The following is a 56,888-nucleotide window of genomic DNA, read 5'->3' on the forward strand; positions in this document are numbered from 1 at the left end:
CTGAACCGCCTGTTTCCAGTCGACGCCATAGAGCGAGCGCAGCGCGCCTTCCAGTTGACTGCGCTGCGCGTGCAGCCAGTCGATGCGCGCCAGCATCCACGCGACCACGAGCTGCAAATTGCTGTTCGCGCGTAAGGCCGGATCGGTGCCCATGCCCGCGTTCAGCGCGTTGAAGCCCGCTTCGAGCGCGGCCGCGCGTTCGCGTTTGCGATCGAGACACCACGCCTGCATCCGATAGGCTTCGACCAGCATGAGAGCGTCGCTGTCCGCCTGCGCGTATGGCGCCGCGCCGGCGTAGCGCCGCCCTGCTCAGCGTAATCGTGAGCTTCAAGCCAAGCGCCGACCCCGGCGATGTCCGCCGCGCTGCGCTCAAGCATTCCGCTAATCTGTAACCCGGCGTTCGACACGATGAAACCTCGACAATCGATCTAAAGCGGAACACGCGGATTGCGTATTCAGTCGACTGCCAATGTATCCCCGCGACTACATGCGTTTGAACGCGACTTTTCTTAATTCTTAAGGATGCGCACGCTGTCAAGAACAGGCATCCGAATTAATCAATGCCAATAAGCATCTTTAATCCGAACCACACTGCTTTTAATCGATTAAAAGCGCTAAAACGCTGCTCGCAAGACGCAATTCAAGCTTCGTGTTCCGCTTTCCACATGTCAATGAACGGGCGAACCGGCGCAGTTATGAAATCTCAATGCCGGATTTTTGCGGCGTGAAATTCGCCAGGCCAATGTCGGCACGAAATTGGCCGTGGGCACGGTATCTTGCATGCCGTGCACAGACCTTGATCCTTCATGCACAATAAAAAAAGGCATCCGGTCTGAAGACCGGATGCCTTTATCTATGCTGAAGCGTGCGATCAGGCCATCAGCGCCACGCGCTCCAAAGTTTCAATACAAGCATTCGCCACTTCACGCCCCTTCACGCTCATATGATCGTGGAAGAAGCGCAGATGCTCTTCGCCTGCATGAAAATGATGCGGCGTCAGCACCGCCGAGAACACCGGCGTGAGCGTATCGAGCTGGACCTGCATCAGCCCGTTGATGACCGCCTGCGCAACGAATTCATGCCGATAGATCCCGCCATCGACGACCAGCCCGGCTGCCACCACCGCATCGAAACCGCCGCGTGTGGCGAGCAGCTTCGCGTGCAGCGGCAGTTCGAACGCGCCCGGCACTTCGAAGCATTCGACGGCGCTTGCATCGAATCCCCGCTCCGTAACACGCGCAAGAAACGCCTGCCGGCACTGATCGACGATCTCGCGATGCCAGCACGATTGCACGAACGCAATGCGCAAGGGTTTGACCGGTTGCGACGGCGCGTTCATAGCGCGGCCTTGTAGATATCGAACGCGGCGGTCTCGGTCATCTCGCGCGGATTGTTGATGAGCAGGCGTTGCTGCTTCATCGCATCGGAGGCGAGCATCGGCAGATGCGATTCCTCCACGCCCACTTCACGCAGCGTGCGCGGAATGCCGGTCTCGTTGACGAGCGTCTGCATCGCCTGGACGAAGGCTTCGGTCTTCGCTTCAGCGCTGTCACCGGGGGCCGCGCAACCGAGCACGTCCGCGAGTTCCGCATAGAGCGCGGCAGCGGCGGGGGCGTTGTAGCGCAGCACATGCATCAGTACGAGCGCATTCGACAGACCATGCGGCACATGAAAGTGTCCGCCAAGCGGATAGGCCAGCGCATGCACCGCGGCGACGGGCGCATTCGAGAACGCCTGGCCGGCGAGCGTCGCGCCGAGCAGCATCGCTTCACGAGCGGCGCGATCCTTGCCGTCGCGGCACGCGGGCAGCAGGTTCGCATACAGCAGGCGCAGCGCTTCCTTGGCGAGCATGTCGGACAGCGGGTTCTTCAGACGCGCCGAGGTGTAGGCCTCGATCGCATGCACCATCGCGTCGATGCCGGTCGCGGCGGTGGCTTGCGGCGGCAGGCCGAGCGTGAGTTCGGCGTCGAGCAGCGCAATGTCCGGATAGAGAATCGGCGAAACAACGCCGCTCTTGGTGGTCGCGCCGGTCGTGACGATGGAGATGGCCGTGACTTCGGAGCCCGTGCCCGCGGTGGTCGGAATCAGCACGAGCGGCAGGCGCGGGCCTTCCACGTTGCCGACCCCATACATCTTGTCGAGCGGCTGCTCGCTTGCGCACAGCACGGCGATCAGCTTGGCGACGTCCATCGACGAACCGCCGCCGAGCCCCAGCACGATCTGCGCGCCGCTGGCCTTCGCGCGCGCGGCGGCGTCGAGCACGACGTGATCGGGCGGATCGGCGACCACGTCATCGATCACGGTGACGTCCCAACCTTGGGCTGCGAGGTCGTCGAGCGCGGGCGCGATCAGGCCGCTTTGATTGAGGAAGCGGTCGGTCACGAGCACGACGCGCTGCTCGTTGCGATAGCGCTCGCGCAGCAGCGCGCCGAGCCGCCGGGCGCTGCCGTATTCGACGATGAGCGAGGGAACCGTGGTGAAACTGAATGCGTTCATGCGATGCGCTCAGGAAAGTGAATCTTCGGTTTCGAGTTCGAGGCTGCGAAAACCCCGGTTGTAATAGACGAGCGGCGTGGCTTCGCACAGTTCGACTTCCTGGATCTCGCCGATCAGCACCGTGTGATCGCCGGCTTCGTGCACGTCGCGTGCGATGCACACGAGCGAGGCCATCGAGCCCGGCAGCACGGGCGGATGCGGATTGTCGCCGGTGCCGTAGCGGAAGCCGTGCGGGGCGAACTTGTCGACGCCCTTGCGCGCGAAGTGCATCGCGATGTCCTTCTGATCCTGCGAGAGGATATTGATCGCGTAGCGCTGCGCGGTGACGAAGGCCGCGTGCGAATCCGCCTTGTTGGCGATGCACACCAGCACGAGCGGCGGGTCCATCGAAACGGACGAGAACGAGCTGGCGGTGAAGCCCCAGTGGCGGCCGGCTTCGTCGGTCGTCGACACGATGGTGACGCCGCTCGGGAAGGCCGACAGTGCGTCGCGGAAGGTCTGATTGTTCTTGAGCGTCATGAAAGTCTCCGGAATGAGATGAGCGCATGGCATCTGCGCTGCATGAACCCAGTCTAGAGTCGCGCGTCCCGCAGAACAATTTCGAAGTCGCGATGGATTGATCGATAAAACGGATAGATCGGCGCTTCGATAGGTGGCAAGCGCGCGCATCATGGTCTCAGGCCTGCGTCGCGTCGCTGGACAGCGTCGCGCCGAAGTTCGCCTGCAAGTGCCGCACGAAGCTCAGCGCGGCGGCGCTCAGGTCCGCATCCCGCGAACGCAGAATGCCGAAGCTGCGCATCAGCTTGACGTCGGTGACCTGGAGCGTGGCGCGGGTGTCGCGGGCGTAGCGCTGCGCCATCGAGCGCGGCAGAAAGGTTGCCCCCAGACCCGCGTCCACCATGCCCAGCAGCGTGCTCAGGTTGGCGGCGTGGTGCATTGGCCGCAATGCGAGGCCGCGTTTCGCGAACTCGTCAGCGAGCCGGTCGCGCAGGATCGAATAGCGGTCCAGCAGCATCAGCGGGACCTGTGCGAGCTGCTCCAGCGTCACTTCACCGGCGGGCGCGAGCGCATGCGAGGTCGGCACCACGACCAGCATGTCCTCTTCCGTGAGCGCCTCGAAACTCAGCTTGCTCGAATCGTTATCGAATGCGACGACGGCGAGATCCGCCTCGCTGGTCTCGATCCGTGCGACCACGTCTTCATATTGCAGGTCGCGCAACTGGATTTGCACGTCCGGATAACGCTGGCAGAAGGAATGGATCAGCGAAGGCAGCATGACGGCCGAGATCATCGGCGTGGCGGCGACCACCACGCGCAGCCGCGCCGCTTCGGCGTCGGCCTGGAATTCGGTCAGCAGCTTGCGGAGGTCGCGCAGCGCGGCTTCGGCATGCTCGCGCAAGCGCTTCCCGGCAGCGGTCGGCTCCACGTGGCGCGTGGTGCGCACGAGCAGCCGTGTCTTCAAGGTCGATTCGAGCCGCTGCACGCGGGCCGTCACGGAAGGCTGGGAGATATGCAGGCGTTTGGCGGCAGCGCTGAAGCTGCCCAGTTCCACCACTGCAAGAAAAGTCTCCAGTTCGACGAGGTCGAAACGCAGCGTGACCGGCGCCGCGGCATGCGCGGCTTCGTCCGGCTTGTCCGACGTCATGGCCGAAGGTCTCCGGGTTTTATCAGGAATGTCTATGAGTCTATCTCATAAAGCAAATAGTGTCGTGGCGTGGGCATCGACATAATCGGTTCATACGACTGCGCCTCTTGCGTCATGCCGAAGCATGCGGCGCTCCGAAGGAATCGCAAGGAGACTTCATGAAGGACGAAATCAAGATCCTGACGCCGAACGGCATCCTGGGCTACGGCATCCCGGTGGCCGACTTCTGGCGCGGCATCGATCAACAGCCCGACGCGATGATCGTCGATGGCGGTTCTACCGATCCCGGTCCTTATCTGCTTGGCCTGCCGAAGACACTGGTGACACGCGAAGCGTATCTGCGCGATCTGTCGCTGATGCTCGAAGCCTGCGCCACGCGCAAGGTGCCGATCTATATCAGCTCGGCCGGCGGCCCCGGCATTCGCGCGCATGTGGACTTCATGGTCGATGTGATCGAAGAGATCGCAAAGCGCGAAGGCTATCGCTTCAAGATCGCGAAGATCTATTCGGACGTGGACCCGTCGTACGTGCGCGATGCGATGGGCGAAGGGCGCATCACGCCGTGCGCATCGGCGCCGGAGTTGCAGGTGTCGGACGTGGGCGCGTCGTCGCACATCGTCGCGCAGATGGGTGCGGAGCCTTTTGCGAAGGCACTGCGTGAGCATCCTGATCTGGACATCATCGTGGCGGGCCGTGCTTACGATCCGGCGCCGTTCGCGGGGCTGTGCATGCTGCATGGCATCGAGCCGGGGATTTACTGGCACATGGGCAAGATCGTCGAGTGCGGAGCGAACTGCGCGGAGCCGAAAGGCAAGGTAATCCTGGCGACGATCCGTCGCGACAGCTTCGATCTCGAACCGATGAATCCGCGCGAGCGCTGCACGCCGGCTTCGGTAGCGGCGCATACGTTGTATGAGAAGACGCGTCCGGACTTGCTGACGGGCCCGGGCGGCGTGCTGGACCTGCGCGAAGCGACCTACGAACAGCTGACGGAGCGGGCGGTGCGGGTGCGTGGCAGCCGCTTCATTCCGGCCGACGACTACACGGTGAAGCTCGAAGGTGCGGGCGTGGTGGGGATGCGCACGATCTTCATCGGCGGGATTCGCGATCCGATTCTGGTGGAACAGATCGACGCATTCCTCGAAGGCATCAGGCAGCAGGCGCACGAGACGTATCCGGAGTTGTGCTCGGGCGAGGCGACGCTGAACTTCCACGTGTACGGCAAGAACGGCGTGATGGGCAGCTTCGAGCCGCAGGTGAATGCGGTGCCGCACGAGATCGGCTTGCTGGGTGAAGTGACGGCGGCGAACCAGGAACTGGCGAATGCGATTTGCAGCAGCGTGCGCATTGATGTGCTGCACACGCCGTATTCGGGTCAGGTAGCGACGGCGGGCAACTTCGCGATTCCGTTGAATCCGCCGGAGAACCCGATCGGACCGGTGTGCAAGTTCACGGTGTATCACGTGATGAAGATCGACTCGGCGGAGTCGCTGTTCCCGATTGAGATCGTGGAGGTAGGCGCATGAGCACGACGCAGACACAAAACAAGACGCTGCGCGAGTTGGCGAAGGTCGTGCGCAGCAAGAACTCGGGTCCGTTCGAGATTACGTTCGACGTGATCTTCGATGAAATGGACTTGTACGAACGCGTGAAGGCCAGCGGGGTGCTGACGGAAGCGCTGATCTGCAAGCTATACAACGTGACGAAGGAGGACATCGTGACGTTGATGTTCTTCGACCCGGCGCGCGCTTTCAAGCTGACGCTGAAGCGTTCGTGGGCGCAGGGCAGCGTGGGCGAGCGCGACACCTTCGGGGCGCAACAACACGCACCGTTGCTGACGATTGAAATTCCGGGCGTTTGATAACGCCGACAAGAACGAGGAGGCATGCTCAACATGGCAAACAACACTTCGCGTCAGATGACGCTCATTGGTTTCCTGCAGGCTCAGAACTGCTCGACGTATCCTGGTTCCTGGCGTCATAGCGGCGCGATGCAGGACTTCATGTCGCCGGAGTATTACCAGCGCATTGCGCGCACGCTGGAGGAGGGCAAGTTCCATCTGGCCTTCTTCGACGACCGTCTCGCGATGCCGGACATCTACGGCAACGATCACGCGCAGACGGTGGAGCATGGCGTGCGTGCTGTGAAGATGGACCCGTCGCCGATCGTCACCGCGATGGCGATGGCGACCACGCATCTCGGCCTCGGCGCCACGTACTCGACGACTTACTACGAGCCGTATCACATCGCGCGTCACTTCGCGACGCTGGACCTGATGACGAAGGGTCGTGTCGCGTGGAACGTGGTGACGTCGCTGAACGATTCGGAAGCGGCGAACTTCGGCCGCGACATGCATCTCGAGCATGACTTGCGCTACGATCGCGCCGACGAATTCCTCGAGACCGTGATGGGTCATTGGGATTCGTGGGAAAGCGATGCGCTGATCCTCGACAAGGAGAGCGGCCGTTTCGCCGATCCGGCCAAGGTGCATCGACTCGATCACAAGGGCGACTACTTCAAGTCGCGCGGCCCGCTTACGGTGCCACGTTCGCAGCAGGGTCACCCGGTGTTGATTCAGGCGGGCCAGAGCGGTCGCGGCCGGGCGTTCGCGTCGCGCTGGGGCGAGCTGATCTTCGTCGTGTACCCGAACCTCGCGGCGGGCAAGAAGCAGTATGCCGAACTGAAGCAGGCGGTGTCGGCGGCAGGGCGTGATCCCGAGAAGGTCAAGGTATCGACGGCGTGTTACACGGTGGTCGCCGAATCGGAAGAGATTGCGCAGCAGGAGCGGGAATACATCGATTCGCTGGCGAAGCCGATCGACTCGCTGACGCTGCTGTGCGAAGTGCTCAACACGGACTTCTCGAAGCGCGACTACGACGCGCCGTTCACCGATGCCGAGATGAAGGCCATTTCGGGCTGGACGGGTTTCCGCGATCGCGTGGTGATGTTGTCGGGCAAGCAGAACCCGTCGGTGCGTGATTTCGTGGACTTCTCGAACCGGGCGCGTCTGAATGAATTCCCGGTGTTCGCGGGCACGGCGAAGACGGTGGCGGACCAGATGGAGCAATGGTTTGTCGAAGGCGGATGCGATGGCTTCGTGATTTCGCCGACGCACGTTCCTGGCGGCTATGAGGACTTCGTGCGTCAGGTGGTGCCGGAGTTGCAGCGCCGGGGCGTGTTTCGCAAGGACTATGACGGCACGACGTTGCGCGAGAACCTTGGCCTTTCGAAGCCGGATGCGGGCGACTGGCGCAAGCAGGCTTTCGCGGGCGTGAATGGCGAGGCGGAGCGCAAGGCGGGCTAAGGCTTAACCCAATCGATCAAGCAAGAACAAAGCGCCCGGCCTGACCGGGCGCACCCCTTGGAGACAGACATGGCAGAAATCGCCGACATCCGGCGTGTGGCGCTTGCGAGCACCATCGGTACGACTCTCGAGTGGTACGACTTCTTCATCTTCGCGTCCGCGGCGGCGCTCGTTTTCAGCAAGCTGTTCTTTCCGACCTTCGACCCGGTGGCGGGCACGATTGCATCGCTTGCGAGCTTTGCGGTGGGCTTCATTGCGCGGCCGGTGGGTGGCGCGGTGTTCGGGCATTTTGGCGACCGCATTGGCCGCAAGGCGATGCTGGTGCTCAGTCTCACGATGATGGGCGGCGTGACGTTCCTGATTGGCTTGTTGCCGACGTATGCGACTGCGGGCATTGCCGCGCCGATCTTGCTGACTGTATTGCGTTTTGTGCAGGGATTTGCGGTGGGTGGCGAGTGGGGTGGTGCGACGTTGATGGTGATCGAGCATGCGCCCGCGAAGAAGCGCGGCTTCTATGGCAGCTGGCCGCAGATGGGCATTCCCGGCGCGTTGATCCTTTCGACGGGTGCGATGGCGGCGACCACGGCGCTGACCACGCCGGAGCAGTTTGCTGCGTGGGGCTGGCGGGTGCCGTTCCTGTTGTCGGGGATTCTGGTGGTGGTGGGGATTGTGATTCGCCGGCGTCTGGCGGAATCGCCGAGCATCGAACGTATGCGTCGCAAGCATGACACGCCGAGTGTGCCGCTGGCTACGCTGTTGAAGCATCACAAACGTTCGACGTTTTTGCTCGTGGCCTCGCAAGCCGTGCAGTGTGCGGGCTTTTATGTGGTGGCGGTGTATTCGCTGGTGTATCTGACGCAGAACCTGCATCTGCCGCGGAGTGATGCGTTGCAGGCGTTGATGATTGCGGCGGCGTGTACGTTGGTGGCCCATCCTACGTTTGGGGCGCTGTCGGATCGCATCGGGCGTAAGCGGGTCTTTATGGGCGGGATGATTTTTCTCGGGCTGTTCATTTACCCGTACTTCATGTTGCTCAACACGGGAAGCTATCCGTTGATCGTGCTGGCAATGAGTCTTGCGATGGCAGTTGGAGAGGGTTCTGTGCAGGCTGCACAGCCTAGCCTTTTTGCCGAGCAATATTCGTCGGGGGTTCGGTATAGCGGGGTGTCGTTGGCTTATCAGCTTGCCACGGTGTCGTGGAGTGGGCCCACTCCGGTGATTGCGGCGATGCTGATCGCCTGGGCAGGCGGGTATTGGCCTCTTGTTGGGTACATTATTTTTCTGGCGGTTATTTCGGTTGTTTCCATCGTGCCGCTGAGAGAAGCGGCAGGGGTCGAGCTTTCTACTCTCGAAGAGTCTTTCGAAGAGGATTCCGCCGAGTTTGCGCCGGGCGCGGCGACGCGGTAGGGTTTTTTGCTTGCGGTTGTTGTTGTTGTTGTTGTTCGCTCGCGCTTCCATGGACTTCCCGTTATCACGTCGGTGTATTAGCACTGCCCCTCCCCGGGGCGGGGGTAACTTTCTTTGCGGCTGCAAAGAAAGTCACCAAAGAAAGCAGCTTTCTTACCGCTTAAGGATCACGTAGCGGCGCGACACAGAATTGCCTCGCTGGCCCGGCACTAGCGAGTGCCCTCATAGGCCTAACTGGGCGTGGATCGCGGACCCACCGTGACAACGCGCCGTTCAACAAACAGGTGCAGCCATTGAAAGCGCCGGCCCAGCGCTACGCGCTGCCGAAGGGTATGCAAGGGAAACCCACGGGAGGTTTGTGCGGTGAAATGGACGCGTTAGCCGAGATGGACGGTCAGCAAGCCAGCACCGGCAGACCCGATTGACCGGTCGGCGGCGCGAAGCGCAGCGCCGGAGCCTGCAAGGGCTGCACCAATCTGTTCAATGGTGCGATGTCACAGTGGGTCCGCGATCCAAGCCCGGTGAGGCCTATGAGGGCACTCGCTAGTGCCGGGCCAGAAAATGATTCTGTGCTGCGCCCGGATGATAACTTTGGGCGGGAAGAAAAGCTGCTTTCTTTGGTGACTTTCTTTGCAGCCGCAAAGAAAGTTACCCCCGCCCCGGGGAGGGGCAGTGCAAGCAGACCGACGTGATAACGGGAAGTCTATGGAAGGGCAAGCGTAGGAAATGAGGCGGTTGAAAGTGAGTTAGAAGGCTCAGCAAGGAAGCACGAACAGCCTTGATTGACCGGTCGGCGGCGCGAAGCGCAGCGCCGGAGCATTCAGGCGCTGCACCAATCAGTTCAATGGTGCGATTGCATAGTGGGTCCGCGATCCAAGCCCGGTAAGGCCTATGAGGGCACTCGCTACTGCCGGGCCAAAAACATGGTTCTGTGTCGTGCCGCTATTAAACCTTGAGCGGTAAGAAAGCTGCTTTCTTTGGTGACTTTCTTCAGCCGCAAAGAAAGTTACCCCCGCCCCGGGGAGGGGCAGTGCAAGCAAACCGACGTGAAAACGGGAAGTCCATGGAAGCGCAAGCGCAGGAAATGAGGCGGATGCAGTGAACTGAAAGCGTTAGCAAGCACCGACAGACCCGATTGACCAGACGGCGGCGCGTAGCGCAGCGCCGGAGCATGCAAGGGCTGCGCCAATCTGTTCAATGGTGCGATGTCACAGTGGGTCCGCGATCCAAGCCCGGTTAGGCCTTTGAGGGCACTCGCTACTGCCGGGCCAGAAACGAGGTTCTGTGCTGCGCCCGGATGATAACTTTGGGCGAGAGAAAAGCTGCTTTCTTTGGTGACTTTCTTTGCAGCCGCAAAGAAAGTTACCCCCGCCCCGGGGAGGGGCAGTGCAAGCAGACCGACGTGACAACGGGAAGTCCATGGAAGGGCAAACACAAGAAACGAGGCGGAGGCAGTGAGCTGAAAGTGTTAGCAGGCGAGCACTGGCGGACCTGATTGACCGATCGGCGGCGCGAAGCGCAGCGCCGGAGCCTGCAAGGGCTGCGCCAATCTGTTCAATGGTGCGATGTCACAGTGGGTCCGCGATCCAAGCCCGGTAGGCCTATGAGGGCACTCGCTACTGCCGGGCCAGAAACAAGGTTCTGTGCTGCGCCCGGATGATAACTTTGGGCGAGAGAAAAGCTGCTTTCTTTGGTGACTTTCTTTGCAGCCGCAAAGAAAGTTACCCCCGCCCCGGGGAGGGGCAGTGCAAGCAAACCGACGTGAAAACGGGAAGTCCATGGAAGCGCAAGCGAACGAAAGCCGCGGGGGCGATCCCAACAAACGGAGAAGAGAATGACTTTGAAAGATCAACTGAAGGACCCGACCTTGCTGCGTCACGCGGCCTACATCGATGGTGAATGGCAGCAGGCCGACAATAACGAAACATTCGAAGTAAAGAATCCCGCGACGGGCGAATCACTAGGCTCCGTCCCAAAGATGGGCAAAACGGAAACTTGCCGCGCGATCGAAGCAGCAAATGCCGCCTGGCCGGCATGGCGCAAGAAGACGGCCAAGGAACGCGCAGCCTTGATGCGCAGGTGGTTCGACCTGATGACCGAAAACGCCGATGACCTGGCGCTGATCCTCACCACAGAACAAGGCAAGCCGCTAGCCGAAGCCAAAGGCGAAATCACCTACGCGGCGTCGTTCATCGAATGGTTCGCGGAGGAAGGCAAACGCGTCGCCGGCGACACCCTCAGCACGCCGGCCGCGGACAAACGCATCGTCGTGACGAAGGAACCGATCGGCGTCTGTGCGGCGATCACGCCATGGAACTTCCCGGCGGCAATGATCACCCGCAAGGTCGGCCCCGCACTGGCAGCCGGTTGCCCGATCGTCGTAAAACCAGCAGAAGCCACGCCGTTCTCGGCCTTCGCGATGGCCGTGCTGGCCGAACGCGCCGGCATTCCGAAGGGCGTGCTGAGCATCCTGACCGGCGACCCGAAAGCGATCGGCGAGGAAATGACGGGCAATCCGATCGTGCGCAAGCTCTCGTTCACGGGCTCGACCGCCGTGGGCCGCCTGCTGATGGCGCAAAGCGCGCCGACCGTCAAGAAGGTCACACTGGAACTCGGCGGCAACGCGCCCTTCATCGTCTTCGAAGACGCCGATATCGATGCCGCAGTCGAAGGCGCTGTAGCCTCGAAGTATCGCAACAGCGGCCAGACCTGCGTCTGCACGAACCGCTTCTACGTGCACGAAAAAGTCTACGACGCGTTCGCGCAGAAACTCGCCGCTGCAGTCGGCAAGATGAAAGTCGGCAACGGCACCGAAAGCGGCGTCGCGCTCGGACCGCTGATCAACGAAGCGGCGGTGAAGAAGGTCGAATCGCACATCGAGGATGCGCTCTCGAAAGGCGCGTCGCTGGTGTCGGGCGGCAAGCGTCATGCGCTCGGCCACGGCTTTTTCGAACCGACCGTGCTCACCAACGTCACGCCGGACATGAAGGTATCGAAGGAAGAAACCTTCGGCCCGCTCGCGCCGGTGTTCAAGTTCAGCTCCGACGAAGAAGTCGTGCGCATGGCCAACGACACCGAATTCGGCTTGGCCGCCTACTTCTACAGCCGCGACATCGGCCGCGTATGGCGCGTGGCCGAAGCGCTCGAATACGGCATGGTGGGCATCAACACCGGGCTGATTTCGAACGAAGTGGCACCGTTCGGCGGAGTGAAGCAATCCGGCCTCGGCCGCGAAGGCTCGCACTACGGCATCGACGATTACGTCGTCATCAAGTATCTGTGCATGGCGGTCTGAACCGCGCGCGCATCCGTATGAAACAGCCACCGCACGCCACGCCCCACAAGAAGCGCGGCGTGCGGTTCATCGCATCAGAGCGCCGTCGCCGGGCTCTCTGCCACCGCGCTCGCGTAAGGCACATCACGCTTGCCATAGCGACGCACCCGCAGGTTCGCCTGCTCGCCATGACCCGCGAAGCCTTCGAGCGCGCACAGTCGCGAGCAATACTCGCCAACCAGCGCCGATGCCTCGTCCGTCAACACCTTCTGATACGTGCAGGTCTTGATGAACTTGCCCACCCACAGTCCGCCCGTATAACGCGCCGCCTTCTGCGTCGGCAGCGTGTGGTTCGTACCGATCACCTTGTCGCCATACGACACATTCGTGCGCGGACCCAGAAACAGCGCGCCGAAGTTCGTCATGTGCTCGAGGAAGTAATCGACATCGTGCGTCATCACCTGAACGTGTTCGAAGGCGAGATCATTGGCGATCTTCACCATCTCCTCGTCCGACTCCGCCACGATCACCTCACCAAACTGCGCCCACGACTTGCGCGCGATATCCGCCGTCGGCAGGATGCCCAGCAGGCGCTCGACTTCCGCCATCGTTTCCTTCGCAAGCTTCTCAGAAGTCGTCAGCAGGATAGCCGGCGAATCCGGTCCATGCTCGGCCTGGCCGAGCAGATCGGTTGCGCACATTTCGCCATCCACGCTTTCATCGGCGATCACGAGCGTCTCGGTCGGACCCGCGAACAGGTCGATGCCCACGCGCCCGAACAACTGGCGCTTCGCCTCGGCAACGAACGCATTGCCCGGACCCACCAGCATGTCCACAGGCGCAATGCTCGACGTGCCGATCGCCATCGCGCCCACCGCCTGGATGCCGCCCAGGCAATAGATCTCGTGCGCACCGGCCATGTGCTGGGCCGCGACGATCGCCGGCGCCGGCTTGCCATGGAACGGCGGCGCGCACGTGATGATGCGCGGCACGCCGGCCACCTGTGCGGTAATCACCGACATGTGCGCCGATGCCAGCAACGGATACTTTCCGCCCGGCACATAACAGCCCGCCGCATTCACCGGAATGTTGCGATGCCCAAGGATCACGCCCGGCATCGTCTCCACTTCAATGTCCTTGATCGAGTCGCGCTGATGTCGCGCGAAGTTGCGCACCTGCGTCTGCGCAAACTCGATGTCCTTGATGTCGCGCGGCGAAAGCTGCGCGAGACAGTCGTCGATCTCCTTCTGCGTCAGACGATAGTCCTCGCGATCCAGCTTGTCGAAACGGATCGACAAATCACGGATCGCCGCATCGCCCCGTTCCTCGATATCGGCAAGCGTCGCCTCCACCGTTTCGCGCACTTCCTTCGCCGCCGACTTGATCACTTCCGCAGTCGCACCTTGCTTCAGCCACTTGGCCATGAAATCTCCTGGTCTCTGTTCGTTGATGTGGGGAGCGCATACTCATTGCATACGTATGCAACACGAGCGAAGATTAGTCGCTTTTCGCGTGATCGGCAAGTTGCAGTGGGGAAAAGCGACGCTAAGGTTTACCCGGGCATGGCCCAGGTTTGCGTGCCATCGTCATTGATGACGACGCCCCGGCGCGGCTTGCGCGCCGAGCCGCGCACGATCAGGCCGCCAGGAGCTTCGTCGTGAAGCGCGGCATCGAGCGTGCCGTTCAGTTGCGCGAGCACTGCGGCGACGGCGCGTTGCACCATGTCGTCGAGCGGCTGGCTGTAGGTCGTGAGGTCGAACACCGGCCAGCGCGCCATGTCGATATCGTCGAAGCCGACGATCGACACCTCTTCGCCCACTTTCAGTCCGAAGCGCGCACGCGCCACGCTGATCGCGGCCAGCGCCATGTGGTCGTTCGCGCAGAAGATGGCGTCGGGCGGCTTCGGGGCGGACAGCAGCGAAACCACGGCTTCTTCCGCGCCCGCCGCCGTGTACTGGCCCACGCGCCGTTCGATCGCCTTCACGCCCTGCTCGCACAGATAGTCGAAGAAGCCTTCCTCGCGATCCCGGCTCGTCGACGAGCTCTCAATCCCCGCGATATACGCGTAGCGCTTGTGCTTGCCCGCATGCAGAAACGCCGCGAGCGCGCGCGCCCCGGCACGGTTCTGACCCGTCACGCTGGACGCGGCCTGACTGTCGGTCTTGCGGTTGAACATCACCACCGGCAGTCCGATGTTCATGCACTCATCGGCGAAATGCGAGGACAGGCTGGTCGAGATCAGCACCAGCGCATCCACACGATAGCGCAGCACTTCATCGAGCACGGGATCGGAACCGAGCAGGGGATCGCTCGTAAACATCAGCACGCCATAGCCCGCGCGTGCGAAGGCGGCCGTGAGCGCGTTGAGCGCGGCGTGATAGAACGGGTTGGCATTCGCGGGCACGGTCACGCCGATGAGATTCGCCCGGCCCGTGATCAGCGAACGCGCCACCAGGTTCGGCCGATAGCCCAGTTCGCGCGCCGCCGCGACGATGCGTTCACGCGTAGCCGGCGAGACGCTCGCGCCGGGCGTGAACGCCCGCGACACGGCCGATTGCGAGACGCCCGCCGCGCGGGCTACGTCATGCGCGGTGGCGGGTCGTCGTTCGGGCGTGGCATCGGACATCGGAGCGGGTCTCGGGGTGTCGGGGAATCGGCGGCGCTACAGCAAGCGCGCCGACAGTATGCCCCAGCGCGCTCACGCGATCGAGCGCCACACGCCCGCGCGCACCAGCGCATCGGTCTCCTGGCGCACGATGCGATACAGCGCCTTCATCGCGAGCGTCGCTTCCTTCTTCGGCGAGAACGCCACGGACAGCACGCCCGGCAACGTCGGCTCGATGATCGGCCGCGCCTTCAGCGTGCCGCGCTCGATACGGCTGCGCACGGCCGCATACGGCGCGACCGAGAAGCCCAAACCGGCCTCGACGAGTTCGAAGATTGCCATCATCGCGTCGATCTCGAAGGCAATGTTCAGCGTGAGCGAACGCGCCGTGGCGGCATCCTCGACCAGCGTGCGCAAGCCATGCGGGCGCGCTGGCAGAATCCACGGCAGCTGCACGGCATCAGTGAAGCGGATGGGCTCCATCGCGGGCTGAAGAACGCTTGCATCAGGCGGCCCGACGAGCAGCAGGTCGTCGGACAGCAACGGCTCGATGCTGATCGTGCTGTGCGGCCCGATGTTGTACAGCACGCCGATATCCAGCTGTCCGCTCAACAGCCATTCGAGCATGTAGCCCGACAAGCCCTCGCGCATGCGCAGGCGCACCTCCGGAAACTCGGCGCGGAAGCGCTTGACGAGCGGCACCAGCAGGAAGTCGCCGAGCATCGGCGGAATGCCCATCGTGACCGTGCCGCCCGGCACCGAACGCAGGGCCTGCATGTGGTTCACGGCCTCGTCGCTGCGTTCGAGGATGTCGTTCGCGCGCGCGAGGAACTTCTGCCCGGCCTCCGTGAGCGACATGCCATGGCCGTGCCGATACAGCAGCGGCGGCCCCAGTTCCTGTTCGAGCATCTGGATATGGCGCGTCAGCATCGACTGGCTGATGCCGAGAATCGCGGCCGCGCGCGAGACGCTGCCTTCGCGCGCCACCACCATGAAATACCTCAGCTGCTTCAACTCCACGTGCGGGTCTCCTCTGTTGCCGGGCATTGTCGCCCGAAGCGGGCCGATATGCATAACAGGTATGCGAGCAGCCGCCGTTCCATCTGATTACGCTTGATTCCATCCAGAAGCACAACGGAGACACGCACACAATGGAAGAACTCAGGTTGCTCAGCAGTACGGCCATCCTCGGCTATGGCTTCGCGCAGAGCGCGTTCGAAGCAGGGCTCGCACGCAATCCGCATCTGATCGGCGCGGACGGCGGCAGTTCCGACCCGGGACCGTACTACCTCGCCTCGGGCGAGTCCTTCACCTCGCGCATGGCAACCAAGCGCGACATGCGCCTCATGCTGGCCGCCGCCGTGCCGCGCGGCATTCCGGTGATCGTCAGCACCTGCGGCGGCGCCGGCGGCGATCCGCACCTTCAGATGATGGTCGATATCGTCAAGGAAATCGCCGCGGAAGAAAGTCTGTCATTCAAGCTCGCGGTGATCAATTCGGAATTGCCCAAGGACGTGCTGCTCGAACACGTCAACGCCGGCAAGACGCGGCCCCTGTATAACCTGCCGGAACTGACGCCTGAACTCATCGAGCAGGCCGTGCGCGTGGTCGGCGCAATGGGTCCGGAGCCGTACATCACCGCCCTCGACGCCGGCGCGCAAGTGATTCTCTCGGGCCGCAGCACCGATCCCGCACCGTGGGCCGCCATGGCGATCCGCGCGGGCTTCTCGCCGGCGCTCGGCTGGTACGCAGGCAAGATGCTCGAATGCGGCGCCGAGCCCGCGTTGCCGAAGCGCGAAGGCTGTCTGCTTGCGACCATCCGCGAAGATCACGTCGAACTCGAACCGATGCACCCCGAGCAGGCCTGCACGCCGCGTTCGGTGGCGTACTTCGCGCTGCACGAGAACAGCAGCCCGATCCATCACCACGAGCCGGGCGGCATGCTCGACACCTCCGAATGTACGTTCGAGGCCGTCACGGAACGCGCGGTGCGCGTGTCCGGCATGCGCTGGAAGCCCGCGAAGTACACAGTGAAGCTCGAAGGCGTCGAGGCGCGCGGGCATCGCGTCATCTCGCTGTGCGCCACGCGCGATCCGGTGCTGCAAGCGCAGATGGACCGCTATCTGGCCCGTTCGCGCGAGATCGTCGATGAGAAAGCGACCGCCTTCGGCGCGCCTTCCGACACCTATACGCTCAACTTCCGCGTGTATGGCCAGAACGGCGTGATGGGCGAGCGCGAGCCGCTGCCGCAGGCCGAACGCCATGCGCACGAAACGGCGATCGTCGCGGAAGTGGTCGCGCAGGATCGCGATACCGCGAAGGCCGTGCTGGCGATTGCACGCACCACGATCCTGCACTCGGAATTCCCGGGCCGGCTCTGCAAGGAAGGCAACATGGCGATCCCGTTCTCGCCGTCCGACCTCGATCTCGGTCAGGTCTACCGCTTTTCCGTGTGCCATCTGCTCGAACCGGAGAACGCGCTGTCGCTGTTCCCGATCCGCTACGAAACCATCGGAGCCTGACATGCCAGCCATCAAGGATTTTGCGAGCGTGTGCCGCAGCAAGAATGCAGGACCGTTCATGGTCACGCTCGACATCGTGTTCGAAACCGACGAGATCTTCGACCGCGTCGCCGCCACCGGCGTGCTCACGCCGCAACTCTTCGCGCGCCTCTATGGCGTGAAGCCGGAGCAGGTTCAGTTCACGCCGTATCGCGCCGCACGCGCCTTCAAGGCAACGCTGCCGCGCCTGATCTCCTCGGGCGACATCGGCGACACCGACGTGTACGGCTCGCAACAGCACGCGCCGATGCTCGATATCGACATCCCCATCAAGCTGGAGAACACGCAATGAGCGAAGCCGATCTCCAGACGCGGCCCGCCGCGTCGCCTGTCCTCGAAGAAACCTTGCAGGACGACTTCCGCCAGGCCATGCGCCGGCTCGCAGGCGGCGTGGCACTGGTGTCGACGGTGCATGAAGGCGTGCGCCATGGCATGACCGTCACGGCCGTCACCTCGCTGACGATGGATCCGCCCGCGCTGGTCGTCTCGGTGAACCGGCACGCATCGGCATTCGATGCGCTCCTGCGCAGCGGTACCTTCTGCGTGAACCTGCTCACGCAGCAGCATGCGGACCTCGCGGTGGCCTTCTCGCGCAAGCCGGACGGCGACGCGCGCTTCGCCAACGGCGCATGGCGCATGAACGACCACAATCTTCCGTCGCTCGACGGCAGCATTGCGTCGATCACCTGCCGCGTGCACGACAGCGTGGAGTTCGGCACGCACGCGATCCTGATCGGCGCGGTCGAGCATCTGGAGATCGAGTCGCAGCAGCCGATGGCGCCGCTCATCTATCTGAGCGGGCAATTCGGCGGCTTCTGGCCGCTGACGGCCTGAGGAGCGCGCATGTTCGACGCGAAATACGAACACGCCAACTTCCCGCGCGTGCGGCCGGAATGGCTCGCGCAGGTCGCCGAGCCGGCCGTGGAGCCGGAACTGCCGATCATCGATCCACATCATCATCTGTGGGATGTCGAGAGCGCGTTCTATCACGCGCCGGAACTCGTCGCGGATGTGAACGCGGGGCATCGCGTGCTCGCGACAGTGTTCGTCGAGTGCAAGGCGCATTTCGACAACGACGCGCCCGCCGGTTTCGAGCCGGTCGGCGAGACGCGCTTCGCAGTGGCGCAGGCGCAGGCCGCCGCGCAATCGCCGCAAGGGCATGCGGGGCTGGTGAAAGGCATCGTCGCGTATGGCGATCCTTTCGTGCCGAATCCGCAAGGCGTGCTCGAAGCACATCTCGAAGACGGCCAGGGCCGCATGCGCGGTGTGCGGGTACGCGCCGCATGGCATGCCGATCCGGCGTTCGCCGCGCCCCACGGCGGTGCCGATGAACACCTGATCGACTCGCCCGAACTGGACCGCTACTGCGCGATCCTCGCGGAGATGGGTCTCGTGCTCGACCTGTGGGTCTATCACACGCAACTGGACCAGGCCGCGGAACTCGCGCGCCGTCATCCGCGTCTCGCCATCGTGCTGAACCATTGCGGCGGTCCGCTGGGGATCGGTCCTTATGCCGATCAACGCGCCGCAGTGCGCGACGCATGGAGCCGCTCGCTCGGACGCGTAGCGGCGAACGATAACGTCGCCGTGAAGATCGGCGGACTGGCGATGCCGCGCACCGGGCTTTCTTTCGCCGATGCCGCAAAGCCCGCAAGCTGTGTCGAGCTGGTCGAACGCTGGACGCCTTATGTGCGCACCTGCATCGAACTGTTCGGCGCGGACCGCGCGATGTTCGAGAGCAACTTTCCCGTCGACAAGGGCAGCTGCAACTACGTCTCCGTGTGGAACGCGTTCAAGCTGCTGAGCGCGGGCTATCCGGACGCGGCGCGCCGCAAGCTGCTCGCGGGCACGGCGAATCGCGTCTATGGGCTGCGGGTCGAGGCACTCATGGCGGAGGGCATCGCGTAACACGAGCAACGCAGGCGCATCACCCATCCGCAAAAGGCACGAGACCGTCCGGCGCACGCCAGTGTGCGCACGGATTTCCGGAGGAGACATATGAAAAATCGCCGCATCTTTATCTACATCTTTCTGTTTTCGCTCACGAGCATCAACTACATCGACCGCGTCGCGCTCTCGGTGGCGGCGCAGCCCATCGCGCATGAGTTCGGCATCAGCCCGATCCAGATGGGCTTCCTCCTGTCCTCGTTCATCTGGACATACTTCGCGAGCCTGATCCTGTGGGGCCTCGCCCTCGACCGCTGGGGCACGCGCTACGTCAACGCCATCGGCATGGCGGTGTTCTCGGTTGCCACCGTCGCGACCGGCTTCGCGTGGAGCTATGCGTCGATCCTCGTCACGCGGCTCGTGATGGGCGCCGGCGAAGCGTCGTCGTATCCGGCGGGCGGCAAGGTGATCCGCGAATGGATGCCGGCGCGCGAACGCGGCATCGCGGCGGCCGTGCTCAACAGCGGCTCCTATGCGGGCCCGGCCATCGGCGCCTTGGTGGTCGCCTTCGCGGTGCAGCTGTTCGGCTGGCGCACGGGCTTCATCCTGGTCGGCAGCTCGGGCGCGATCTGGCTCGTCTGTTGGCTCAAGTGGTTCCGCAAGCCGGAGCTCGCCACCTTTCTCAGCGAGGAAGAGCGCGCGCACATCCTGCGCGAGCGCAACGGCGGCATGCCCGACACGCCTACCGGCCCGACGCTCTCCATCCCCGACCTGCTCAAGTCCGTGAGCGTCTGGGGCCTGCTCATCACGCAAGGCTTCGGCTCCTACGCGCAGTTCCTGTTTCTCACCTGGCTGCCAAGCTACTTGCAGACCGAGCGTCATCTCGACATCGTCAAGAGCGGCTATTTCACGGCGCTGCCGTATGCGCTCTCTGTGATCCTGGCGCTCGGCATCGGCAAGCTGAGCGATCGCCTGCTGCCTGTGGATGCCATCAACAAGGGCGGACGTCGCACCATGGTGGCGGCCTCGATGCTGCTGACGTCCGTCGTGCTCGCCACGCCGTTCGTCGATGACGTGTGGCTGATGGTCGCCGTCTTCACGCTCTCGCTGACCGGCGCGCAGGCCGCGCTGGCGATGAACATCGCATTGATCGGCGACCTGTTGCCTTCGTCGGCCGAAGTGGGGCGCGGCACGGGCCTGCTGATCACCGGCGGCGCATCGTTCGCGATGATCGCGCCGATCGCCACGGGCTATGTCGTCGCCATCACGCACAGCTACAACAACGCGTTCTATATCGCGGGGGCGCTCGCCCTGGCCGGCGCGCTCGTCAGTCTCTTCATGACGCGCAAGCCGATTCGCCACCACGACAGCGTGGCGGAGATGAGCGAAGTCTCGGCCCGCGCCTGAACCACTTTCACGATTCACGAGGAACCTGACATGACCCAGAAGCAAATGACCCTGATCGGCTTTCTGCAGGCGCAGAACTGCTCGACCTATCCCGGTTCGTGGCGCCACAGCGCGGCGATGCAGGACTTCACGACGCCCGAGTACTACCAGCGCATCGCGCGCACGCTGGAAGAAGGCAAGTTCCACCTGGCCTTCTTCGACGACCGCCTCGCGATGCCCGACATCTACGGCAACGATCACGCGCAGACCGTCGAGCACGGCGTGCGCGCCGTGAAGATGGACCTGGTCTCGATCCTCACCGCGATGGGCATGGCGACCTCGAAGCTCGGCCTCGGCGCGACCTATTCGACGACCTACTACGAGCCGTTCCACATCGCGCGCACGTTCGGCACGCTCGACCTGATGACCAAGGGCCGCGCCGCGTGGAACGTGGTGACGTCGCTGAACGATTCGGAAGCGGCGAACTTCGGGCAGGACGCGCACCTCGAACACGACCTGCGCTATGACCGCGCCGACGAATTCGTCGAAACGGTGATGGGCCACTGGGATACGTGGGAAGACGGCGCGCTGATTCTCGACAAGGAAAGCGGCCGCTTTGCGGACCCGTCGAAGGTGCATCGTCTCGATCACGAAGGGAAGTTCTTCAAGTCGCGTGGTCCGTTCACGGTGCCGCGCTCGCAGCAGGGTCATCCGGTGCTGATCCAGGCGGGACAGAGCGGTCGTGGACGTGCGTTCGCGTCGCGCTGGGCGGACCTGATCTTCGTCGTCTATCCGAAACTCGAAGTCGCGAAGAAGCAGTACGCGGAGATGAAGCAGGCGCTTGCCGATGCCGGCCGCAATCCCGACGACGTGAAGATCTCGACGGCGTGCTACACGATCGTCGCGGAATCCGACGAGATCGCGCAAAGGGAACGCGAATACATCGACGCGCTTGCCAAGCCGATCGACTCGCTCGCGCTGCTGTGCGAAGTGCTCAACACCGACTTCTCGAAGCGCGGCTACGACGATCCGTTCAGCGACGCCGAAATGGCCGCGATCTCCGGCTGGACCGGTTTCCGCGATCGTGTGGTGACGCTCTCGGGCAAGAAGAATCCTTCGGTGCGGGACTTCGTGGACTTCTCGAAGCGTGCGCGCATCGACGAGTTCCCGGTGTTCTGCGGCACGCCGAAGACGGTTGCGGACCAGATGGAGCAATGGTTCACGGAAGGCGCTGTCGATGGCTTCGTGATCGCGCCGACGCACGTGCCCGGCGCGTATGAAGACTTCGTGCGCATGGTGGTGCCGGAGTTGCAGCGTCGCGGCCTGTTCCGCAAGGACTACACGGGCGGCACGCTGCGCGAGAACCTCGGCTTGCCGATCCCGCAGTCGGGCGACTGGCGCAAGACGGCGTATCCGCAGGAAAAGAAGATCAAGCTTGCTTGAGTGAGGCGGGCACGCGGAGTTGATTAACGCGTGCCGGGCGCGACGGTGGGTTCGGTCATCGGACAGCCGTTGCGTTCGCGCCTGAAGTGCGCGGACATGTCGTAGGCGGCCCTGCGGCTGCGCATGAGGCCGCCTATCGGCCGGTGTGCCGCCAGGCCGCGCCACGGACTGAAGGCCATGCCCTCGTCGATGGTCGCCACGCGCGCCGCATCCCACGACGACTGCCGCCCGACGCGGACGCGCGCCACTGCGACATACGGGCTCTCGCTCTCCGGCCATCGAACTGAAGCATCTTCTACAGGCATCCTTGCGATGTCCGTCGCCAGTTGCACGCGCAGTTCCCACTCGCCGCCGTGCGCCGCGAAGAACGCGCTCACCGCTTCGCGCAGGCCGTGGGGCCTGCCGTCCATATCGACTGGCGCATCGGTCAAGGCATGCAGCGGCGCCGACACCGGCGCAATGCTCATCTTCGCGAAGTAGTCGCCATACAGCAAAGGGGCCGCCGTGTAGAAGGTCTCGCCCAGGATATGGGTCTCGGCCTGTCCGCTTATGCTGCTTTGTGTCTCGTCAAGCTGGAGCGTTGCGGTTGGAGTGAGGCTGGACAGGAACGCCTTCGGCGTGCTCGACATGAAGACGGGTGCGTTGATCATCACGAAGTCCTGCGTGATGTCCAGCTCGCTGCCCGGCAGACGAACCCCTTCCACGCCAATCAGCTTCAGCGCAAGACCATGGGGCGCGGACAGCGGATCACCCCGGTTCGTCGAGAAGCGCATGACCACCGGCACGGTCATCTCGCGCGCGAAGACGCCTTGTGCGTAATGCGCAGGCAGTGCGCCCAGCACGCTCAGTTCGCCGATCACCAGGCCGTGACTCTTCGCATGCACGCTGCGCACCGCATGGCCGTGATCCCGGTAGGTCGTGTCGGACATCGTACGCATGGCCTTGACGAGCTGGGCCGTGGTTGCCGCTTCGTCAGCGGGTATGACTTCGAAAGCAACATCGAAGGGAAGGGCGTGAACGAGCGCTGAGGACATGGTGGCTCCGGCCTTGGATCTTTGAATCACAGGCAATCCGTATGCCGCTCGGCCGCCACTAAAGCGTGGCTTAAGGACGCCGCGCGCACTGTCCGCTTGACCCACAATCAAGACGTCGACATTCCTCTACGGTGACCCAGTGACTCAATCGAGCGGCAAGCGCCCCAAGCTGGTCCTGTTTCCGGCCCGTCATGTCGAACCCCGACCGGGGACCAGTGCGGACGACTTCCAGATCTACGCCTCTTATCGGGGCAGCACGGCAAGCGGCTTCTTCGGCACGCTGAAAGTTGTCAGGAAGACGGATGGCCGGCTGCTGTTTCCCTTCGACGGCGCGGACACCATCGGCCCCTTCGCCACGAAAGCCGATGCCGTGGCCGCCGCTCTTGCGCGTGGCGATACCGTCGTCAGTGCGGATCTCGCACGCCCCGAACTCTAAAACTTTGAAAGGCATGCCGGAAAGCACCTGATTCGGACAGGGAAGGCCGCTGGTTTTCCCGGATCGCAAACGTTTCCGGGAGGAAGACAATCAGTGCGTAGCCCTCGGCAGTCGAACTGGACGCCATAGAAGGGCAAAAAAAGAGCGACACCGAGAGAGAGCGGAGGGCCGTATGAATCAGACCCGGTTTGGATACCGCGGCTTCGTCATCATCCCCATGGCGGCCTTCGACGGCGGTCTGTACGCGGCGATGACCATCATCTGCGATGACCGCGGCCAGCAGCGCGCCAGCGGCGTGCTGGGCCATTTCAACTCCGCAGAGGAAGCGAGCGCGTTCGCGCTGACCGCAGGCAAGAACGAAGTGGATCACCGTCTGTGGCATCCGGCTGCAGCCTGATCCAGCCTCGCGCAACAGCACTGTTGCTCGTGTCGACGCTCGCCCAGTTGCGTACGGATCGCTTGCGTTTTGTACGTTGAACGCGCCTTTCGTACTGCCATACTCCATTTATCGGCCGCTGCTGACGGAACAGGAACAGCGCGCCATCATCCGACCGGAGAGAAGCTCAGGCCATGGCACTTGTCGTATATGTATTCGAGGAAAGCAGAGGCGTCCCGACGCATGAGCGCGACTTGTTCGAGATCGACGCGGCGGGCTATTTCGTCGACATGAGCGCGGTGTTCGTGGAGTGCTGCACCTGCACGAGCCCCATGTCCTCGCGTCCCGCCTTCCAGCGCGCACTGCGCCGGCTGCAGGCTGGTGACACGCTCGTGACCACTCAACTCCTCGGCCTCGGCAACAGCGTCTCCGACGTCCTTGCGACCATCGAACAAATGGGGCGGCGTGGCGTCGTCACGGTGTGTCTCGCGTATGGCAAGCAGGATCTCTGTGCCGCCGAAGGACAGCCCTTCATCGACGCACTCCGGCTCGCCGAAGACCTGGAGCGCGTGACACGCCGCAGCCGCGCCCGCGAAGCGGCGAACGCGGCGAAGGAACGAGGCGTCGCGCAGGGACGTCCCAGTTCGCTGACCCCGGCGCAGCAGCAGCAGGCCATCGACTTCCTTGGCGCAGGTCGTACCGTCACGGACATTGCCCGTACGCTCAATACGTCGCGCCAGACCATCATGCGTCTGCGCAACGCCCACCGTCAGGCGCCCGACGCCACCCGGCAAGAGGACGCTCTGCCCGAGCCGCTCGCCGCCAACGACTCGAAGTAGCGCCACGGTTGCTCCGGACTGCCGCAGCCTCTCGAAAGGCGCCTTCCCGTCCCGCGAAGGTGCCCTCAGAAGAAGCCGCCCGGAGCACAGCCTGAAAAGCGTATGTTACGTACACTACAATCCATCTCCGGGCGAAGGCGTCTTCCGCACGCGGATGACGCACGACGCACGAGCCATCGGGCAGCATGAACCCTAACGACACAATACGAACGAGCATGGGCAACCCATCAGACCACAAGATTCGGGCGGAGGGCCTGACCACATGACGAGCAGCCGTTCCCAGGCGCCGGCGTCCACGAATATCGAGCCCCTCGAGTTTGCCGTGGTCGGCATGGGCGCATCCGCGGGTGGCATCGAGGCGCTGCTCAATTTCTTCGACAACGCGCCGGCCGAAATGGACATGGCGTTTGTCGTGATCGTGCATCTGCCGGCGGATCACATGAGTTTCGCCGACGAGGTGCTGCAGCGCGTGACGGACATGCCGGTCAGGCAGGTGACGGGCCCGACCACCATCGAGAAGAACCACATCTACATCAACGCGCCCGGCCAGCACGTGGAGATGGCCGGCACGTCGCTGCGGGCCGTGGACCGCGCCGGCAGGGAAACGTCGCCCACGACGATCGATCACTTCTTCGCCACGCTGGCGTCCGAGCACGGCACGCGTTCCGTGGGCATCGTGCTGTCGGGCGCGGGGTCGGACGGCGCCGCGGGCCTGTCGCGCATCAAGGAGAGTGGCGGCATGACCGTCGCGCAGAAGCCGGAGGACGCGCATTTCGCCGAGATGCCGCAGCATGCCATTTCCACCCGTCAGGTCGACTTCATCCTGCCCGCGGCCGAGATGCCGGAAAAGCTGCTCGACCTCTGGACCAACGCGAAGAAGATTCATCTGCCCGCCGTGGAGGGCGTCGAGCTGGCCGAGAAGGAGGCTTCGCCCGTCGCCGGCGGCGCGGAGCGCGCGCTTTCCGACGTGCTCATGCAATTGCGCGTGCGCACCGGCCACGACTTCCGCCACTACAAGCGCGCGACCATTCTGCGGCGCATCGAGCGGCGCATGCAGGTGAACGGACTGCGCGACATCGGCGAATATCGCGAGCATCTGCGCTCCAATCCGGACGAAACCACGGCGCTGCTGGCCGACATGCTGATCGGCGTGACGCAGTTCTTCCGCGACCGCGATGCCTTCGACTCGCTGCGGCGCGATGTCATGCCGCACCTGCTGGACGCCAACAAGAGCGAAGCGCAGATCCGCGTGTGGGTGCCGGGCTGCTCGACGGGCGAGGAAGCCTATTCGCTCGCCATCATGCTGGCGCAGGCGCGCGAGATCGCTGGCTTCGAAGCGACCTATCAGATCTTCGCGACCGATATCGACGAACCCGCCATCGCGCAGGCGCGCTCCGGTTCGTATCTGGGCTCGATCGCGAGCGACGTCCCTGGCGATCTCCTGCGCCGCTACTTCAAGCAGGAAGGCGGGCGCTATCAGATCGTGAAGTCGGTGCGCGAACGCATTCTGTTCGCCGCGCACAGCCTGCTGCGCGATCCGCCGTTCTCGCATCTCGACCTGATCTCGTGCCGCAACGTGCTGATCTATCTGGACCGCGCGGTGCAGCGCCAGGTGCTCGAACTGTTTCACTTCGCGCTGCGTGCGGGCGGTTATCTGTTCCTCGGCACGGCCGAATCCGCCGATACCGCCGACGACCTCTTCACCATCGTTGACAAGAAGAGCCGCATCTACCGCGCGCGCACGGTGCTCAACCGCGTGAAGCCGCCGGTGGCGTTCCCGTCGCTCGGCCCGACCCACGTCATGCCGCGCGAGGATCTCTCGGTCGTGGCGACGCCGTCGCATGTGAACACCGGACCCGAGACGCCCGAGCGTCGCAGCTTCTCCTTCGCCGCGCTGCATCAGCGCGTGCTGGAGGAATATGCGCCGCCGAGCGTAGTGGTGGATCGCGACTCGAACATCGTGCATCTCTCCACGACCGCCGGACGCTTCCTGCGGCACGGCGGCGGCGAGCTGTCCTCGAACATCATGGCGCTGGTGCTGCCCGAACTGCGGCTCGATTTGCGCACGACGCTGTTTCGCGCCCATCAGACCGGCGGCAGTGTGGAGGCGCGGCGCGTCAAGCTGTTGCAGGAAGCGCGCACCGTGTGGGTCAACATGACCGTTCGACCGTTCCATGACACGGGCGTGAACGCAGACTTTTTCCTCGTGCTGTTCGACGAAGTGCAGGAGCATATGGCGGACGAAGGCTTGCCTGAAGAGCGCGGCCAGGATCCGCTGCTGATGCAACTGGAGCGCGAACTTCAGCACACGCGCGAGCAGCTCGCGACGACCATCGAGCAACACGAGACGACGGTCGAGGAACTGAAGGCCTCGAACGAGGAATTGCAGGCGATCAACGAGGAATTGCGCTCCGCGACCGAGGAACTCGAAAGCAGCAAGGAAGAGTTGCAGTCGGTGAACGAGGAGTTGACCACGGTCAACGCGGAACTCCAGGCGCGCGTGGAAGACACGGCGAAGGCCAACGACGATCTGCAGAACATCATCGCCTCGACGGAAATCGCGACCGTCTTCGTCGACAAGCAAATCCGCGTCAAGCGCTTCACGACGAGTGCGACGCGCGTGTTCAAGCTGATCGACGTGGACATTGGCCGCTCGCTGTTCGACATCACGCATTCGCTGCGTTACTCGTCCCTCGCCGACGACGTGAAGCAGGCCTTCGAAACCCTCAAGCTGATCGAGCGCGAAGTGGAAAGCTCGGATGGCAAGTGGTATCTGATGCGCCTGCTGCCGTATCGCACGGCGGACGACCGTATCGACGGCGCGGTGCTGACCCTGATCGACATCACCGCGCGGCATCTGGCCGAGGAATCGGCGCGCATCGGCGAGCAGCGGCTGCGGCTGGTCGCGCAGTCCACCAACGACTACGCGATCATCCTGCAGGACCCGAACGGCGTGATCGTCACGTGGAACGCGGGGGCGGAGCGCATCTTCGGCTTCACGGAGCGGGAAGTAGTCGGCAAGAACATCGCGCTGATCTACGATCCGATCGACCGCAAGGCGCACATTCCGGCGCGCGAACGCGAAGTGTCCGCGCGCGAAGGCCGCGCCGACGACGACCGCTGGCACATCACGCGCGACGAGCGCCGGGTGTATTGCAGCGGCGTGGTGACGCCGATCTCGGACCCGTCGTTCACGGGCTTCGCGAAGATCGTTCGCGACCTGACCGAACGCAAGCTGCGCGAGGACGCGAACCGCGAGGCGCTCGCGCACGAACACGCCGAGCGCAAGAAGGAAACGCTTTCGAACCAGTTGAAGGACGACTTCATCGCGGTGCTGTCGCATGAGCTGAAGCATCCGCTCAACCTGATCGGCATGAAGGCGGAGATCCTGCCGCGCCTGCCCGAGACGCGCGGCATCGAGGTGGTGCGCGAGGCAGCCGATTCCATCAAGCGCGCGGTACGTGGCCAGGCGCAGATCATCGACGACCTGCTGGACCTCTCGCGGGTGCGCACCGGCAAGCTGGCGTTGTCCATCGCGCCGCTGGATGTCGCAGCTGTGCTGGCGCGAATCGCCGAGGCCACGGAGAGCGAAACTGCGCAGCGCGGCATCCGCCTGAACGTGAGCACGCCGGGCGAGCCTGTCTACGCGTTCGCCGACGCCGTGCGCAGCGAACAGATCTTCTGGAACCTGGTGTCGAACGCACTGAAGTTTACGGATGGCGGCGGTTCCATCGACATTCGCGTCGCGCGCGAAAGCGATATGGTGCGCGTGGACGTCGTCGATACGGGACAGGGCATCGATCCGTCGGCTCTGCCGGATATCTTCGAGATGTACCGGCAGGGCGGACGCAATCCGACGTCGAGCGGACTGGGCATCGGGCTTTCACTTGCAAAGCAGCTTGTCGAGATGCATGGCGGGCGCATCGAGGCGCTTTCGGACGGTGTGGGTCACGGCGCCACGCTGTCGGTGTGGCTGCCCGGCGCGGCGCATCAGGACGCGTCGCCGGAAGAACACGCAGACCATGCGCGGCCGGTGGCGGGCGCGCGCCTTCTGCTGGTCGACAACGACGTGGAGGCGACCGCTTCGTTCGCAACGCTGCTCGAACTGGAGCAGGCGAGCGTGCAGACCGTCACGAGCGCCGAGCAAGCGCTGGAACAGCTTCGCGTGGGCAAGGTGGATGTGCTGATCTCGGATGTTCAACTGCCGGGCATCGACGGCTATGAGCTCATCAGAAGGGTTCGCACCGATCCGACGCTGGTCGGCTTGAGGGCCATTGCGGTGACGGCGTTTGGCCGGGACGAGGACCGTCGCGCCGCGCACGCGGCGGGCTTCGACGCGCATCTGAGCAAGCCGGTCGATCTTCCGGAGTTGTTGCAGACGCTAAATGCGCTGCTGGCCCCGGGGCGTTCATAACGCATGCCTTCTTCGTGTGCGTGAGGACCGCGCCCCGGTCCGCGAATTGCTGCTTTCCTGAAGTAAGGAGGCGATATGGCGGAACGGGACATTGTGGTGATTGGCGCCTCGCGAGGCGGTTTTCAGGGGCTCAAGGTACTCATCAGCCAGCTGCCCGCGGACTTGCCCGCGGCGCTGTTCATCGTGCTGCATATCGGGCGTCATGACAGCGTGCTGCCCGAGTTGATGACTTCGTGGGGACGGCTGCCGGCGCGTTATGCGGGCCATGGCGAGGCCATCGAGCGGGGCACCATCTGCATTGCGCCGCCGGACCGGCATCTCGTGCTGTCGCAGGGGCGCATGTGGCTCAACGACGGCGCCAAGGAAAACTTCGCGCGGCCCGCCGTCGATCCGCTGTTTCGCAGCGCCGCGATGGAATACGGCGCGCGCGTGATCGGCGTGGTGATGAGCGGCGATCTCGATGACGGCGCGGTGGGACTCGCGAACGTCCGCGCGCAACGCGGCTTCGCGATCGTGCAGGATCCGGACGACTGCGAGGCGGCCAGCATGCCTCAGGCCGCGCTCGAAACCTGTGGCGCGGACCGGTTATGCACGGAGCAGGAACTGGCGAAATGCATCGAGCAGGCTGTCGAAGCCGGGCCGTCAGAAGAGACATCCGGAAACGCACAGACAAACACTCCGGTGTACGAGAAAGAGGCGCTGATCGCGGCCAGCGGTCTGGCCGAGCTTGAAGAACTCGACGACGTAGGCGAACGCTCCGCACTCACCTGTCCCGACTGCGGCGGGGGGCTGTGGCGCGTCAAGGGCGATCGCCCCTTGCGCTACCGTTGTCATACGGGGCATGCGTTCACGGGACTGTCGCTGGCCGAGGGCATCGAATCGCGTTCGGAGGAGGCCGTCTGGTCGGCGATTCGCGCGGTTCACGAACGCGTCATCTTTGCCAAGGAACGGCAGCGCTGGGCCGAGCGCGCAGGCGACCGGGATCAGATCGCGATCGAACAGGCGCGCATCGACGAAGCCGAACGGCTTGCGGAATTGCTGCGTGCAGCGATGCATACGCCTTCTTCTTCGTCCGCATCGCCGGAGTGAAAGTCACTCAGCGCGCGTCATGCGCGCTACATCGTATGCTTGCCGCGCGACGCCTGAATGCATGGCGCCGTGTCGCCAACGCACCGCGATATTGCGTGGCCGCGATGCGTTCGCGCATGCGTGCGGTCACGAGCGAAATCGTTCCCGGCGGCCGGGCGGCGCGGGGCCGCCTTCCTTGCGGACGCGGCCGTTCCTGCAACGAGGCCCGCACGTCGTGCACGAAGCGTTGCAACGCTTCCGCCGAGCCGCTGACGCTCGTATATTCACGATTCCCGATCCTGCCTTCCAGCAGAACCGTCATGCCGGATTCCTGAGCCATCTTCAAGACGTCGGATTGCATGGTGTGTCGAGCCGGTGAGCTCGCTCCTTCAAGTCGTAGGCCCCGCGCAAGCGCGCGGGGCGTGTCCGTCTTTCAGAAAGCAATCGAGGTGCCGCTACTAGATGATCGGCTTGCCGCCCGTGACCGCGATGGTCGCGCCCGAGATGTAGCTGGCATTGTCCTCGGCGAGCATGACGTACGCAGCAGCGAGTTCGGCAGGCTGGCCGGGTCGCTTCATCGGCGTCTGCCTGCCGAAGTTCTCGACGCTCGATGGCGGCATCGTCGAAGGAATGAGCGGCGTCCAGATCGGCCCCGGCGCTACGCAGTTGGCGCGAATGCCGCGCTCGGCCAGCAATTGCGCCAGGCCACCCGTGAAGTTCTGGATCGCGCCCTTGGTGCTCGCATAGGCGATCAGGCCGGGATTCGGCGAATCGGCATTGATCGACGTGGTGTTGACAATCGCGCTGCCCGGCTTCATGTGCGCGAGCGCCGCCTTCGTGATGCGGAACATCGCGCCGATGTTGGTCGAATAGGTCTTGTCCCATTCATCGTCGGAGATGTCTTCGAGCTTGTCGTACATGGCCTGATACGCCGCGTTGTTCACCAGCACGTCGATACGGCCGAAGGCCTCGGCCGTCTTCGCGACCAGTTGCCTGCAGTGCTCGCGGTCCGTGATGTCGCCGGGCAGCAGCAGCGTGCGCTGTCCCGCTTCCTTGACCCAGCGCGCGGTTTCCTCGGCGTCGGCATGTTCGTTCAGATAGGCGATGGCGACGTCCGCGCCTTCCCGCGCATAGGCGATCGCCACTGCGCGGCCAATGCCGCTGTCCGCGCCGGTGATCAACGCGATCTTGCCGGCGAGCCGGCCGCTGCCCTTGTAGCTGGCTTCGCCGTGATCGGGGTGCGGGTTCATTGGCGCGGTGTGTCCAGGACGGCTCTCCTGCTGCTGTTGAGGCATCGGCGGGCGGGGATAATCCTTGTCGGTCATGTCGTATTCCTTGTGTGTGGTTTCGCGTTCAGCAGACTCACGCAGCGGTTTTCAACACGACCTTGGTCCAGCCTTCGCGCCGTTCGTCGAAGTTGCGATAGCCTTCAGGCGCTTGTTCGAGCGGCAGTTCATGCGAGATGATCTGCGACGGCTTGAGCTTGTCCGCCTCGATCAGATCGCGCAGCTTGCGGTTGTACGCCTTCACGTTGGCCTGGCCCGTCGCCATGCGCTGACCCTTCATCCAGAACGAACCGAAGTCGAACGCGAGCTGGCCCTTCTTCATCAGCGCGTCAGGCGAATTCGGGTCTTCTGCGACGAACACGCCCACTACGCCGATGCTGCCCGTTGCCCGTACCGACTTCACGAGATTGTTCATCGTGAGATTCGGCACTTCATGACCCTGGCAGGTGCATTGATAACCGACGCATTCGCACCCGCGGTCGGCGCCTTCGCCGCCCGTGAGTTCGAGCACGCGGTCCACGCCGCCGCCGTCGCTGTCGTCGATGGGAATGGCGCCGAGCCGCTCAGCAAGCTTCAGGCGGTCGGGATGTGAATCGACGACCATCACTTTCGAAGCACCCTTCAGATTCGCCGACATCGCCGCCATCAGGCCCACCGGACCCGCACCGTAGATGACGACGCTGTCGCCCGCTTCCACGCCCGCGAGCACCGTTGCGTGATAGCCGGTCGGAAGGATGTCGGAGAGCATCACGTAGTCGTTTTCCTTCTCAACGGCATCCGGCGGCAGGAGCAGGCAATTGAAATCGGCAAACGGCACGCGCAGGTATTCGGCCTGGCCGCCGCTGTACGGGCCCATGCCGGCAAAGCCATAGGCCGCGCCGGCCATTCCCGGATTGGCCGTGAGGCAGAAACCGGTGAGCCCCTTCTCGCAGTTCTTGCAGAAGCCGCAGCCGATGTTGAATGGCAGGCAGACCCGGTCGCCCACCTTCACGCGCGTGACGCCCGGACCGGCTTCGACGATCACGCCCAGATTTTCATGACCGAGAATGCGGCCGGTTTCCATGTTCGTCCGGCCTTCATACATATGCAGATCCGAACCGCAGATGTTGGTGGTGGTGATCTTGACGATCACGTCGTTCGGCTGTTCGATGCGTGCGTCGGGCATGTCCTTGACGACGACCTGTCGCGGTCCTTCATAGACGAGTGCTTTCATTCACGGCTCCAATGTGTAGTTCGATGGACACGTTCGCTTGCGCGGTCATGACTTCGCTACAGCATTGGGTGTTCCAGCGTGCATGAAACGGCTGGAGAATCGTGAGCGCGTGAGCTTGCCGACGGCGCGCGAACGTTGCTTTGGATGACGGAGGGTAACCAGGCGGTTCAGTCTGTTTCGGAGTGAAGTTCGTCCAGAACCGTGATGCGAAGTCGAGTCAGCGCACTGGAACTGAAAATGAGATTGCGCAGGAGCTTTTCTGAATTCTCGACATCGCCTCCGCCTTCCTTGATGCACGCAATCCGCTGTCGCTGCTCCTCGATGCGCATCTCGCCCTCGAGAATGAACTGGTTGAGCCGGCTGAGTTCGTTCAGTACGCGTTCACGCGTCATGGCGGGCCTCGATCGTGTGGAGTCGATCCTCGGCGTGTTCATGACGAGCGCGCCGTCATCCATCTTACAACGCGCGGTGCGGGGTCCGTTCAGGCCCTGCTGGCCAGACGCAATGACGATTCGAGCACGTCGCCGCCCGACTTGACGAACTCGCGCGCCCAGTCGGCGATGGCGCCCTCGGCCAGGCGTCTGGTCGGCTTGAAGATGTGGCTGGGGAAAGTGACCGTCGTGACCACCGCGTGGCGCTTGTAGTCGCTTTGACGCGAGAACCGCGCGGCGCCGGTCCAGCCGTCGCCGGGGATGGGCTCGGGGAAGATTTCGAGGAAGTACGCGCCTAGGGAATACACGATCGTCTCCGTGACATGCGCATCCCTTTGTGCAGCATATCGCGCTCCTGCTTTCGCGAGGAAAACCCTGCATTTGCGGGCACTTCCTGTTAAGGCGGGCGCACGCGTTGCTGACGACAATCCGTGCCGCGTTCCCCGCCCAAAAAAGGAGAAGGCCGATGAAGCGCTTTCTGCAATTCGTGATGATTGTTGCAACCTCGAGCGTTTGCATGTCCACCACATGGGCCCAGCAAAACGGCGCGCCGCCCGGCAACACGTCACCCAGCGACGAAGGTGCAGGCAAGTCCGCAGGTATCGCGGGTGGCGCGGGCGCGGCGGGCCAGTCCGGCACCGATCCCGCCACGCTCAAACGCACCGAAGAGCAACGCGTGCAGAAGCAGCATGGCGGCGCATCCGGTGCGGGCACGGCCAGACGCAAGGACTGGAAGGAGTGATGCCGGCTGAGCAGGACGGCGAGCACACGCGTTCTTGGACGCTTCGTCAGCGATCTGTGGCGCGCGGTGGCGTCAGTCCCGCTGCTGCTGAAGCAGATGATCGACGACTTCTGTCACTCGGCGTCGAGCGTCGTCTTCCCGGTCTTCGTGCAGGAATCTCGCAAAGCGCGATGGCTGTGCCGTGGCAAAAGGATCAATGAGTCGTGCCGCCGCCTACTGCGTCGCGCATCGTCCTGACATCGCGCGTCGTGACGGGCGGTGCGTCGTTGCCCCACGTCGAGCGCACGAAGGTCAGCACGCGGGCGATCTCCGTATCGGTGAGCTTGTCGGCGAATGCAGGCATCTTCTTCGGTTCGGGGCCTTGCACCGTGGCAGGCGAGCGTCCGCCCTGCAACACCATCCGCACCAGCGAATCGGGCTTCTGCGACAGCACCGCCGGATTGCCCGCGAGGCGCGGGAACTTGAGCGGAACACCCATGCCGTCGGCCTGATGGCAACGCGCGCATGCGCTTTGATAGAGTCCCGCGCCCGGCCGCTCCTGCTCACCGGTGTGCAGCGCCGCGACGCTCTGTCGTGCATCGCGCGAATGCGCATTGTAGGTGCCGCCCTCGCCGTGCGCAGGCAGACTCTTCAGATATGACGCAATGGCTTCCAGATCCTGATCGTCGAGATACTGCGTGCTGTCCTCGACCACCTGCACCATGGCGCCGAAGGTGGCGAGTCCCGCGCCGTGGCCGGTCTTGAGAAAGGCGGCGAGGTCCGCTGCCGAGATGCGGCCCAGGCCCGCGCCCGGCACGCCCGTCAGGTTCGGCGCATGCCAGTGATCGTTCGTGCCACCGGTTAGATAAGCCGGCGACTCATCCGTGTAGCCGAGTTCGTCATAGGCCGGGCCACGCGGCGTATGACACGCGCCGCAATGGCCGAGCGATTGCACCAGATATGCGCCTCGGTTCCACTGCGCTTCGCGCTTCGGATCGGGAACGAAGGGTTTCGTCGGCGCAAAGGCGAAGTTCCAGAAGGCGAGCGCCCAGCGCTGACTGAACGGGAACGGCAGCTTCGTTTCGGGCGCGGCCTGCGCCACCGGCTCGACGCCATGCATGAAGTACGCGTAGAGCGCGTGCATGTCGTCGTCGGTGATTTTAGAGAACGACGGATAGGGCATCGCCGGGTAAAGATGCTTGCCGCCTGGTGCAACGCCTTTGTGCAGCGCACGCGCGAAATCTTCATAGCTGTAGCGCCCGATCCCATGCACCGGATCAGGCGTGATGTTGCTGGACCAGATGGTGCCGAAGGGCGAGCCCATCGGCAGGCCGCCCGCGAACGGATGCGGCTGCGGCTTGCCCGGCACCGGCGCAGCGGTATGACAGCCGGCGCAATCGGCGGCGCGGGCGAGGTAATCGCCGCGTGCGACGAGCCCCGGCGACGTGTCCGGCGTCTGCGCATGGACCCACGATGCGCATGCGAACAACGTCAGGCAAGTGGATAGAAGGCGGCGGATCATGAGTTCACGGTCCTCCGCAGGGCGAGACGAGCAGCCACGCGAGATCGGTGGCGATCAGCGCGAACACGAACAGCGCACTGGCCAGCGCGGCCGCGCGTGCGATGAAGGCGTCGCGGTCGATGGACCCCTGCTGCTTCAGTTCGGCCGCAAGCTGGTGCGTGCGCCGCCAGTTGCGCCACGCGATAAAGCTGCCCGCGCCACCGATCATCAGCGCGCCCAGCGCCGTGATCGCGAGCCCTTGTTCGAGCCACGGCAGCGCGGGCGCATGCACGGGCCGTTGATGCGGAAAGCAGCCCCATGCAGACAGCGTCTGGCCCAGCGTCGTCTGCGCCATCCACGCGAACGGCGGGAGCAGCAGGCCGAGCGTCAGCGCAAGGCCGCCGGGTCGCGCGGGAGGTTGACCGGATGTCATCGCGCCAGCACGTAGGGCGACAGATAGAGCGTCGCGAAGATGAAAAGCCACACGACATCGACGAAATGCCAGTACAGCCCGCCGATGCTGAGTGCCGCCGAGCGCGCCCGGTCGAAGTAACCGAGCGCGGTCCACAGCAGCAGGAAGGCGAGAACGATCAGCCCTACCAGCACATGCATCATGTGAAAGCCGGTGATCGTGAAGTACAGCGAGCCATACAGATGCGTCGTCAGACCATAAGGATGATCGGCCCATTCCCTCATCTGGATCGCGACGAACGCCGCACCGAGCGCAATCGCAATGACGAGCATCAGCACGCCCATGCCGCGCCGGCCTTTGCGCACGAAGCGCTCGCTGCCCCACACGAACACGCTGCTCGACAAAAGAATGCCGGTATTCACGATGCCGAGCCCAAGCTTTGGCATGCCTTCGGGCGGCCAGCGTTCCGTCGTTTGCGAGGCAAGATAGAGATACGAGAAGATCAGATAGCCGAACAAGGCGGCTTCAGTCGCGACGAGCGTGAGACATCCCCACCAGCCGCCCGAACGCTGACCCGGACTGCCGACGGGCAGGCTCGCGCGTTCCGGCAAGGCTTCCGCGAGTTCGCTCATGATGCGGCCTCCGCGTGAGGGGCATCGTCGCGTTGACCGAGTTCGCGTTGCGGCCAGAGCCACGCGACAATCGCCGCGCCGCATCCGAGCAGCGAGAGGCCCGCGAACCACCACGCCTGCAATGCAAGCCCGGCAAAGAACAGCAGCGAGGCCACGCCCAGCCAGAACGGCGCGTAGGCGTCTTCGGGCATCTTGAGGATCACGTCGGGGTCGCCGTCGAGCACGCTGGTGCCCAGCGCTTCGCGTCCCTGATTCAGCACATAGCCCTGCGCAAGCTGCGATCGCATGCGGCCTGACATGCGCGCTTCCCATAGCGGATGACGGCTCGCCACGCGCGGCGCGACGGCGAAGTTATACGGCGGCGGGGGGGACGAGGTGGCCCATTCGAGCGTCGGTGCGTCCCAGGGATTGTCGCCCGCTACCGGCCCGCGCCGCAGGCTGTAGATCAGGTCCCACATGAACACGAGCACCCCGGCTGCGAACACGAATGCGCCGATCGACGTGATCATGTTGACGGTGTTCCAGCCCATGTCGGGCGCGTAGGTATAGATGCGGCGCGGCATGCCGAGCAGACCGGCGATATGCATCGGAAAGAACGCGACGTTGAAGCCCACGAACAAGATCCAGAAGCCAATGCGTCCGATGCGCTCGCTCATCATGCGTCCGGTGAACTTCGGAAACCAGAAGTAGATCCCGCCGATGACCGGAAACACGTTGATGCCCAGCAACACATAATGCAGATGCGCAACGACGAAGTACGTGTCGGTGAGTTGCCAGTCGAGCGGCACGGCGGCCGTGAGCACGCCCGAGAGTCCGCCGATCACGAACAGGAACACGAAGCCCGCGAAATACAGGAACGGCACGCGGAACACGGGCCGGCCGGTCCAGATGGTCGCGATCCACGCGAAGGTGGCGACGGCGCTCGGAATCGCGATCACCATGCTGGCCGCGCCGAAGAACGAGAGCGCTAGCGCGGGAATGCCGGTCGCGAACATGTGGTGGATCCAGACGACGAAGCCGACGACCATGGTGGCCACCGTCGACAGCGCAACGGGCAGATAGCCCACCAGCGGGCGGCGGCAGAACACGGGCAGTGCATCCGAGACGATGCCCATGGCGGGCAGCACGACCGCGTAGACCCACGGGTGCGCGAAGATCCAGAACAAATGCTGCCAGAGCAGCGCGCGGCCGCCGTTCATCACATCGAAGAAATGCGTGCCGATACGCCGGTCCAGCCACAGCAGGAAAAACGCGAGACTCACCGAAGGCACGGCAAGCAGATTGCCGGCCGATGCGGTGAGCGTGCCCCACACGAGCACCGGCACGCGGTCGATGGACATGCCCGGCGCACGCATGCGCAGGAACGTGACGATGAAGTTCATCGAGCCGACCGTCGTCGAGATGCCGAGCAGGACCATGCCGAGCGCATAGACATCGATGTTGGGGCCGGTGTTGTAGGTGAGTCCCGCCAGCGGCGCGTAGTTGAACCAGCCCGCATTGGGCGCTTCGCCGAACGGGAAGCTCGCGTAGAGAAACAGTCCGGCGAACAGGAAGATCCAGTAGGACAGCGCGTTGAGGCGCGGAAACGCCATGTCGCGCGCGCCGAGGATCAGCGGCCATAGATAGTTGGAGAAGCCGGACAGCACGGGCAGCGCGTAGAGAAAGATCATCGTGACGCCGTGCATCGTGAAGAGCTGGTTGTATTGCTCGGGCGTGAGCAGCGTCGCGTCGGGTCGCGCGAGCTGCACGCGCATCACGAGCGCCTCCACGCCGCCGGCCAGCAGGAACGCGAATGCCGTGATGAGATAGCGCAGGCCGATGCGCTTGTGATCGACCGTCGAGAAGAAGCCGCGCCAGCCAGGCGGTGTTTCCCACAGCGCGCGCAGTGCGTGTTCTTCGGCGCTGCCGGGATCGACGCGGCCTATCGTGAGCGAGCGTCGCAACGGCGGAGGAGAGGTGGCGGGTTCGGTCATTGCAAGGTGCGAAGGTAAGCGGCTAGTGCAGTGGCATCCGCCGGGGTGAGGGCAATCGAGGGCATCAGCGAATCCGGCTTGATGCGCTGCGCATGCTGGATCCAGTCGAGCTGGTTCTCTGCCGTGTTCGGCAGCAGGCCGGCCGCGATCAGCCTGCGAGAGTTCAAATGCGTGAGATCGGGCGCTTGCTTGCCGTTCGCGTCGGAACCGCGTATGGCGTGACAGCCCGCGCATTTGTCGTCGAACAGTCTGGCTCCGGCGCTCGGGTTGGGGGCCGCGTCGTGCGGTAGCGCCTGCTTTGCGTACCAGGCATCGAATTGCGCGCGCGGCTCGGCGATTACCTCGAACGCCATGTGTGCATGCTGGGCCCCGCAGAATTGCGAACACTGACCGCGATACACACCCGGCTTGTCGGCCTGGATCCATTGCTCGTTGACGACGCCGGGGATCGTCTGGGTCTTGCCCGCAAGACGTGGCACCCAGAACGCGTGAATGACGTCCGCGCTGCGCAACTCGATCTTCACCGGCTCGCCGACAGGAATATGAATCTCGTTGGCCGTGGTCACTGCCGGGTTGCCGGCGTAGTCGATCTTCCACCACCAGTCATAGGCGGTCACCGAGAGCGTCAGGGCAGGCGTCTCGCGCGGCGATGCCACCGATTCCAGTGTGACCAGCACATAGGCGAGCGCTGCGAACAGCGCGATCGACGAGACCGCCGTGCCGATCCACACCCACTGCATCCCGCCGCCTTCTCCCTGCACGTGGCGCGCGTCGTGTTCGGTGGGCGGCGGACGCTTGCGCAGGATGCCGCCGATCAACAGCACGCTGACGATCACGGCAACGACGACTGCCAATGCAGCGAGCGCCCAGCCGAGACGCAAAGTGGGTGCGGCGGCGGGGCCATCGGCGTGAAGGAAATAGTTCAGCGGTGCATCGGCGTGGGCGCGTGCATGGCAGGCGAACGCGAGCAGCGCAACCGACGCAGCGCGAGTGTTGCGAAGAGACCGCCCGGCACGATGGTTCGCGAGGTGCGTGGCAGGCATCCGCAGCAAGCTCCCTCAAGAATCGACATGGGTCTTGTGTTGGTCCACCCAAGCAATCCGTGATCCCAACGATCGGCTTACTGCGGCACTGGTTTTTGTGTGAAGCATTGAACTTCTTTCGCGTACGGGGTTCGGACGCGACGGGCCTCAAGCGCCTTTCTGCTTTAGTCGAACAGGCGTGCGTCACGCGCTTTCACTCACCGCCTTCAAGGAAATCCCGCCTTTATCCATGCGCATGACATTTCTGTTTTCTCTCGCTTCTTCCGCCTTGTGTTCCTTTATCGTTCCGATTCCAATGCTGCGCCGATGCGTTCGATTTGAACGCATGCCGGCATCCATCGCCTGCATCACCGCGATGAGCGTCATGCTGACCGCGTGTGGCAGCGGTGGAGGAAGCAACGGGGGCACGCAGACGGCTTCCGCCACGCCTGCGTCATCCCCCGCACCTGCCAGCGATCCGGCCAGCGCCCCCGCCGCCGTGATCGCACCCACTGGAAGCATTTTTTACGGCATGAACGGCCACGTGAACGCCGCCGGCGCCTACGCCACGTCCAGCCCGCAACAGCAGCTTGCGCAACTCAAGGATCTCAACGTCTCGATGTATCGCAACGATGTGTCAAGCCAGGCCGATGCGGTGAAGCTCGCGAGCGTCGCGCAGATGATGCAACCCTCCGGCGTGACGGTCTATCCGGTGCTGCTGCAAGTGGTGAAGGACTTCACCGACGAGAACACCGCCTATCAGAAGTCATACACGCTGGCGCAGCAGATCGTCGGCGTGCAGAAGTACGCGTACTACGAAGTGACGAACGAACTGGCGCCGCAGTGTCTGGTCGGCTGGGTGGATGGCGTGCATAGCACCGACTACGACAACTCGTGCTTCCAGATCGCGCGCGGCATCATTCGCGGGATGATCGCCGGCATCAAGTCGGTGGATCCGGCGGGCAAGATCATCATCGGCGGCAATACCTGGATGCACTACGGCTTCGACCAGATGCTCGCCAACGGCACGCAGCCCGACGGCACCGGCGGACATCCGGTCGTGACATGGGACATCACGGCATGGCACTGGTATTCGGAGCAGGGCGACATGCGCCATGCCTGCGGCGGCTCCGGTTGCTACGACGTGATCGGCACGCTCAAGTCGTTCGGCAAGCCGATCTGGATCAATGAGGTCGGCATCCGCCCGGACTTTCCCGGCACGCCGGATCAGGCCGCGGCCTTCCTCGGCAGCGACATGCTCGGCACGCTGCTGTCCATCGCGCCGCAATACGATATCGAGTCGTTGCAGATGTACGAGTTGTATGACGATCCGCCGACGGGTCAGGGGCCTTACGGCGTCATGCTCAACGACGGCACGACGCAGAAGCCGGAGTATGCCGCGTTCAAGAGCTTCATCGCCGCACATCCTCAATGAAGCCGGGCAGGCCCGCAGCCTTCGGGCTGCGGGCCAACGCGAGCGCGGGTTGCAGCAACGCATCGAATTCAGCGTCGTTGATCGGCGAGGGCAAGTGCGCATGGAAGAAATCCGCCCAGCGAAAATCGGCGAGCGGGATATCGCTCTTGTCGTAGCCGCCCGCGTCGCGCACGAAGGCGGCGAGGCTGCGGAATTCATCGTTCTGTGCTTCGCTCAGACGGCGCGGCATGTCCGCGAACGCGACGCGGCGGCGCGCGGCATCGTAGGGATAGACCCACGAGCGGCTTTCGAGCGTCAGCCAGAACTCGGCAGATGACAAGGAAGAGAAGTCCCTGACCAGCACGAAGGGCACGCGCGGCACGCCAATGCGCAACAACGCGCACGCGACATGATGATGGTCGATCACATACGGTTCGCCATCGGGACCCAGCACGATGACGATGGGCTTCTCCGCAATCGCCATCTTCAGGTCGCGGGCATGCAGCGCGCGATAAGCTTCAGCTTTCCGCCTGATCTGGCGTTCGCCGTGTGTCATCTGAGTGGGACGCAGATGGTCGATGTCGAGCGTGTTCATGATGTGATCCGCATTCGCTCATTTGGATCACTTGCCCTTATGCCCCGGCAACACCGCTCCAAGCACCTGCTTCGCCGTATCGACGATCACGTTGGCCTGGCTCGGATCGCCCTTCATCAGCGTGGTCGCGAACGCCTTCGCCTGCTGCACCGTGATGTGCGGCGGCAGCGGCGGCACGTTCGGGTCGGCCTTCACCTCGATCACCACCGGTCGATCCGCGGCCAACGCTTCGTCCCATACGGCCGCCATGCGCTCGGCGTCATCGACATAGATGCCCTTCAGGCCGATCAGCTCCGCGAACTTGTGATAAGGCACCGAAGGAATGTCCTGCGACGCCTCGAACTTCGGATCGCCTTCCATCACGCGCTGTTCCCACGTCACCTGGTTCAGATCCTCGTTGTTGAGGACCATGCAGATCCAGCGCGGATCGCGCCATTGCTTCCAGTACTTCGCCACCGTGATGAGTTCGGCCATGTTGTTCATCTGCATCGCGCCGTCGCCGACGAGCGCGATCACGGGCCGCTCCGGATACGCGAACTTCGCGGCGATCGCATAGGGCACGGCCGCGCCCATCGAAGCGAGTCCGCCCGACAGCGAGCACAGCATGCCGCGCTTTACCTTCAGGTCGCGCGCATACCAGTTCGCAACCGAGCCTGAATCGCTGGTGACAATCGCGTTCGCCGGCACGCGCGGCGACAGCTCCCACACGGTGCGCTGCGGATTCACGCCGCTCTGCGCCGGTTCGATCGCGCGCTTCTCCAGCGTCTTCCACCAGCTCGCCACCCAGCCTTCGATGTCCTCGCGCCAAGCGCGTTCGGTTTTCTGCTCCAACAGCGGAAGCAGAGCACGCAGCGTCTCGGCGCTGTCGCCGACGAGGTTCACTTCCATCGGATAGCGGATGCTCAGCATGTCCGCCTTCAGGTCGATCTGCACGCCGCGCGCCGCGCCTTCCTTCGGCAGGAACTCCGCATACGGAAAGCCTGAACCGATCATCAGCAGCGTGTCGCATTCCATCATCATCTTGTAGCTCGGCTCGGTACCGAGCAGGCCGATGGAGCCCGTCACGAAGGGCAGGTCATCGGGCAGCGCGGCCTTGCCGAGCAAGGCCTTTGCGACGCCCGCGCCGAGCTTGTCCGCCACCGCGATGACTTCGTCGGTGGCATTCAGCGCGCCCGCGCCGACGAGGATTGCGACCTTCCTGCCTGCGTTGAGGACGTCGGCTGCGCGCTTCAAATCCTCGTCATAGGGCACGGTCTTCGGCGCGCGATAGCCCACGCCCGAATGCAGCGTGCCGTGCTTGCGGCCGGGCGGCTCGTAGTCGAGGTCCTGAAGGTCGTTGGGCAGGATGAGCGCGGTCACCTTGCGCTCGGAAAGCGCGATGCGCACCGCGCGATCCACGAGGTGCCGGATCTGCGAGGGAACGCTTGCCTGCTGCACGAATGCGCCGGCGACGTCCTTGAACATCGCGGGGAGATCGACTTCCTGCTGATAATGGCCGCCGAGCGCGGCGCGCGCCTGTTGGCCGGCAATCGCGAGCACGGGCATGTGATCGAGGCGGGCATCGTAAAGACCGGTGATGAGATGCGCCGCGCCCGGGCCTGACGTGGCGATGCACACGCCCAGTTCGCCGGTGAACTTGGCATGCGCCGACGCCATGAAGGCCGCCATTTCCTCATGTCGCGCCTGGATGAATTCGATCTTGCCCTTCGAGCGATTGAGAGCGCCGAACACGCCGTTGATGCCGTCGCCGGGATAGCCATAAATACGGCGCACGCCCCAGGCATGCAGGCGGTCGATCAGAAAATCGCCGACGGTGGTGGTCATGGGAAGCCCTCCGGAAACTCGTGAATCAAGCGCGGGATACTGAACCGCAGACAAGCCGTGCAGCGCAAGCCGCATGCCGACGGCGCTTCGGCCGGCAGCTTGTTCGATCGCGGAAAGACCACGGAACGCCTGCGATGTGCAGCGTCCGCGCCCATACGGGCTCGACGATTGCTCGACAACCACGAGATCAATGGCGCGCAGCGCCTTCTTTCGCCGGGAGGCCTTGCCAATAACCATCTAAAGGAACAGGCGATATGGCGCTCATGCCACTGACAATGCACTGGACCGACGTGTGCGTGCGCCTGTCGCTCGCGGTGCTCGCCGGCATCCTGATCGGCTTGAATCGCGGTGAGTCGGGCAAGGCGGCCGGCTTGCGCACCACGCTGCTCGTCTGTCTTGCCGCCTGTCTCGCGATGCTGCAGGTCAACGCGCTCCTGCTTCAGGCCGGCAAGACGCCGGAATCGTTCGCGGTGCTCGACCTGATGCGCCTGCCGCTCGGGATTCTCTCCGGCGTCGGGTTCATCGGCGCAGGCGCGATCATGCGCAAGGACGGGCTCGTCAAGGGCGTGACGACCGCGGCTACGCTATGGTTCGTGACCGTGATTGGTCTGCTGTTCGGCGGCGGCCAGCTGGCATTCGGCGTGACCGGTCTCGTGCTCGGCATCATCGTGCTGTGGTTTCTCAAGGCGCTCGAAGAACGCATCTCTCGAGAGAATCACGCCGACCTGCACATCACCTATCAGCGCGGAAGTTTTTCACGTGAAGCGCTTGCTGAAGCGTTGAGGGTGTCGGGTTGCACCTTGTCGAGCGTGGCTGCATCAGTGAAGGCAGCGGACGGTCTGATCGAAGAGAAATTCAATGTGCGCTGGCACGGACGGCCCGACGAACCCGTTCTCCCCGCCTTCAACGAAGCGGCGCTCGCGGCCGGGGCTTCGGAATCCGAATGGAATCTCGTGCGCTGAACTCAGGCACGTGTCGAGAAAGAACGGAACCCGAGCATATTGAACAATTGGAAGCGGCTTCGCCATGGCGTATAACGAAGTAGCCTTGAACTGGAATCGTTGGGGGTCGAGATGCTGATCCGCTGCGCTGCGTGCAACAAGCTCATCTATTCCGACGACACGTTGAACAATGGCATCTGTCCAGCCTGTGGTTCAACGGAAACCGAGTACATCGCAATGGGTATCGTGTTCGAACAGGCTGCAAGTCCGCTTGCGCCGGTCGTGGATACCGCTGAAGGAACCGGCCGCTCGGCCACAGGCACCCGACCTCGAACCTGACGCATTGCGGCACACGGTGTTGAAGGCGTGCAATGTCCCTCTCGTTGCGCGCATCCTTGCCCGCCCATTGTGGCGGGCTTTTTATCGCACGCGTCCGCGAAGATCGCGGACGCGTGCAACACGGCTCACTGCGAGAGCATGACCTGGGCGATCACGCCCGATGCCACCGCGACCAGCAGATAGTCCGCGCCGACGCCGACCCACTGATACCCGCGCGGCGGTTGACGCAGCCCATGTTCGTGCCAGTCGTCGACGACGTACTCATGGTCGCGATACTCTGACGAGAGACGCTGGCCCTTGCGCCATTCCGAATGCGGCGGCGGCTGGTTGGCGTGCTCGGCGGGACCGCCGGGTTGATGACCGTTCATGCCGGGACCATGATCCGGACCGCCTTGCGGACCGCGAGCCTGATGCGCGCCGGGACCACCGGGACCACCAGGGCCGCCACGCATGTCGTGATGTTGATCCGGACCGCCGGGCGCGGGTTGCGCGAAGGCCGCGCCGGTCGTGAGTCCGAGGCTCGCGCATACGAGCGCGGCAACGATTCGAGCTTTTTTCATGTGGTTTCCTCTCCGTGTTTGCAAACTGCCGATTCGCTCAAGCGGTTTGTTTCGCATATCCAGCACATTCCGCGCCTTGCGAATCGATGTCCGCGACTTTACGCAAAGACTCACTAGAATGACGTGAGTATGTGTAAGCAACGCTTACCTTTGATTACGCGGATTGACTAAACCCTCAACGGGGAACGTGCCTTGCTACGCGATCGACACGCATCAGCGGAGCGCACACGCCGCATGACATCGACATCGAACGATGCCCGCAGGCATCACGCCGGAGAGCAGGCCGCCACGCGCCTCGACCGTGGTTCGTCGCAGCGGTCGTTGAAGGTCCTCGTGCCGGGCGCGCTCGGCGTGGTGTTCGGCGATATCGGCACGAGCCCGATCTATGCATTGCGACAGGCCGTGAGCGAAGCGGGCACGCTGGACCCGCGCGTGGTGCTGGGCATCCTCTCGATGATCGTGTGGGCCGTCGTGATCGTCGTGATGGGCAAGTATGTCTGCTATGTGATGCGCGCCGACAATGAAGGCGAGGGCGGCATCATCGCGCTGACTGCGCTCGTGCGCTCCGGCTACGAGCGCGAAGGCCGCCACGTGCCGCGTTTGCTGTTGACATCCGGCCTGTTCGGCGCCGCCATGTTCTACGGCGATTCGATGATCACACCCGCCGTGTCCGTCCTGTCCGCCGTGGAAGGCTTGCGTCAGGTAAGCGAAACCTTCGAGCCGTTCGTCGTGCCGCTCGCGCTGCTCATCCTGATCGCGCTGTTCGCGTTCCAGCATCGCGGCACCGCCGCCGTGGGGAAATGGTTCGCGCCGGTGATGTCGGTATGGTTCGTCTATCTTGCGGCGGTCGGCGTATATCGCATCGCGCAGCATCCCGACGTGCTGCGCGCACTGTCACCGTGGTTTGCGTGGGACCTCGTGCGCATGCGTCCGCTGCTTGCGTTCACCTTGCTCGGCGCGGTGATCCTCGCGTTGACGGGCGCCGAGGCGCTTTATGCCGACATCGGCCACTTCGGCAAGCGCGCGATCCGGCGCGCGTGGCTGTTCGTCGTGTTCCCGGCGATCATCGTCGGCTACTTCGGGCAGGCCGCCGCCATCCTGTATCAGCCCGGCGCGGCCGATCAACCGTTCTTCTTCGCTGCGCCTTCGTGGGCGCTCATTCCGACCGTGGTGATCGCGATGCTCGCCACGGTGATCGCGTCGCAGGCCGTCATATCAGGCGCCTTCTCGATGACGAGCCAGGCCATCGAACTCGGCTTCCTGCCGCGTTTGCGTGTGGTGGAGACTTCATCGTCGCAACATGGGCAGGTGTACGTGCCCGCCGTCAATGCCGTGCTGTTCGCCGCCGTGCTGTTCCTCGTGCTGGCTTTCCGCAGTTCGGCGCGGCTCACTTCGGCTTACGGCATCGCAGTCGGTCTCACGATGTTCGTCACCTCCATGCAGATGGTGAGCCTCTCGCGCAAGCTGTGGCGCTGGCCGTGGATGGCCATCGTTGCGATCAGCGCGCCATTGCTCGCGATTGATGCGCTGCTCGTCGCAGCGAACGTCCACAAGCTCCCGGACGGCGGCTGGTTTCCGGTGGCGGTGGGCATCGTGTTGTTCGTCGCGATGGCGACGTGGCATCGCGGGCGCGTGCTCGAAGTGCAGCATGCTTCACACACCCCGCCCCTTGCGGACTTCCTGCGCGATGCATGTCAAGACCCCGAGCCGCCCGCGCGCGTGCCCGGCACGGCCGTCTATCCGGGCAGCATGCCCGGCGCAACGCCTGCCGCGCTGGCGAGCAACCTGCGCCACAACCGCGTGTTGCACCGGACGGTGATCGTGTTCGCGAACCGCTCGGAATCCGCGCCGCGGATCGATGAAGAGACGCGCATCGAGGTGCGCGATCTTGGGGCAGGTTGTCATGAAGTCATCTCGCGGCACGGTTTCACCGAGCGGCCCAATCTGCCGCGCCTGCTTGCGTCGCTCGAAGGACAACTCGGCGACTGGCGCTTCGATCCGAAGCACACCACGTTCTTCCTGCCGCGCGACGAAGCCGTGCCCGGCTGCTCGCACGGCCAGATGGCGCGCTGGCGTGAGCGGCTGTTCGGCGCGATGTCGGCGCATTCCGCATCGAGCGCCGAATACTACGGCCTCAAGAGCGAGGATGTGGTTGAACTCGGCGTGCAGGTTGCGCTGTGAAGAAAAGCCGCGTGCACGAGGTGAAACCGACCGTTCCGCTACTTGCGCTGAGTTTCTTCGCGGCGGACGTGCAGGCGGGCGTCGGGCCGTTTCTCGGCATCTTTCTGCAGGCGCACGGCTGGACGCCCGACCGGATCGGTTCGGTGCTGACGATTGGCGGCATCGTCGGCATGCTGGTCACGGCGCCGGCGGGCGCGCTGGTCGATGCCAGCACCTACCGGCGCATGATCGTCGCGCTCGCAAGCGGTCTCAGCATCGTCGCGGCGCTCATTATCTGGATATGGCAGGGCTTCTGGCCCGTCACGCTTTCGCAAATCGCGACGGCGATCGGCGGCGCGGCCATGGGCCCGGCGCTGGTGGGAATCACGCTCGGCATGGTGGGACGGCAGAACTTCGATCGCCAGTTCGGCCGCAATCAGGTCGCGAATCATGCGGGCAACATCGCGGCGGCGCTGCTCTCGGGCTGGCTCGGCGCGACGCTGGGCATGCCGTGGATCTTCGGGATGAGCGCGGGGTTCGGCGTGGCGTGCATCGTCACCGCGTTCTGGATTCCGGGGCGCTCGGTGCACCCGCATTTCGCGCGCGGCCTCGCCCGCCATGATGACGACGATGCCTCCGACATCCGCGCGAAAGGCTTCTCCGTGCTGTGGCGCAATCGTCCGCTGCTGGTGCTGGCCATCGCGCTCGCGTGCTTCAACCTCGGCAATTCGGCGATGCTGCCGCTCTACAGTCTCGCGGCGGCCTCGGCGCATGTGGCGGACCCGAGTCAGGTGACGGCGGCGAACATCGTGATCTCGCAGGTGGTGATGCTTGCGGCGGCCGCCTATGCAAGCCGCCTGACGCGCCGCTGGGGCTTCTGGTGGATCCTGTTCGTCACGCTCGCGACGCTGCCGTTGCGCGCGATGACAGCCGCGTGGATGCCCCCGTTGTGGGGCCTCCTGCCGGTGCAGGTCTTCGATGGAATCGGCGCGGGTCTGCAAAGCGTCGCGGTGCCGTCGCTGATCGTGCATCTGTTGCATGGCACGGGACGCGTGAACCTCGGACAGGGCGCGGTGCAAGGGGTGCAGGCGGGCGGCGCGTGCCTGAGTCCGCTGCTCGGCGGCTAGCTCGCGCATCAGTATGGCTATTCGGTGGCGTTTCTCGTGCTTGGCAGCTTCTCGCTGGCGGCGTTCGCGATATGGATAGGGTTCAGCCGGGACGTGCGCGGAGCATGCGACACGCGTCGCGATGAACTGGTCAAGCTGAACGACATCGACTCGTCGACGCTGCTGCCGTGATGTCGAATGGCTCCATGACACATGTCCGTTCCGACATCCGATCGCCAGAGCGTTCGAGATAACGGTCGGCTATGCAGCCGGCAGCATGTCCGCCTTCGCGTTGGCGTGCTCCCTGGCTGCATGCAACGCGGCTTCCGCGGTCTCGACGGGACGGTCGCGCATCTCGGTGTAGCCGTCGGCGTCGATCGTGTAGGACCAGGTGTATTGCCCGGTCGGATCACGATCGATGTCGATGTCGATTGTGTGGCCGTTGCGCATAGTGCTTTCGGTGGACATGATGCGTTCCCTCGAGGATTGCGGTTGAGCGTGCTGTCATGACATCCCGGCGCCGCGCCGTCGTTTGATCGCGAGAATGGCGGCGGCGGGCACATGCACGATGCCGAAGCCCAGCACGAAGACCAGCCAGCGCGACAGCGGCAATTCGAGCGTTGACGCGCCCATCGCACCAAACGCAATGCCCACGACGATCAGCACAAGATGCGCGATCCGGCGTTTGCCAGTGCCGCTCGTGAAGTGCGGGATTTCATAGTGCGCATAGCACACGAAAGCGCCCATCAGCGCAGCGGCGAGCAAGGCTTGCCACGCGATCATCATTCAGCTTCGTGCAAGGTTCAACGGGTTGAATCGGGCGGGACGGCGTTCTTTTCCTGCGATGAGGGCAACGCGTTTTCCGAATCATCATGGCCGCTTTTTTCGCGGGCATCGAGATCACGTTGCTGAGCGGGCGTGCCGCTGGGCTCGTCCATTTCGTCCGCGCTCACATGTTCGGGTCTGGAAGGGGTCTGCATGGCGGCCTCCTGGGTTGCCGGCAATCAATCCTTTAGAGCAATTGCCGGACCCGCGTACGCCTGCGTGACAGGCTCGCCGCTTGCTCATTTGTCCGTACGTGATTCACACATCTTCAGGGGGAAACAATGAAAGTCACCGACTACGATCAACTGATCGAAGAACTTCAGCTTGCGATGTCGGGCGCGTTCGCATCGCGCAAGACACCCGCTGTCAGCGCACTCGACGAAGAGCATTCAGTCGTCGTCAACGTGTCATGGGTGACCGAAAGCGGTCGTGACACGACGCTCGATTCGCGTTGCAGCGCATCGGTCCGCTTCACGACGGCGCAGCTGGAGCGCTATTCGTCAGTGGACATTGGCCGGCGCAAGATCATTCAGGGCCGCGTGGCAGAGGGCTTGCGACAGGCCTTCTCGCGCTCCGGCAGTGGGCAAACGGAACCCGGCGCGTGTTCCCTCGAACTCCGCGCCGACGATGCCTGGTTCGTCCCGCCCGAAACCTCCACCTGAACTCCACCTGAAGCGCTGCCGCCCTACATGCCTTGCGCGCCGGCGTTGCCGGTCGCCGGGCTGGTCGAGCCGCCGGAGCCGTTTGCATTGCCGCCGTTCAGACGCGGCTGCATGCCGCCGGAGCCTGGCGTCGTGCCCTTGCCGGCGGCGTTCGTACCGTTGGCCGTCCCGCCGATGCCCGTCTGGCCAGCACCCACCGCATCGTCCGCAGGCGCGCTCGGATGCTTGCTTGCGGCGCTTTGTCCGTTCGATGGTCCGTGACTCGCGCCGGGCTGGGTCTGGTCGGCGGCGCAGGCTGTGCCTGCAAGACCCAGCATCAGAAGGGACAGCGCGAGTGTTCTGCTTGCGTGCATGACTGGTCTCCGTTGGATCGGGACGCCCGCCGATGGGCGAGGCGCGGTCCCCATCCACGCGCAAGCCGCGTTCCGCTTCGCTTATTCGAGACCTTCATGCTCGAATGCCAGCTTCACAGCCGGGCGTTGGCGCATGCGCTCATAGAAGGCTTGCAACGGCGCGGGTGCATCGATGCCCACTTTCTTCGCCCATGTCAGCATGGTGAAAAGATAAGCATCCGCGACGCTCGCCTGATCGCCGAACAGGTAGTCACCCTTCATCATCTTCGCGACGAGTTCGAAGCGCTGGCCGATCTTCTCGCGTCCCGCCGCCGCCTCCGCATCCGACGACGCCTTGAACACGCGGCCAAACTGCTTGTGAATCTCGGTGGAGATGAACGCGAGCGTTTCCAGCAGACGCAATTGACCGTCCTCACCCGACGGCGCGAGTTGCGGCGCGCGCTGCGCCACCCACGCAAGAATGGCGATGTTCTCGGTGAGACGCCGGCCATCGTCGAATTCGAGGACGGGCACGTAGCTCTTGGGATTGATGTCGTCGAAGGACTGGCCGTCTTCGGTCTTCTTGGTCTTGAGATCGACCTTCACACGGTCGAAGTCGATGCCCGCTTCGTGCAGTGCGATGTGATCGGCGAGACTGCACGCGCCGGGCGCGAGATAGAGTTTCATTGCGGCTCCTTGGGTCGTGACCGCTGTATGCGGCAACCTCCAATGCGCGAGCAAGGTGCATGCCGCCGCACTGGCCATCTTCGCCGCTGGCAAGGGCGCGCAGGTATGATAGCGGCCGTTAATTGCAGATGCGCCTGTATGCCGCGATTCCCGACGCGTTGGCGTCGTGACGAAGCGGCACGCCGTCGCCGACGGTCGAGTTTCCCGCACGCGCATAGCGGGCTTCCCCATGTTCCACACACCCGATACCGAAACACTCCGCCTGTGCAGCGTGCTCACGAGCATCGCGTTCGGGCTGGTCTTCTCCCTGTTCCGTTTTGGCGGCCGCCGCGAAGCTTACTTCGCGCACTGGTCGTCGAGCGCGTTCCTGTACGCGGCCTCGCTGATCGGCTTCGAGGCCGCGCGTGGCCAGCCGTTCGTCACCAGCCTGCTGATGGGCGCGCTCGCCGCGACCAACATGCTGATCCTCTCGGGCCTGCGCGCCTTCGACGGCAAGCCGCCGTTTCGTCTCTGGATGCTCGCGCCGGTCGCGGGCTGCGTCGTGGTCCACATGCTGCCGGCGCTCATCGCCGGACATGGCCCCGATACCAGCGCATGGACGCAGGCGGGCGACACGGTCGCCATTGCCGTTTCGGCGGGTCTGGCGGGCGGCATCCTGTTCGCAAGCGGACGGCGTGAGACAAGCCGCGCGCGGCGCATCGCGGGGCTGGCCATCCTGGGTTATCTGCCGGGCTATGCGGTCGTGCTCGCGGCAATTTTTTCGATGACCCCGCGCATCAACTATCTCGCGCTGATCCCGATGCTCTCCGACCAGCTGTTGCTCGGCGTGCTCAATCTCGGACTGCTCGCGATCCCCGCCGAACGCGCGCAGCAGCGGCTGCGCGACGCCGCGCTGCGCGATCCGCTGACGGGCGCCTGGAACCGCGCGGGTTTCGACCGGCAGGCAGGGCGGCTGGCGTCGGCGGGCGCGACGGTGCTCGCCATCGACCTGGATCACTTCAAGCAGATCAACGACCGCCACGGGCATCTTGCCGGCGATACCGTGCTGATCGAACTCGCGCGGCTGGCGGGCGCCGAGGTGGCTTCGCTGGGCGGCGCATTCGGGCGGCTGGGCGGCGACGAGTTCGTCGCCATCCTGCCGGCCTCGCGCGCGCCGGATGCGCAGGCCTGCGCGAGCCAGATTCACGAGGCGTGCCGCAAGGTCACCCAAGGCATGCCGGAATGGACGACGAGCATCGGCGTTTCGCAGATCGTCGCCGGCGAGGCCGGTTATCAGGCGGCGCTGCATCGTGCCGACGGCGCGTTGTATCGCGCAAAGCTGACGGGGCGCAACAAGCTGACCGCCTGACCCTTTTGCTTGCCTTCAGCAGTGCTGCAACGCGTTCGACAAGTCCGCGATCAGATCGTCGGGATGTTCGAGCCCGACCGACAACCGGATCAATCCTTCCGACACACCCGCCGCCGCGCGCACGTCCGCCGGCACGCCTGAATGCGTCGTGGACGCCGGATGGCAGACCAGCGATTCCGTGCCGCCGAGACTCACCGCCGACCGGAACAGCGACAGCCCGTTGATGAGCCGGAACGCCTGCTCGCGGCCGCCGTCGAGCACGAACGCGAAGGTCGAGCCGGGCCCGCTGCACTGGCGCCGGTACACGGCCTGATACGCGGCGTCTTCGATCAGTTCCGGATGCAGCACCTTCACCGGCCTGAACGGATTGTCCGCGAGCCAGCGCGCGACCGCCGTGCCGCTGCGCGCGGCGCGTTCCATGCGCAGCACGAGCGTTTCCATCGAACGCGCAATCATCCAGCACGAATGCGGGTCGAGTTGCGAGCCGAGCGTGCCGCGGATCGCGCGCAAGGTCTTGATGAGCCCCGCCGGACCGGTGATGCCGCCCGCCACCAGATCGCTGTGTCCGCCGATGTACTTGGTCAGCGAATACACGCACAGATCGACGCCATGCTGCGCCGGCTTCTGGAACAGCGGCCCGAGCAGCGTGTTGTCGCACACCGAAAGCGGACGGTAGCCGTGACGGTCCGCGAAGCCGTCGAGTTCGCGGCGCAGCGCGTCGAGGTCGAACAGCGCGTCGGTGGGATTGGCCGGTGTTTCGACGTAGCACATCGCGACCTTGCCGGTTTGCGCAGCGGCGTCCAGCGCCGCGCGCAGCGAATCGGGCGAGAGGCCGTCCGCGATCGGATGCGAACGCACGCCCCATTCGGGCAGGAACTTCGACATCAGCGTTTCCGTGCCGCCATACAGCGGCACGGACTGCACCACGCAGTCGCCGGGACGCAGGAAGGCCAGCAGGACGGCCGCGATGGCCGCCATGCCGCTCGAGGTCGCGAGCGCGGCCTCGGAACCGTCAAGCAGGGCGAGACGGTCCTCGATGATCTCCAGATTCGGATGATTGAAGCGGCTGTAGACCAGCCCGGCGCTTTCGCCTTCGGGCAGCGGCTTGCGGCCCGCGACCATGTCGAAGAACTCGGCGCCGTCCTCGGCCGTGCGGAACGCGAAGGTCGAGGTCAGGAACACGGGCGGCTTGACCGATCCTTCCGACAAGAACGGATCGTAGCCGTACGACATCATCTGGGTTTCGGGATGCAGTTCGCGGTCGCCGATCGTGCGCTTGTGATAGGTGCGGTAGGCCATGCTTCGCTCCGGCTGGGTTGAGGGTGAGTGCTGGCTCATGCTAACCGGAACTATCGGAGGGCACGGTGCAGGGTCGATGCACGCCGATGGTGCTGCGTTGCACCATGCCGCGCCTTGCGGTCATGTCCGCAAAAACCCCTCAAAGCCCCGCCACACAACGCTCCCGGCACGTCAGGCCCGCATGGCCCGGAAGTTGCCTTGAAAGAAGCCTCCGGTTCAATGGCGAGCCGGGGCTCGATGGCTTGACCGCTCGCGCGCTGCGCGACCCCGACAACGGCGTCCACGGATTCTGTCTCCGACAGCTTCCGGAGGACGCCTTTTTGTTTTTGAAGACCCGAACGATGACGGCAAGAACGGTCGATACGGTGTGTCCTTACTGCGGCGTGGGCTGCGGGATGACGCTGCACGTCGAGAACGAGCAGGTCATCAAGATTTCCGGCAACAAGGATCATCCGAGCAACTACGGGCGGCTTTGCACCAAGGGTTCGTCGGCGCACGTAGCGCTGCGCAAGTCGGGCCGGCTGGAGAAGGCCTTCGTGCGGCACGCGCGCCATGCCGATCCCACGCCGATGCCGCTCGAACGCGCACTCGACGACACCGCCCGCCGCCTGCGCGCGATCCTCGACACGCACGGTCCCGATGCGCTGTCGTTCTACGTCTCCGGCCAGATGTCGATCGAGGCGCAGTATCTGGTCAACAAGCTCGCGAAGGGCTTCATCGGCACGAACAACATCGAGTCGAATTCGCGGCTGTGCATGGCGAGCGCGGGGAGCGGCTACAAGCTGTCGCTGGGCGCGGACGGTCCGCCCGGCTCCTACGAGGACTTCGACCGCGCGAACCTGTTCTTCGTGACCGGCGCGAACATGGCCGACTGTCATCCGATCCTGTTCCTGCGCATGATGGATCGCGTGAAGGCGGGCGCGAAGCTGATCGTCGTCGATCCGCGCCGCAACGCCACCGCCGACAAAGCCGATCTCTTCATGCAGATCCGCCCCGGCACCGATCTGGCGCTGCTCAACGGCCTGCTGTATCTGCTGCACGCGAACGGTCACACGGACGCCGCGTTCATCGCCGCACACACGCAGGGCTGGGACGAGATGCCCGCGTTCCTCGCCGATTACACGCCGGAAAAAGTCGCCGCGCTGACCGGCATCGCGGAAAGCGATCTGCGTCAGGCGGCGCAGTGGATCGGCGAAGCGCCCGAATGGATGAGCTGCTGGACCATGGGCCTCAACCAGAGCACGCACGGCACCTGGAACACGAACGCCATCTGCAACCTGCATCTCGCGACGGGCAAGATCTGCCGGCCAGGCAGCGGCCCGTTCTCGCTGACCGGGCAACCCAACGCAATGGGCGGGCGCGAGATGGGCTACATGGGCCCCGGCTTGCCCGGCCAGCGTTCGGTGCTGGCGGAGGCAGACCGCGCGTTCGTCGAAGACGTGTGGAAGCTGCCGCCGGGCACGCTGCGCACCGAGGTGGGCGGCGGCACCATCGACATGTTCGCGCGCATGAAGACCGGCGACATCAAGGCGTGCTGGATCATCTGCACGAATCCGGTGGCGAGCGTCGCGAACCGCGCGACGGTCGTGGAAGGCTTGCAGGCGGCGGAGCTCGTCATCACGCAGGACGCCTTCCTCGACACCGAGACCAACCGTTACGCCGACGTCCTCCTGCCCGGCGCACTGTGGGCCGAGGCGGAAGGCGTGATGATCAACTCAGAGCGCAACATGACGCTCACGCAGAAGGCTGTCGAGCCGCCGGGCGACGCGCTGCCGGACTGGCAGATCATTGCGCGTGTCGCGTGCGCGATGGGCTTCGCCGACGCCTTCAGCTATGCGAGCGCCGCCGAAGTCTTCGATGAAATCACGCGCTTCGCCAATCCGCAGACCGGTTATGACCTGCGCGGCGCCAGCCACGCGCGGCTGCGCGAGACGCCGTTGCAATGGCCTTGTGCGCCGGAGAGCGGGCGCGAGCGCAATCCGATCCGTTATCTCACCGCCGATGCCTCGCGCCTCAGATTCGCGACGCCGCACGGCAAGGGCGTGTTCTTCGCGCGTCCGCATGTCGATCCGAAGGAACTGCCGGACGCGGACTTTCCGGTCGTGCTCAATACGGGCCGCCTGCAGCATCAATGGCACACGATGACCAAGACCGGCAAGGTCGCGATGCTGAACAAGCTGAACCCGGCACCGTTCGTCGAACTGCATCCGGACGATGCGGCGGCGCTCGGCGTGACGCAGAAGGATCGCGTCGAGATCCGCTCGCGGCGTGGCCGTGCGGTGCTGCCCGCCGTCGTGACCGAGCGCGTGCGTCCCGGCAACTGCTTCGCGCCGATGCACTGGAACGACATGTTCGGCGACGACCTGTGCATCAACGCGGTCACGAGCGACGCCGTCGATCCGCTCTCGCAGCAACCGGAACTCAAGTTCTGCGCCGTGGCGCTGAGCCGCGTCGAAGCAGAAGCCGACTTCAATTCCCAAACCCCGCAGCAGGAAACCGCCATGTCCCGCCTCGACGCCCTTTCCTCGCTTCTCGGACTCGGCGAAGTCGCCGCGCCCGCGTTGAGCGATACCGACCGGCTGTATCTGGCGGGCTTCGTCAGCGGATTGCGTTCAGGCGGAAGTGAAGCGCGCGGCGTGCCCGTGTTGCCCGCCAACGCGCCGTTCAGCGCCGCGACGCGCGTCTGGGTCGATGGACTGCTTGCCGGATTGTTCAGCCGTGGCGAAGCGCCGCCCTTGGTAAGCCACACCGACGCGCCCGAGCCTGAAGTGCAGATCGCGCATACGCGGCCCAAGGTCGCGTTGCTGTGGGCGTCGCAGACGGGCAATGTCGAATCGCTGGTCGAGTCCTACGCTACGCAATTGATGGAATCCGGCTTCGAGATCCGCACCGCCTGCATGTCCGACTGCGCCGTCGCGAGTCTCGCCAAGTCGCACTATGTGCTGCTGATGACCAGCACGTTCGGCGATGGCGATGCACCCGACAACGGTCAGGATTTCTGGTCCGCGCTCAAGGCCGCCGATGCCCCGCGCCTCGAATCACTGCATTACGCGGTGCTGGCTTTCGGCGATACGAGCTATGACGCGTTCTGCGGCCACGGCCGCAATCTCGATGCGCGTCTCGCGGAACTGGGCGGCGAGCGCCTGCTGGCGCGAACCGATTGCGACACGGACTTCCAGGCAACCGCCGATGGCTGGCTCGCGCGGATCATCGCCCGCATCAAGGACGACGACGCGGCGCTGCACGCGGTGCCCGCACAGGGCGCGATTCCCGACGTGCTGGGACCGGGCGTCGCGAGCAAGGCGCGTCCGGCGCCGTCGCGGCTGCTGCGCAACGTGCGCCTGAACCATCCGGGCGCGGCCAAGGACACGCGCTCCTTCGCGTTCTCGACGGCAGGCTCCGGCCTCGACTACGAAGCCGGCGACGCGCT

General features: G+C 64.2%; 53 protein-coding genes and 1 pseudogene (1 of these 54 only partly in view). 25 read left to right on the forward strand and 29 right to left on the reverse strand.

Annotated elements, in window-relative coordinates:
* The 5 genes and pseudogenes from QCE88_RS16075 to QCE88_RS16095 all read right to left on the reverse strand — a co-directional run.
* Positions 1–252: pseudogene (locus QCE88_RS16075) on the reverse strand (hypothetical protein); the annotation flags it as partial.
* Between the two features lie 619 nt (positions 253–871).
* Positions 872–1,339, reverse strand: coding sequence for a 6,7-dimethyl-8-ribityllumazine synthase (locus QCE88_RS16080; RefSeq protein WP_309903843.1), 468 nt, complete (start codon positions 1,337–1,339; stop codon positions 872–874).
* Positions 1,336–2,496 carry an iron-containing alcohol dehydrogenase gene (locus QCE88_RS16085; protein ID WP_309903845.1) on the reverse strand — a complete coding sequence of 387 codons (1,161 nt, stop codon included), beginning with the start codon at positions 2,494–2,496 and terminating at the stop codon, positions 1,336–1,338. Before QCE88_RS16085 ends, QCE88_RS16080 begins: the two co-directional genes overlap by 4 nt.
* 9 nt (positions 2,497–2,505) lie before the next feature.
* On the reverse strand, positions 2,506–3,015 hold the full coding sequence (locus tag QCE88_RS16090) for a flavin reductase family protein (RefSeq protein WP_309903847.1): 510 nt from the start codon (positions 3,013–3,015) through the stop codon (positions 2,506–2,508).
* 157 nt (positions 3,016–3,172) lie between these two features.
* Positions 3,173–4,141 (reverse strand): LysR family transcriptional regulator, encoded by a 969-nt coding sequence (locus QCE88_RS16095; RefSeq protein ID WP_309903850.1) that lies wholly within the window; start codon positions 4,139–4,141, stop codon positions 3,173–3,175.
* Positions 4,142–4,299: 158 nt separating this feature from the next.
* Here QCE88_RS16095 and QCE88_RS16100 point away from each other — a divergent pair, with 158 nt between their 5' ends.
* The 5 genes from QCE88_RS16100 (at position 4,300) to QCE88_RS16120 (ending at position 12,147) form a co-directional block, all read left to right on the forward strand.
* Positions 4,300–5,667 (forward strand): acyclic terpene utilization AtuA family protein, encoded by a 1,368-nt coding sequence (locus QCE88_RS16100; protein WP_309903852.1) that lies wholly within the window; start codon positions 4,300–4,302, stop codon positions 5,665–5,667.
* Positions 5,664–6,002 carry a DUF4387 domain-containing protein gene (locus tag QCE88_RS16105; RefSeq protein ID WP_309903854.1) on the forward strand — a complete coding sequence of 113 codons (339 nt, stop codon included), beginning with the start codon at positions 5,664–5,666 and terminating at the stop codon, positions 6,000–6,002. Before QCE88_RS16100 ends, QCE88_RS16105 begins: the two co-directional genes overlap by 4 nt.
* A 33-nt stretch (positions 6,003–6,035) precedes the next feature.
* Positions 6,036–7,445: an LLM class flavin-dependent oxidoreductase gene (locus QCE88_RS16110; protein WP_309903856.1), complete on the forward strand. Its 1,410-nt coding sequence runs from the start codon at positions 6,036–6,038 to the stop codon at positions 7,443–7,445.
* Positions 7,446–7,514: 69 nt separating this feature from the next.
* Positions 7,515–8,852, forward strand: coding sequence for an MFS transporter (locus tag QCE88_RS16115; RefSeq protein ID WP_309903858.1), 1,338 nt, complete (start codon positions 7,515–7,517; stop codon positions 8,850–8,852).
* Between the two features lie 1,834 nt (positions 8,853–10,686).
* A complete protein-coding gene (locus QCE88_RS16120; protein WP_309903861.1) occupies positions 10,687–12,147 on the forward strand; it encodes an NAD-dependent succinate-semialdehyde dehydrogenase in 1,461 nt (486 codons plus the stop codon).
* Between the two features lie 74 nt (positions 12,148–12,221).
* Here QCE88_RS16120 and hisD read toward each other — a convergent pair whose 3' ends face one another.
* The 3 genes from hisD to QCE88_RS16135 form a co-directional block, all read right to left on the reverse strand.
* Entirely contained in the window at positions 12,222–13,550 is a 1,329-nt protein-coding gene (gene hisD / locus QCE88_RS16125; protein ID WP_309903864.1) for a histidinol dehydrogenase, read from the reverse strand.
* 128 nt (positions 13,551–13,678) lie between these two features.
* Complete coding sequence (locus QCE88_RS16130) at positions 13,679–14,752, reverse strand: LacI family DNA-binding transcriptional regulator (RefSeq protein ID WP_309903866.1); 1,074 nt, start codon at positions 14,750–14,752, stop codon at positions 13,679–13,681.
* 72 nt (positions 14,753–14,824) lie between these two features.
* Entirely contained in the window at positions 14,825–15,751 is a 927-nt protein-coding gene (locus QCE88_RS16135; RefSeq protein ID WP_309903868.1) for a LysR family transcriptional regulator, read from the reverse strand.
* Between the two features lie 131 nt (positions 15,752–15,882).
* Here QCE88_RS16135 and QCE88_RS16140 point away from each other — a divergent pair, with 131 nt between their 5' ends.
* The 6 genes from QCE88_RS16140 (at position 15,883) to QCE88_RS16165 (ending at position 22,008) form a co-directional block, all read left to right on the forward strand.
* Positions 15,883–17,253 carry an acyclic terpene utilization AtuA family protein gene (locus tag QCE88_RS16140; RefSeq protein ID WP_309903870.1) on the forward strand — a complete coding sequence of 457 codons (1,371 nt, stop codon included), beginning with the start codon at positions 15,883–15,885 and terminating at the stop codon, positions 17,251–17,253.
* 1 nt (position 17,254) lies between these two features.
* Positions 17,255–17,584 carry a DUF4387 domain-containing protein gene (locus tag QCE88_RS16145; protein WP_309812088.1) on the forward strand — a complete coding sequence of 110 codons (330 nt, stop codon included), beginning with the start codon at positions 17,255–17,257 and terminating at the stop codon, positions 17,582–17,584.
* Entirely contained in the window at positions 17,581–18,126 is a 546-nt protein-coding gene (locus QCE88_RS16150) for a flavin reductase family protein (protein WP_309903872.1), read from the forward strand. The genes QCE88_RS16145 and QCE88_RS16150 overlap by 4 nt, the downstream gene beginning before the upstream one ends.
* A gap of 9 nt (positions 18,127–18,135) precedes the next feature.
* Entirely contained in the window at positions 18,136–19,200 is a 1,065-nt protein-coding gene (locus QCE88_RS16155; RefSeq protein ID WP_309903874.1) for an amidohydrolase family protein, read from the forward strand.
* A 90-nt stretch (positions 19,201–19,290) separates the two neighbouring features.
* Positions 19,291–20,586: an MFS transporter gene (locus tag QCE88_RS16160; RefSeq protein ID WP_309903876.1), complete on the forward strand. Its 1,296-nt coding sequence runs from the start codon at positions 19,291–19,293 to the stop codon at positions 20,584–20,586.
* Between the two features lie 30 nt (positions 20,587–20,616).
* The gene (locus QCE88_RS16165; protein WP_309903878.1) at positions 20,617–22,008 is read left to right on the forward strand and encodes an LLM class flavin-dependent oxidoreductase; all 1,392 of its coding nucleotides are present in this window, start codon (positions 20,617–20,619) and stop codon (positions 22,006–22,008) included.
* A gap of 23 nt (positions 22,009–22,031) precedes the next feature.
* On the opposite strand, the gene QCE88_RS16170 is transcribed toward QCE88_RS16165, so the two are convergent.
* Positions 22,032–23,042, reverse strand: coding sequence for a catalase family protein (locus QCE88_RS16170; protein ID WP_309903880.1), 1,011 nt, complete (start codon positions 23,040–23,042; stop codon positions 22,032–22,034).
* Between the two features lie 175 nt (positions 23,043–23,217).
* Between QCE88_RS16170 and QCE88_RS16175 the strand changes: the two genes are divergently transcribed.
* The 5 genes from QCE88_RS16175 to QCE88_RS16195 all read left to right on the forward strand — a co-directional run bounded on the left by QCE88_RS16175 (position 23,218) and on the right by QCE88_RS16195 (position 30,196).
* Positions 23,218–23,478 carry a DUF6723 family protein gene (locus QCE88_RS16175; RefSeq protein WP_309906467.1) on the forward strand — a complete coding sequence of 87 codons (261 nt, stop codon included), beginning with the start codon at positions 23,218–23,220 and terminating at the stop codon, positions 23,476–23,478.
* Between the two features lie 172 nt (positions 23,479–23,650).
* On the forward strand, positions 23,651–23,875 hold the full coding sequence (locus QCE88_RS16180; RefSeq protein ID WP_309903883.1) for a hypothetical protein: 225 nt from the start codon (positions 23,651–23,653) through the stop codon (positions 23,873–23,875).
* Between the two features lie 173 nt (positions 23,876–24,048).
* Entirely contained in the window at positions 24,049–24,693 is a 645-nt protein-coding gene (locus QCE88_RS16185) for a recombinase family protein (RefSeq protein WP_309903885.1), read from the forward strand.
* Between the two features lie 262 nt (positions 24,694–24,955).
* The gene (locus tag QCE88_RS16190) at positions 24,956–29,107 is read left to right on the forward strand and encodes a CheR family methyltransferase (RefSeq protein WP_309903886.1); all 4,152 of its coding nucleotides are present in this window, start codon (positions 24,956–24,958) and stop codon (positions 29,105–29,107) included.
* A 75-nt stretch (positions 29,108–29,182) separates the two neighbouring features.
* On the forward strand, positions 29,183–30,196 hold the full coding sequence (locus tag QCE88_RS16195; RefSeq protein ID WP_309903888.1) for a chemotaxis protein CheB: 1,014 nt from the start codon (positions 29,183–29,185) through the stop codon (positions 30,194–30,196).
* 7 nt (positions 30,197–30,203) lie between these two features.
* On the opposite strand, the gene QCE88_RS16200 is transcribed toward QCE88_RS16195, so the two are convergent.
* From QCE88_RS16200 to QCE88_RS16220, 5 genes are all read right to left on the reverse strand, one after another.
* Positions 30,204–30,536, reverse strand: coding sequence for a hypothetical protein (locus QCE88_RS16200; RefSeq protein WP_309903890.1), 333 nt, complete (start codon positions 30,534–30,536; stop codon positions 30,204–30,206).
* Positions 30,537–30,633: 97 nt separating this feature from the next.
* The gene (locus QCE88_RS16205) at positions 30,634–31,500 is read right to left on the reverse strand and encodes an SDR family oxidoreductase (protein ID WP_309903892.1); all 867 of its coding nucleotides are present in this window, start codon (positions 31,498–31,500) and stop codon (positions 30,634–30,636) included.
* Positions 31,501–31,537: 37 nt separating this feature from the next.
* The gene (locus tag QCE88_RS16210; RefSeq protein ID WP_309903894.1) at positions 31,538–32,674 is read right to left on the reverse strand and encodes a glutathione-independent formaldehyde dehydrogenase; all 1,137 of its coding nucleotides are present in this window, start codon (positions 32,672–32,674) and stop codon (positions 31,538–31,540) included.
* Between the two features lie 167 nt (positions 32,675–32,841).
* Entirely contained in the window at positions 32,842–33,066 is a 225-nt protein-coding gene (locus QCE88_RS16215; protein ID WP_309903895.1) for a hypothetical protein, read from the reverse strand.
* A gap of 89 nt (positions 33,067–33,155) precedes the next feature.
* Positions 33,156–33,413 (reverse strand): hypothetical protein, encoded by a 258-nt coding sequence (locus QCE88_RS16220; protein ID WP_309903897.1) that lies wholly within the window; start codon positions 33,411–33,413, stop codon positions 33,156–33,158.
* Between the two features lie 209 nt (positions 33,414–33,622).
* On the opposite strand from QCE88_RS16220, the gene QCE88_RS16225 reads away from it, so the two are divergent.
* Positions 33,623–33,847 carry a hypothetical protein gene (locus QCE88_RS16225; RefSeq protein WP_309903899.1) on the forward strand — a complete coding sequence of 75 codons (225 nt, stop codon included), beginning with the start codon at positions 33,623–33,625 and terminating at the stop codon, positions 33,845–33,847.
* 193 nt (positions 33,848–34,040) lie between these two features.
* Here QCE88_RS16225 and QCE88_RS16230 read toward each other — a convergent pair whose 3' ends face one another.
* The 6 genes from QCE88_RS16230 to QCE88_RS16255 all read right to left on the reverse strand — a co-directional run bounded on the left by QCE88_RS16230 (position 34,041) and on the right by QCE88_RS16255 (position 39,753).
* Entirely contained in the window at positions 34,041–35,348 is a 1,308-nt protein-coding gene (locus tag QCE88_RS16230) for a cytochrome c (protein ID WP_309903901.1), read from the reverse strand.
* Positions 35,349–35,352: 4 nt separating this feature from the next.
* The gene (locus QCE88_RS16235) at positions 35,353–35,760 is read right to left on the reverse strand and encodes a hypothetical protein (protein ID WP_309903904.1); all 408 of its coding nucleotides are present in this window, start codon (positions 35,758–35,760) and stop codon (positions 35,353–35,355) included.
* Positions 35,757–36,371, reverse strand: coding sequence for a cytochrome c oxidase subunit 3 (locus QCE88_RS16240; RefSeq protein WP_309903905.1), 615 nt, complete (start codon positions 36,369–36,371; stop codon positions 35,757–35,759). Before QCE88_RS16240 ends, QCE88_RS16235 begins: the two co-directional genes overlap by 4 nt.
* A complete protein-coding gene (gene ctaD, locus QCE88_RS16245) occupies positions 36,368–38,344 on the reverse strand; it encodes a cytochrome c oxidase subunit I (RefSeq protein WP_309903907.1) in 1,977 nt (658 codons plus the stop codon). Before ctaD ends, QCE88_RS16240 begins: the two co-directional genes overlap by 4 nt.
* Complete coding sequence (gene coxB, locus QCE88_RS16250) at positions 38,341–39,387, reverse strand: cytochrome c oxidase subunit II (protein WP_309903908.1); 1,047 nt, start codon at positions 39,385–39,387, stop codon at positions 38,341–38,343. The genes ctaD and coxB overlap by 4 nt, the downstream gene beginning before the upstream one ends.
* A gap of 183 nt (positions 39,388–39,570) precedes the next feature.
* Positions 39,571–39,753 (reverse strand): hypothetical protein, encoded by a 183-nt coding sequence (locus QCE88_RS16255; protein ID WP_309903910.1) that lies wholly within the window; start codon positions 39,751–39,753, stop codon positions 39,571–39,573.
* Here QCE88_RS16255 and QCE88_RS16260 point away from each other — a divergent pair.
* Entirely contained in the window at positions 39,752–40,801 is a 1,050-nt protein-coding gene (locus tag QCE88_RS16260) for a lipopolysaccharide biosynthesis protein (RefSeq protein WP_309903912.1), read from the forward strand. The genes QCE88_RS16255 and QCE88_RS16260 overlap by 2 nt on opposite strands.
* Here QCE88_RS16260 and QCE88_RS16265 read toward each other — a convergent pair.
* Together QCE88_RS16265 and QCE88_RS16270 are read right to left on the reverse strand one after the other, a co-directional pair.
* The gene (locus QCE88_RS16265; RefSeq protein ID WP_309903914.1) at positions 40,779–41,375 is read right to left on the reverse strand and encodes a ParB/Srx family N-terminal domain-containing protein; all 597 of its coding nucleotides are present in this window, start codon (positions 41,373–41,375) and stop codon (positions 40,779–40,781) included. The two genes, QCE88_RS16260 and QCE88_RS16265, sit on opposite strands and share 23 nt — an antisense overlap.
* Positions 41,376–41,402: 27 nt before the next feature.
* Positions 41,403–43,199 (reverse strand): thiamine pyrophosphate-requiring protein, encoded by a 1,797-nt coding sequence (locus QCE88_RS16270; protein WP_309903916.1) that lies wholly within the window; start codon positions 43,197–43,199, stop codon positions 41,403–41,405.
* A gap of 263 nt (positions 43,200–43,462) precedes the next feature.
* Here QCE88_RS16270 and QCE88_RS16275 point away from each other — a divergent pair, with 263 nt between their 5' ends.
* Positions 43,463–44,161: an MgtC/SapB family protein gene (locus tag QCE88_RS16275; RefSeq protein WP_409018144.1), complete on the forward strand. Its 699-nt coding sequence runs from the start codon at positions 43,463–43,465 to the stop codon at positions 44,159–44,161.
* Positions 44,162–44,604: 443 nt separating this feature from the next.
* Here the strand turns inward: QCE88_RS16275 and QCE88_RS16280 are convergent, their stop codons facing one another.
* Complete coding sequence (locus QCE88_RS16280) at positions 44,605–45,039, reverse strand: RcnB family protein (protein WP_309903920.1); 435 nt, start codon at positions 45,037–45,039, stop codon at positions 44,605–44,607.
* Positions 45,040–45,273: 234 nt separating this feature from the next.
* On the opposite strand from QCE88_RS16280, the gene QCE88_RS16285 reads away from it, so the two are divergent.
* Genes QCE88_RS16285 through QCE88_RS16295 form a run of 3 tightly spaced genes read left to right on the forward strand, consistent with a single transcriptional unit; the run spans position 45,274 to position 48,497 of the window.
* Positions 45,274–47,220 carry a KUP/HAK/KT family potassium transporter gene (locus tag QCE88_RS16285; protein ID WP_309903922.1) on the forward strand — a complete coding sequence of 649 codons (1,947 nt, stop codon included), beginning with the start codon at positions 45,274–45,276 and terminating at the stop codon, positions 47,218–47,220.
* Positions 47,221–47,231: 11 nt separating this feature from the next.
* Positions 47,232–48,326, forward strand: a complete 1,095-nt coding sequence (locus QCE88_RS16290) for an MFS transporter (RefSeq protein WP_309903924.1) — start codon at positions 47,232–47,234, stop codon at positions 48,324–48,326.
* A gap of 24 nt (positions 48,327–48,350) precedes the next feature.
* Positions 48,351–48,497, forward strand: coding sequence for a hypothetical protein (locus QCE88_RS16295; protein ID WP_309903926.1), 147 nt, complete (start codon positions 48,351–48,353; stop codon positions 48,495–48,497).
* Between the two features lie 69 nt (positions 48,498–48,566).
* Here the strand turns inward: QCE88_RS16295 and QCE88_RS16300 are convergent, their stop codons facing one another.
* The 3 genes from QCE88_RS16300 to QCE88_RS16310 are packed head-to-tail and all read right to left on the reverse strand — an operon-like array spanning position 48,567 to position 49,285.
* On the reverse strand, positions 48,567–48,773 hold the full coding sequence (locus tag QCE88_RS16300) for a hypothetical protein (RefSeq protein ID WP_309903928.1): 207 nt from the start codon (positions 48,771–48,773) through the stop codon (positions 48,567–48,569).
* Positions 48,774–48,809: 36 nt separating this feature from the next.
* Complete coding sequence (locus QCE88_RS16305) at positions 48,810–49,091, reverse strand: hypothetical protein (protein WP_309903930.1); 282 nt, start codon at positions 49,089–49,091, stop codon at positions 48,810–48,812.
* A gap of 17 nt (positions 49,092–49,108) precedes the next feature.
* A complete protein-coding gene (locus QCE88_RS16310) occupies positions 49,109–49,285 on the reverse strand; it encodes a hypothetical protein (protein ID WP_309903933.1) in 177 nt (58 codons plus the stop codon).
* Positions 49,286–49,411: 126 nt separating this feature from the next.
* Here QCE88_RS16310 and QCE88_RS16315 point away from each other — a divergent pair, with 126 nt between their 5' ends.
* Positions 49,412–49,792 carry a hypothetical protein gene (locus QCE88_RS16315; protein WP_309903934.1) on the forward strand — a complete coding sequence of 127 codons (381 nt, stop codon included), beginning with the start codon at positions 49,412–49,414 and terminating at the stop codon, positions 49,790–49,792.
* 23 nt (positions 49,793–49,815) lie between these two features.
* Here the strand turns inward: QCE88_RS16315 and QCE88_RS16320 are convergent, their stop codons facing one another.
* Positions 49,816–50,145 carry a hypothetical protein gene (locus tag QCE88_RS16320; protein WP_309903937.1) on the reverse strand — a complete coding sequence of 110 codons (330 nt, stop codon included), beginning with the start codon at positions 50,143–50,145 and terminating at the stop codon, positions 49,816–49,818.
* 81 nt (positions 50,146–50,226) lie between these two features.
* Complete coding sequence (locus QCE88_RS16325) at positions 50,227–50,811, reverse strand: glutathione binding-like protein (RefSeq protein ID WP_309903939.1); 585 nt, start codon at positions 50,809–50,811, stop codon at positions 50,227–50,229.
* 229 nt (positions 50,812–51,040) lie between these two features.
* Between QCE88_RS16325 and QCE88_RS16330 the strand changes: the two genes are divergently transcribed.
* The gene (locus QCE88_RS16330; protein WP_309903941.1) at positions 51,041–52,159 is read left to right on the forward strand and encodes a GGDEF domain-containing protein; all 1,119 of its coding nucleotides are present in this window, start codon (positions 51,041–51,043) and stop codon (positions 52,157–52,159) included.
* A 15-nt stretch (positions 52,160–52,174) separates the two neighbouring features.
* Here the strand turns inward: QCE88_RS16330 and QCE88_RS16335 are convergent, their stop codons facing one another.
* The gene (locus tag QCE88_RS16335) at positions 52,175–53,458 is read right to left on the reverse strand and encodes a cystathionine gamma-synthase family protein (protein ID WP_309903943.1); all 1,284 of its coding nucleotides are present in this window, start codon (positions 53,456–53,458) and stop codon (positions 52,175–52,177) included.
* Between the two features lie 341 nt (positions 53,459–53,799).
* Between QCE88_RS16335 and QCE88_RS16340 the strand changes: the two genes are divergently transcribed.
* On the forward strand, positions 53,800–56,888 hold the 5' portion of the coding sequence (locus tag QCE88_RS16340) for a bifunctional nitrate reductase/sulfite reductase flavoprotein subunit alpha (protein WP_309903945.1). Its footprint extends 979 nt past the window's final position; 3,089 of the gene's 4,068 nt are visible here — the first part of the coding sequence; it begins with the start codon at positions 53,800–53,802; its stop codon lies beyond the right edge, outside the window.

This window comes from Caballeronia sp. LZ035 (assembly GCF_031451175.1).
Taxonomy (GTDB): Bacteria; Pseudomonadota; Gammaproteobacteria; order Burkholderiales; family Burkholderiaceae; genus Caballeronia.

Coding starts and splice junctions, on each gene's coding strand:
- QCE88_RS16080 (WP_309903843.1), bottom strand. CDS start 1,339: ATGAACGCGCCGTCGCAACCGGTCAAACCCTTGCGCATTGCGTTCGTG.
- QCE88_RS16085 (WP_309903845.1), bottom strand. CDS start 2,496: ATGAACGCATTCAGTTTCACCACGGTTCCCTCGCTCATCGTCGAATAC.
- QCE88_RS16090 (WP_309903847.1), bottom strand. CDS start 3,015: ATGACGCTCAAGAACAATCAGACCTTCCGCGACGCACTGTCGGCCTTC.
- QCE88_RS16095 (WP_309903850.1), bottom strand. CDS start 4,141: ATGACGTCGGACAAGCCGGACGAAGCCGCGCATGCCGCGGCGCCGGTC.
- QCE88_RS16100 (WP_309903852.1), top strand. CDS start 4,300: ATGAAGGACGAAATCAAGATCCTGACGCCGAACGGCATCCTGGGCTAC.
- QCE88_RS16105 (WP_309903854.1), top strand. CDS start 5,664: ATGAGCACGACGCAGACACAAAACAAGACGCTGCGCGAGTTGGCGAAG.
- QCE88_RS16110 (WP_309903856.1), top strand. CDS start 6,036: ATGGCAAACAACACTTCGCGTCAGATGACGCTCATTGGTTTCCTGCAG.
- QCE88_RS16115 (WP_309903858.1), top strand. CDS start 7,515: ATGGCAGAAATCGCCGACATCCGGCGTGTGGCGCTTGCGAGCACCATC.
- QCE88_RS16120 (WP_309903861.1), top strand. CDS start 10,687: ATGACTTTGAAAGATCAACTGAAGGACCCGACCTTGCTGCGTCACGCG.
- hisD (WP_309903864.1), bottom strand. CDS start 13,550: ATGGCCAAGTGGCTGAAGCAAGGTGCGACTGCGGAAGTGATCAAGTCG.
- QCE88_RS16130 (WP_309903866.1), bottom strand. CDS start 14,752: ATGTCCGATGCCACGCCCGAACGACGACCCGCCACCGCGCATGACGTA.
- QCE88_RS16140 (WP_309903870.1), top strand. CDS start 15,883: ATGGAAGAACTCAGGTTGCTCAGCAGTACGGCCATCCTCGGCTATGGC.
- QCE88_RS16145 (WP_309812088.1), top strand. CDS start 17,255: ATGCCAGCCATCAAGGATTTTGCGAGCGTGTGCCGCAGCAAGAATGCA.
- QCE88_RS16150 (WP_309903872.1), top strand. CDS start 17,581: ATGAGCGAAGCCGATCTCCAGACGCGGCCCGCCGCGTCGCCTGTCCTC.
- QCE88_RS16155 (WP_309903874.1), top strand. CDS start 18,136: ATGTTCGACGCGAAATACGAACACGCCAACTTCCCGCGCGTGCGGCCG.
- QCE88_RS16160 (WP_309903876.1), top strand. CDS start 19,291: ATGAAAAATCGCCGCATCTTTATCTACATCTTTCTGTTTTCGCTCACG.
- QCE88_RS16165 (WP_309903878.1), top strand. CDS start 20,617: ATGACCCAGAAGCAAATGACCCTGATCGGCTTTCTGCAGGCGCAGAAC.
- QCE88_RS16170 (WP_309903880.1), bottom strand. CDS start 23,042: ATGTCCTCAGCGCTCGTTCACGCCCTTCCCTTCGATGTTGCTTTCGAA.
- QCE88_RS16180 (WP_309903883.1), top strand. CDS start 23,651: ATGAATCAGACCCGGTTTGGATACCGCGGCTTCGTCATCATCCCCATG.
- QCE88_RS16185 (WP_309903885.1), top strand. CDS start 24,049: ATGGCACTTGTCGTATATGTATTCGAGGAAAGCAGAGGCGTCCCGACG.
- QCE88_RS16190 (WP_309903886.1), top strand. CDS start 24,956: ATGACGAGCAGCCGTTCCCAGGCGCCGGCGTCCACGAATATCGAGCCC.
- QCE88_RS16195 (WP_309903888.1), top strand. CDS start 29,183: ATGGCGGAACGGGACATTGTGGTGATTGGCGCCTCGCGAGGCGGTTTT.
- QCE88_RS16200 (WP_309903890.1), bottom strand. CDS start 30,536: ATGCAATCCGACGTCTTGAAGATGGCTCAGGAATCCGGCATGACGGTT.
- QCE88_RS16205 (WP_309903892.1), bottom strand. CDS start 31,500: ATGACCGACAAGGATTATCCCCGCCCGCCGATGCCTCAACAGCAGCAG.
- QCE88_RS16210 (WP_309903894.1), bottom strand. CDS start 32,674: ATGAAAGCACTCGTCTATGAAGGACCGCGACAGGTCGTCGTCAAGGAC.
- QCE88_RS16215 (WP_309903895.1), bottom strand. CDS start 33,066: ATGACGCGTGAACGCGTACTGAACGAACTCAGCCGGCTCAACCAGTTC.
- QCE88_RS16225 (WP_309903899.1), top strand. CDS start 33,623: ATGTCCACCACATGGGCCCAGCAAAACGGCGCGCCGCCCGGCAACACG.
- QCE88_RS16230 (WP_309903901.1), bottom strand. CDS start 35,348: ATGATCCGCCGCCTTCTATCCACTTGCCTGACGTTGTTCGCATGCGCA.
- QCE88_RS16235 (WP_309903904.1), bottom strand. CDS start 35,760: ATGACATCCGGTCAACCTCCCGCGCGACCCGGCGGCCTTGCGCTGACG.
- QCE88_RS16240 (WP_309903905.1), bottom strand. CDS start 36,371: ATGAGCGAACTCGCGGAAGCCTTGCCGGAACGCGCGAGCCTGCCCGTC.
- ctaD (WP_309903907.1), bottom strand. CDS start 38,344: ATGACCGAACCCGCCACCTCTCCTCCGCCGTTGCGACGCTCGCTCACG.
- coxB (WP_309903908.1), bottom strand. CDS start 39,387: ATGCCTGCCACGCACCTCGCGAACCATCGTGCCGGGCGGTCTCTTCGC.
- QCE88_RS16260 (WP_309903912.1), top strand. CDS start 39,752: ATGCTGACCGCGTGTGGCAGCGGTGGAGGAAGCAACGGGGGCACGCAG.
- QCE88_RS16255 (WP_309903910.1), bottom strand. CDS start 39,753: ATGACGCTCATCGCGGTGATGCAGGCGATGGATGCCGGCATGCGTTCA.
- QCE88_RS16265 (WP_309903914.1), bottom strand. CDS start 41,375: ATGAACACGCTCGACATCGACCATCTGCGTCCCACTCAGATGACACAC.
- QCE88_RS16270 (WP_309903916.1), bottom strand. CDS start 43,199: ATGACCACCACCGTCGGCGATTTTCTGATCGACCGCCTGCATGCCTGG.
- QCE88_RS16275 (WP_409018144.1), top strand. CDS start 43,463: ATGCCACTGACAATGCACTGGACCGACGTGTGCGTGCGCCTGTCGCTC.
- QCE88_RS16280 (WP_309903920.1), bottom strand. CDS start 45,039: ATGAAAAAAGCTCGAATCGTTGCCGCGCTCGTATGCGCGAGCCTCGGA.
- QCE88_RS16285 (WP_309903922.1), top strand. CDS start 45,274: ATGACATCGACATCGAACGATGCCCGCAGGCATCACGCCGGAGAGCAG.
- QCE88_RS16300 (WP_309903928.1), bottom strand. CDS start 48,773: ATGTCCACCGAAAGCACTATGCGCAACGGCCACACAATCGACATCGAC.
- QCE88_RS16305 (WP_309903930.1), bottom strand. CDS start 49,091: ATGATGATCGCGTGGCAAGCCTTGCTCGCCGCTGCGCTGATGGGCGCT.
- QCE88_RS16310 (WP_309903933.1), bottom strand. CDS start 49,285: ATGCAGACCCCTTCCAGACCCGAACATGTGAGCGCGGACGAAATGGAC.
- QCE88_RS16315 (WP_309903934.1), top strand. CDS start 49,412: ATGAAAGTCACCGACTACGATCAACTGATCGAAGAACTTCAGCTTGCG.
- QCE88_RS16320 (WP_309903937.1), bottom strand. CDS start 50,145: ATGCACGCAAGCAGAACACTCGCGCTGTCCCTTCTGATGCTGGGTCTT.
- QCE88_RS16325 (WP_309903939.1), bottom strand. CDS start 50,811: ATGAAACTCTATCTCGCGCCCGGCGCGTGCAGTCTCGCCGATCACATC.
- QCE88_RS16330 (WP_309903941.1), top strand. CDS start 51,041: ATGTTCCACACACCCGATACCGAAACACTCCGCCTGTGCAGCGTGCTC.
- QCE88_RS16335 (WP_309903943.1), bottom strand. CDS start 53,458: ATGGCCTACCGCACCTATCACAAGCGCACGATCGGCGACCGCGAACTG.